Below are 56093 nucleotides of genomic sequence, written 5' to 3' on the forward strand. Positions count from 1 at the left end.
GCACGGATGTGGTTCAGATGCTGGTATTCCTCGTGGTCTTTGGCGCGGCGCTTGTGGCGCTGGTTGCCAGACCCGGCTTTGACATCGGCGCAGTGCTGACAGCTCCGGGGGTATCGGGGCCTTACAATGGCTGGGTCCTGTTGGTGGTGGCGCTGTTGCAGGTGTTCTCGTATCCCGCCCATGATCCGGTGATGATGGACCGAGGTTTTTTGGCAGACGCGGCGACAACGCGCGGCTCGTTCCTGCACGCGTTCTGGATTTCGACGCTGTGCATCATCGGGTTTGGGTTCTTTGGCATTCAGGCCAGCCTGACCGGGGCCGCGTATGAGGGGGAGTTGATCGGCACATGGGGCGTGATGTTTCCGGGATGGATATTCACGGCATTGATGATCTCGTTGCTGGTCTCTGCGCTCAGCACCCTTGATTCCGCCCTCGCCTCTGCTGCGCGGCTGGTGGTTGAGGAACTGCAGCTGGCCCCACGTACATTGAACGGTGGCCGGGTGGTGATGGTGGTCTTTATGGGGGTTGGCGCACTGCTGACGCTTTGGGGGAATGCCACGCTTTTTGATGCGGTCGCGGTGTCCGGGACAGCATCGATGTTCCTGAGCCCGGTGCTGATCGTGGGTCTGGTGATGGGGCGTGACATTGCCCCCTGGGCTTATTTTGTGGCCTTTGGCGCGGCGATCATCGGGGCGTTTGCCTATTTTGGCCGCGGCTGGACCTTGTTTGGCGCGATCCTGCCCGAGGGGCATAAGTATGAGCAGCTGCTGGTGATCTGTGTGGTCGTCTTGGTCGCAGGTTTTGCAGCAGTGCTTGTGGGTACGCGCCGTGGCTGATAGCTGGGTATCCGAGTGATTTTATCGGATACGTAGTTTGCCGCAAGTTCCACGCCTAGAAATAAAGAACCTGCGCCGCAGTTATCAGGGCCGCGCGGTTGTCGATGATGTGTCATTGCAGATCATGCCGGGGCAGGTGACATGCCTGCTGGGGCCGTCCGGATGCGGCAAGTCCACGACCTTGCGGATGATCGCGGGCGTCGAGATGCAGGACAGCGGCACCATACACGTTGATGGGAAGCTGATCTGCGACACAGTCTTTCGCATACCACCTGAACGCCGCGAAATTGGCCTGATGTTTCAGGACTTTGCGCTGTTTCCGCATTTGAGCGTCGCTGGCAATGTGGGTTTTGGGTTGAAGTCCGGGACTAGGGATGAGCGCCGCGCGCGCATTGAGGAATTGTTGGCCCGTGTCGACATGAAACGGTTCATTGACGGGTTTCCACACCAGTTGTCGGGCGGCGAACAACAACGGGTGGCATTGGCCCGTGCCTTGGCCCCGCGGCCCCGCATCATGCTGATGGACGAGCCGTTTTCCGGCCTTGATAATCGGCTGCGCGACGGTATCCGTGACGAGACACTGAGCATCCTCAAAGAAGAAGACACCGCTGTGTTGCTGGTCACCCACGAACCAGACGAAGCGATGCGGATGGCCGATGAAATCGCACTGATGCGCGATGGCAAGATCGTTCAGCAAGGCGCGCCTTATAATGTCTATACGCGCCCGCTTGATCGGTCCGCACTGACGTTTTTCAGTGATGCGAACGTGTTGCGGGCCGAGGTCACAGGTGCGTTGGCGGATACGCCTTTTGGTCGGTTTCTCGCGCCGGGCGTGCCGGACGGGACGCAGGTCGATATCGTGTTTCGCCCCCAGCACGTGCGCATCGACTTTGACCGCGCAGGCAAGGGGCCGGCCCCCACGCCCAGCGACGGGACAGCCGCACGCGGGTCAGTGGCGCGGGCACGGTTCATGGGCAACGAAAGCCTGGTTGAATTCAAGATGGATTACGATGGCTCCATGTTAAAGGCCACTGTGCCGAACGTGTTCTTGCCACAACAGGGTGCTGTGATGTGGCTGACGATCCGGCGGGACCGTTGTTTTGTATTTCCAGTGACATGAGGGAAAAGATGCAGACATTGATGGTAGAGTTTGGCATGGGGTCGTCGCTGCGGCGTGGGGATTATACCCAAGCGGCAAAGCGGGCGGTCCAGGATGCGCTGTGGCACAATTCGATCAATTTGGCCGAGCTGTTCGGCTTTGATAAATCCGACATGCACATCACGCTCGATGTCGGGGTGCAACGCCCTGACGCTGTGGATGCCGACGTCCTGCGCGCTGTGTTTCCCTACGGCCATGTAACGGTGAATGTGCAGCCCGGCGGACTGGACGTGGCCCGCCCGGATGGTGACGGGCATCCGACAATCATGGCCAATGTGGCCTTGTCGGTGGCCTTTGATATGGAGCGGGCCGATGGGTGATCTCAAGTCAGAGCAGCGCGTCATCATCGAAATGGGCATGGGCAACGACCTGCACGGGATGGATTACACCAAGGCCGCGTCCCGCGCGATCGAGGACGCGTTCCGGCATTCATCGCTGCCCCTGTTTGGCGTCACAGGGCTGGAACATGACCAGATGCGGGTGCAGGTGACCGTAGCGGTGCAGGAGCCTGATAAGGTGAATGTGGCCGCATTGGTCGCAAAACTGCCACGCGGGCGGGCCGAGGTGACGGCGGTCTTTGGCGGATTAAACGTGGCCACTGGCGGCGATACCATCGTGATTGCGCAGGCCAGCGTCGAGGCGTTTTTGCCGCCTCAGACCGGGTGGCGGTTGAAACCGTCGCGCAGCGGTATTTGACAAAGGGTGAAATGGGCAGTCGGTCCCCTCTAAGGCACATAATCGCTTAACATCTTGCCGGGTTCATTGGTGAAAAGTTCTGGCAGGGCTTCGGCCGTTTCAATCAGGTCGATTCGAAAGACCCGAAATGCCTCACGCAGTTCGCACCACGCGGTCAGGGTCCAGACACGGCCCCAGTATTCCATATGCAATGGGCGGATTGTGCGGGTCGTGACCATGCCCCCGATCGACGTATAGACGATCCGCAGTTTTTGCCGGGCTTTGATCGCGGCGCGCAAGGTTGGCATGTGGGTGGCACCGCGCAGGGTGTCGGCAAAGGGGTAGACCGCGAATTTCCACGCATCTGCTTCCTCTACCACTGCTGTGGGCAGCACGGCGTCAATCTTTTCTGCCAATGACAGACCCGCGGCGCGCAGATCCGGGTCGGCAACTTCGGCCACGATTGCAAGGCCCAGGTTTAACGCCTCCAATTCTGGTGCGGTCAGGGTCAGCGGGGGCAGGGTGATTGCATCGGTGATCATATACCCCACGCCACGTTCACCGGCCACGGGCACCCCTGAGGCGACAAGCGTGTCCATGTCGCGGTAGATGGTGCGCACCGACACTTCCAATTGATCAGCCATGTCCTGCGCGCGGTGCAGTTTGCCGTCGCGCAGGATCTGGATGATGTCAAACAGGCGGTCGGAGCGGCGCATGTTACTCCAGTTGTGTTTGCATCAGGATCGGTGCGTGGCGCATGGACATCGCCTCAGGGTCGATCATTTGCATAAAGGGGCCGGCCTCGGGGCGTTCAAACATCTGGCTGGCTGCGGATTTGGCGGCCTCAAGCGATGTCCACGTGATGTGATCCGTCCATGTGCCGTCGGGGTCGCACGACAGGACGCGCCCGGTCATGGACCCGGTGCCGTGCAAAAATGGCATCATATCTTGGGCGGCCTTGGCAAAGGTATCAGGGTTGGTTCCAGCAACCAGGCGAAAGGTCACGATTTCGGCGACGGGTGAATTTGACATGGGTAAGCTCCTTTTTGATGTCTGAGGGGGTCTTACCGGCATGCAACTGACATAAACCTGTCAGTTGAGTGCAGCAAGTCCGAAAAAATCACTGATCTGGTGCGTCCGCCCTGTGCAATCGGCGCATTGCCGCTTTTGTAGCGCAGCTCTTTTCCATAAAAGAAAGAAAATCGTGCCGCCCTTTGAGGGGTGGCTGTCACTTTGGGAGTAATATCATGTTGAATAATATTGGCCTGCCGGGCCTGCTTTTGATCGCGGTCGTGGTTCTGGTGCTGTTTGGACGCGGCAAAATCTCGTCGCTGATGGGTGAGGTTGGCAAAGGCATCACCAGCTTCAAAAAGGGCATCAGCGAGGGTGAGAAAGAGATCACCGACGCATCTGACGTCGATGGCACTGATTTGCCGGGCCACACGGATGCGGGTTCCCATCCCAAGACCAAGGTGAAAGCCGACAAGGATCAGGTGTAATCAACCATGTTTGATCTGGGCTGGACCGAATTACTGGTCATTGGCGTCGTTGCATTGATTGTGGTGGGGCCCAAAGACTTGCCAATCCTGTTTCGCAGGGTGGGGCAGTTTGTTGGTAAAGCCAAAGGTATGGCACGCGAATTCAGTTCGGCCATGAATGACGCCGCGGACGAAAGCGGCATGCGCGAGATGTCATCAAGCCTCAATAAATCACTCAAAGCCGCCACAAACCCGCTTGGATCGGCGATGGACGGGGTTAAATCGGCGGCAAGTTCGCTTACCGATCTGGACCCAGACAGTGAAACTGGAAAGTTGGCCGCGCAAAGGGCTGAAGATGTGAAGAAAATTCAGGCATCAACGGCGCGCGCCGCCGCAGAGCGCAAGCAGCGCGAAGCCACAGAAGCTGTTGCAAAAGCGGATGCAGCCGAGGCCGAATTGAAACCAGCGCTTGTGAAAAAACCTGCTTCGAACAAGCCGGCAGCGAAAAAGGCCGCGCCGAAAGCACCGCCTGCGAAGAAACCAGCCGCAAAGAAAGCCCCCGTTAAAAAGCCAGCGGCCAAAAAGAGTAGCACATGAGCGCCAGCAACGATATTGACGACAGTGCGGCACCACTGATCGAGCATTTGGCCGAGCTGCGCACGCGGCTGATCCATTCGGTGATCGCGTTTATCATCGGGATGATCATCTGTTTCACCGTCTGGAACCCGATCTTCAACTTCCTGACCCATCCCTTGTGTTCGGCAATGGCGGAACGCGGGCAAGAGGATTGCGGGCTGATCCTGATCAAGCTGCAAGAGGGCTTTTTTGTTGCGATATCCATCTCGCTTCTGGGCGGTTTGGTGCTTGGGTTTCCCTATATCAGCTATCAGATGTGGCGGTTCGTGGCGCCAGGGCTGTACAAGAACGAGAAGGGCGCATTCCTGCCTTTCCTGATCTCAAGCCCGCTCATGTTTTTCATTGGTGCGGCGTTTGCATTCTATGTTGTCACCCCCTTGGCATTTGATTTCTTTCTTGGATTTCAACAGGCTGGAACACTTATTGGCGAGGGTGACGCGGAGGGCGGCGGCATTGCCGCGATCGCGTTTCAGGGGTCTGCGCAAGAGTACCTGAGCCTGACAATCAAATTTATCGTAGCTTTCGGTTTGTGTTTCCAACTGCCTGTTCTGTTGACGTTGATGGGCAAGGCCGGATTGGTCAGCGCCGAAGGTCTGAGCAATGTGCGCAAATACGCAGTGGTGGGTATCTTGCTCCTTGCTGCGCTGGTCACGCCGCCCGATGTCATCACGCAAGTTATCCTTTTTGTTGTGGTTTATGGTCTATATGAGGTTTCGATTTTCCTGGTCCGTCGGGTCGAGGCCAAGCGCGAAGCCAAGCTGCGTGCCGAAGGCTATTATGACGACGAGGACGATCTGATTTCGGAATTTGATGACGAGGACGCCAAGTGATTGACGATCCGATGGACCGTATCGCGCGGGCGTTGGAGCGGATGGCACCAGCGCCATTGAATGCTCCGGACTTTGACGCCGCATCCGCCTTTGTCTGGCACACGGATCCGGACCGGTTGGAGCCTGTGCCGGATGTGTCACGTGTCCATCTGAGCCTGCTGATCGGCATCGACCGGGCGCGGGATACATTGCTGGCAAATACCCGTCAGTTTGCCGCCGGGCTGCCAGCGAACAACGCCCTGCTCTGGGGCGCGCGTGGCATGGGTAAATCCAGCCTTGTCAAAGCAGTACATGCGGATGTTCATGCAGCACATGAAGCGTTGCGGATTGTCGAGTTACAGCGTGAGGACCTACCGTCAGTTGGCCGGTTGCTCAATCTTTTGCGCGGCGCTGAGCAGCGCTTTATCCTGTTCTGCGACGACCTGAGCTTTGGTCATGATGATGCCCATTACAAGTCTCTCAAGGCCGTGTTGGATGGTGGGATTGAAGGGCGGCCAGAGAACGTCGTGCTTTACGCCACCTCAAACCGACGCCACCTGATGCCACGGGACATGATTGAAAACGAACGCGGCTCGGCGATCAATCCCGCTGAAGCTGTGGAAGAAAAGGTGTCGCTTTCTGACCGTTTTGGTCTGTGGCTGGGCTTTCATGCCTGTGATCAGGATCAGTATCTGGCGATGATCCGGGGTTATTGTGATGCGCACGGCGTTGAGATTGCCGATGATGTGCTTCGGGCTGAAGCCATCGAATGGCAGGCCACACGCGGGGCGCGATCGGGACGGGTGGCGTGGCAGTATTTTGTCGATCTTGCCGGGCGCAAGGGCGTGCATCTCTGAGCGGAGCAACTCCCCCGCACACGCTAGACAGTTCTCCAAATCCCACGCTGTCGTGTGGAAACCAGATCGCTTTTTGACAAAAACGGTTACGTTTCTAATCCACAAGGTTATGGTCGGCCCTGACGCCTGCTGGATCAGTTGATAAAGGGTGCCGGATCGACGCTGTCGAAGCCTTTGCGGACCTCGAAATGCACGTAGGCGTCATCTCCGTTGCGCAGCTTGGCGATCTGTTGACCACGCGAAACAGTATCGCCTTTCTTGACGCTGACGCTGGTGACATTGGCATAGACCGTCAACAGGTTGCCAGTGTGGCGCACGACGACAATTGGCACGCCCTCCGCGCTTTTGGTGATCGCAGCCACAGTCCCGCTGTCAGCGGCTTTGACTGGGGCACCAGCGGCGGCCTTGATGTTGATGCCTTCGTTCTTGCCCTTGGAATAGCCGCGAATGATGCTGCCCAGAACCGGGGTCTGCATCTTTGTTGCTTTCGCAGGCTTGGTGGTCTGGCCCACGTCAGCAACGGGTTTGGTTGGTGCTGTTGCGGCCGGCAGCGGCTTGGCAGTTGAATCTTGCGGCAAGGGCTTGGCCGCCGAAGGCGGGGTGGGCGTGGGGCTACCCACACCGGGAAGCGTGGTCGTGACCGGGGCCGCAGCAGGACGGCTTGGCGGATTTTGCTGCGGTACCGGGATCAGCAGAAACTGTCCCGCGCGGATCGCGAAATCAGGGCCAAGGCCGTTCCACTCGGCCAATGCCTTGACCGGAACGCCATAAAGCCGCGCAACGGTATAGGCGGTTTCGCCCCGTTCAACACGATGCCGGACGGGTTCTTTGCCGATCTGCGTCGCCGGTTGGCTTGCCGGTGGTAATGTGGCGGTCTGGACACCGGCTGTTGCGGGAGCGCGGGCAATGGCCCCGCCTGCAATCGCCGAAATATCAACAGGCTGGATTGGTCCGGTTCCCAAGGCCCCGGTTGCGGGTGATGGTTCTGCGACACGGTTGGGCAGGGCAATGATCTCGTCCTGGCGCAGCGGCACGTTAGGTTCGATTCCGTTGTAACGGGCCAAAGCAGTTGTATCGGCCCCGATGCGGGCGGCAACATCGGCAAGGGTGTCGCCGCGCCGCGCAACGGCAACCTGATAATTCGGATACGAAATGACACCGCGATTGTCCGGCCTGGGACGTGCTGCCAGCGGTCCGGTGGCAGCTTCGGCGGTGCTGAACCCGCCCCCAACGCCGCGCAGATCAAAATCAAGTGGCTGACCTTCGCAACCTGCCAATATAATTACGCTGGCCCCAGCCAGCAGGGTCAGCCGCGTCTGGCGGCGCGAAATGGAGTGGCGCATCTGCTTGTCCTCATTAACATCGACCCCCCGTGTGATCCGGAAGTTTTGCATACCTTAACCTATTTATGTGTCTTTGCCCAACCCTTCTAGCAAGGGAACAAAGCGCACAGCACGCAATTCGTCATATTCCAGACCATCGGCGGTTTTTCGCACTCGGATCAGGTGTTGTACGGCATCTGACTGCCCCACGGGGACAACCATGATGCCGCCTTCCTTGAGTTGCGCCAGCAAAGGTCCGGGTGGGTCTTCTGCCGCTGCGGTCACGATGATGCGGTCAAAAGGGGCCTGTTCGGCCAGTCCAAATGATCCATCGGCGGTGATCGCGGTGATGTTGTTCAAATCAAGTTTCTCAAAGATCTCCCGCGCCTCACGGACCAACCGGCGGTGACGGTCGATGGTATAGACCCGCCGCGCCAGTTTGCTCAGGATCGCGGCCTGGTACCCGGAACCGGTCCCGATTTCCAACACCTTGTCGCGGGGGCTGATCTGTAGGGCCTGGGTCATCAACCCAACAACCGAAGGCTGGCTGATTGTCTGGCCACATGCAATCGGCAGCGGCATGTCTTCGTATGCCCGTTCTGCAAAGAGGCCACGGATGAACGGGCCTCGGTCCACGGATTCCATTGCGGACAAGACCCGCGCGTCCGTCACACCCTTTGAGCGCAGCGCATAAAGGAACTGCATCTTGCGTTCCGCCTCGCTGTCGGCGGTTTCATTCATGTGTTGATGCCTGCATGTGCGTCCAGCACCGTGTGATCAGTCAGATCCGCGCGCATTGGCGTGACCGAGACATAGCCGTCCAAGTTCACCGCCGCGTCAGAGGCATCAGCGGTGCGCACGGTTTGATCGCCGCCCCTGATCCAGAGGAACCGGCGACCCGAGGGTGAGAGATGCGGTTCTGTAGAGAACCCTGTGCCGGGGCGCATGCCCTGAGGGGCCACGCGGATGCCTTCGACATCTGCGGCGGCCACGGGCGGGAAGTTCACGTTGTAAAACAGGCGGTAGCCGGTTTCATCACTGGGTGAGTGCGCCAATATGCGACGCACCACATCCACGCCGTAGCTGGCTGCGGCCTCAAAGGGGTTGTCGAGGTCGCGGTTGCCCGGCCCAAAATATTGCGACAGCGCAATGGCGGGCAGCCCTTGAAGGGCCGCTTCCATCGCTGCACCAATGGTACCGGAATAAAGCGTGTTCTCAGCCGAATTATTGCCCCGGTTGACGCCCGAGAGGACCAGATCGGGCGGTGCGGCGGTCATTGCGTCATGGATCGCGGCCAGCACGCAATCGGCGGGGGACCCTTCGGCGGCAAAGACGCGTGCGCCCAGTTGGCTGATCATCATCGGATGGGTGTAGCTGATGCAGTGGCCCACGCCTGATTGTTCAAAGGCCGGCGCACAAGTCCAGACCTCGCCGTCGGATCCGGCAATTTCCGTCGCGATGTCGTGCAAGACGGACAGACCCGGTGCGTTGATGCCGTCGTCATTGGTGATAAGAATGCGCATGAATTGTCCCTTTTTCCCTTGATAAGCGAGGGGTGCACGCGCGGCAAGCGTGGTGCCGCGGTATTTGAAAAAGGGTGAAGCCTAAAGTTGCGTCAAAACCGCAGATGCTTGTGCATGTGGGTCGAAAAGTACTGCGCGGTCCTCGCCGGGGAAAAACCGGGCACGGGTGGCTGTGGGCATTGGGTCGGGCGTGAGGATGTGTACTTTGGGTCCGATTTTGTCGGTCTCACTTTGCCAGGATCGGGCCAGCGCGATCTGGGCGGCCTTGGTCGCGCCATAGCTACCAAAGAATTTCTGACCAGCGCGTGGATCGTCGAAAAAGACGGCCTGACCGCCATGACCCAAAAGCGGTGCAACAAAGGTGATCAGTGTCGCCGTGGCGGTGATGTTGCTGGCAATCGATTTGGCCATATCCTTGGCATCAACATGGTCGGTTGGGGTCAGGGGGGCGGCATGAATGGCCGTGTGCAGCCACAGATCAAGACTGCCCCAACGGTCGAAAATCCCACGGCACAAGGTCGCCATTGCGTCGGTGTTGGTGATGTCCATCGGGGCAAGCGTTGCTGAGCCGCCTTTGGCTTTGATGCGGTCGTCCAGGTCTTCGAGCGCGCCGGTTGTGCGTGCCACGGCTATGATGTGGTGCGTGGGGGCCAGCGCCTCGGCCAGAGCGGCACCAAGGCCGCGCGATGCGCCTGTGATCAATGCGGTTTTTGTCATGCCCTGCGCTTTGCACCGCAGGTGCCTGCGCGTCAAGGGGGGCCTTAGGCTTTGGGCATTTTCATTACTTTTGATTTGCCGCCGCGCGACAGAATCAAACTGTCTTTGCTGATCGCTTTGACCAGACCACCGTTAAAGCTGTCGCCGACAGTAACCCGCGCAATATCGCCATTGCCTTCGCGCACCAAGGCACTGAGGCCAGCTTCGCTGCCAAATATGCCAATGACTGTCACGCGGTTCAGCGAAACACTTTCAGTTGCAATTTTTGCGACGCTTGCTGGGGTTGGCAGGTTTTTTTCTTTTGACGCCATTTTCATACTTTCCGGCGCAATCGCAGATGGGATGCGCGACTCAGGTGTTTATTATGCTGCGGTGCAGCTAACAACGCGTTGCGTCGTGCGAAAGAGGGGGGACATTTCATCGGCCAAAGCCCGCCGGTAGGGCCGGGATCATGGATTCAAGGGGCCATGCGGCCTTTGGCGCGGTGATACGTAAATGTCATCTCAGCCAGATGCGCGATCGCATGCTCAGGCAGGGGTACATCAAGGGCAACTGCCAGGTGACGCTGACCATCATTTTCGGGCAGATCGGGGTAAAGCGTTTGCATCCGGGCTGCCAGATCGGTTTTGCAATCCACATAGAGCGACAGCCGGTTGGGAAACTTCGGGGTCCAGTCGATCCGCAACGTTGACCCGGTGCGAGGCTTCATCGGGCGCCACGATGGCTGCCCCCATTTCAGGGTCTCGTCCAACGGACCTGCTCCGGCCTTTTCCGCCACGCCATGAAACATCGCGCGACACTGCCAAAGGGTGCGCTGTGCAGGTTCAGACCATCGTGCAATCCGCATCAGCAGGGGCGAGGGTGCGTTTTCCATTGCGGGACTATGCCAGTTCCTGCTGACAGAAAACGGCAGTGATGTTACTCAGCCGCCGGTTTCATCTCAAATCCCTGATCAATTTGATCCGCAGGGGTCACCGGATATTCGCCAGAAAAACACGCATCGCAATACTGCGGACATTTCGCATTGCGGCCACCCGCCTCGCCGACAGCGCGGTAAAGCCCGTCGAGTGAGATGAACTTGAGGCTGTCGACCTGCAAATGATCGCGCATCTCATCCTCTGACATTGTCGCCGCCAGCAGCTTTTCGCGCTGCGGTGTATCGACACCATAAAAGCAGGGCCATGCGGTCGGGGGGCTGGCAATGCGGAAATGCACCTCGGCAGCCCCGGCATCAAGGATCATTTCCTTGATCTTGCGGCTGGTTGTGCCGCGCACCACACTGTCGTCCACCAGAATGACCCGCTTTCCCTTGATCAGTGCGCGGTTGACGTTGAGTTTCAGGCGCACGCCCATGTTGCGGATCTGCTCTGTCGGCTCGATGAAGGTGCGGCCCATGTATTGGTTGCGGATGATGCCCATCGCATAGGGAATACCGGATTCGAGGCTGTAGCCGATCGCTGCGGGGGTGCCTGAATCAGGGACAGGACAGACCAGATCAGCATCAACCGGGCTTTCCTTGGCCAATTCGCGGCCGATCGCCTCGCGGGTTTCATAAACGCTGCGCCCGCCAAGGATGCTGTCGGGGCGGCTGAAATAAACATGTTCAAAGATGCAGAAACGGGGGGCGACGCGGCGGAACGGGAAATGCGATTCGACGCCCTTGCTGGTGATCACAACCATTTCGCCCGGCTCAATCTCGCGGACGAATTCGGCACCGATGATGTCCAGCGCGCAGGTTTCGGAGCTAAGCGCCCAGCCATCGCCGACCTTGCCCAGAACCAGTGGGCGCACGCCCAGTGGATCGCGCACGCCGATCAGTTTGGTGCGGGTCATGGCGACCACGGAAAACGCCCCTTCGACCCGGCGCAGCGCGTCTTCCATCCGTTCAGGAATGTTGCGTTGCAGGGACCGGGCCATTAGGTGGATGATACATTCGCTGTCCGAGGATGATTGAAAAATGCTGCCCCGTTCAATGAGTTCGCGGCGCAGGGCATTGGCGTTCGTGATGTTTCCGTTGTGGGCAATGGCGGCACCGCCCATGGCAAACTCACCAAAGAAGGGCTGCACGTCACGGATCGCTGTGGGCCCCTTGGACCCGGATGTGGAATAGCGGACATGCCCGATGGCCAATTCGCCCGGCAATGTCTCCATCACCTTTTGCGAGGTAAAATTATCGCGGACGTAGCCAAAGCGGCGCGCGGATTGGAAGCCCATCGCGGGATCGTGGCTGACGATGCCGCCTGCTTCCTGACCGCGGTGTTGCAGGGCGTGCAGGCCAAGTGCCACAAAATTAGAGGCATCGGCCAGATTAACCACGCCGAAAATGCCGCATTCTTCTTTCAGCTTATCCTCGTTGTCCCCATCGCGCAGATAGGACGTATCGAATGGATGGGCGGGTGGCATGATCTTGGCAGAGGCTTTGGGCGTGTTTTGGGTCACGGGGTGGCAGCTCCGAATCCGACAAACTGGATAGTGCCTGTTTAGGGGCAATGAAAGCGGGTGTCACCCCGCAACACAGCCCTCAGGCACAAGAGTTGCACCGTGTGGCACCACCGCAAGCGCAATGATCGGGCTGTTACTGTTATCGAGTTTACTCAACTCAGCCTGCGCAGGGATACGATCGTCGTTGTATGCGGTTTTTATGCAGGTCGCGCAAAAGCAACGGACCGCCCGTTGGTCTTATGTGCCCGCATGGTTACTGACCGCAATTGCCCACCAAAGCTTCATAGCGGGTGGTGATCCAGCCCAAAGCTTCTTCTGGGTTCTTTTCCTCGATCTGCCCGGTAAAGCGACCAAAAACCGCAGCGGAGCGGCTTTCGTCGACGATGGTGAACTTTTGACCCGTGATCACGGTGTCATAGACAAAGAATGCTATCGCAACCAGCAAGACACCGCGCACCACCCCGAAGATAAAGCCAAGCCCCTGATCGGCCCCGCCAAAGATCGACCTTTGAACAAGCGATGAAAAGAGCGGCGTGAACAAGGACACCACGATTAGCGCAATGGCAAAGACGATGGCAAAGGCACCGATGATCGACAGTTCACAGCTGTCCGCCAAAAATTCTCCCACCACCGGGATTTCACGCACCAGCGGTTCAACCTGTGGGGCAAAAAGAAACGCCAGAACGGCAGCAGCGATCCAGCCGACAATCGCCATCAGTTCGCGCACCAGACCACGGCCATAGGCCAACAGCGCGGACAGCACGATGACCAATGCCACCACACCATCAATAATGGTAAAACCTTCCATGCGCTTCCTGCCCTTTTAATGGAGGCGGTCAGCCCGCCCCGAATATTTCGCCTACAAACCCGGTCAGATCGCTCATTTGATTGAGCGTTATGCCGTTTACACCTACAGATTTTCCACCGAGGGGTGCAATGGCGCTGGTAAAACCAAGTTTTTGCGCCTCTTTCAACCTATTTTCGGTCTGCGACGCCGGACGCAAAGCACCTGACAGGCTTATTTCCCCAAAAACAACAGTTTCTGCGGGTAAAGCCACATCTTCTCGTGCCGATAGTAACGCTGCGGCAACAGCCAGATCAGCAGCCGGTTCAGAGATTTTCATACCGCCCGCAACATTGAGATAGACATCAAGCCCGGCAAACGGGATGCCACAGCGTGCCTCAAGCACGGCCAAAATCATCGCAAGGCGGCCTGAATCCCACCCGACAACTGTGCGGCGGGCTTGCGAATGCGGCGAGGGCGCAACAAGCGCCTGTAATTCGCAAAGCACGGGACGGGTGCCTTCAATACCCGCAAAGACCACGGATCCGGCGGTGGGTTTGCCCCGCTCGCTTAGGAACAAAGCCGAAGGGTTGGTGACTTCGGCCAGTCCGGCTCCGGTCATCTCGAACACACCGATCTCATCTGCGGGGCCAAATCGGTTTTTGACGCTGCGCAGGATCCGAAACTGATGGCCGCGCTCGCCTTCGAAATAAAGGACAGTGTCCACCATATGTTCGACCACGCGGGGGCCCGCGATCTGGCCGTCCTTGGTGACATGGCCCACCAGAATCACTGAAGTCCCTTTGCGTTTGGCAAATGTGGTCAACTCATGGGCCGCCGCGCGCACCTGGCTGACAGAACCGGGGGCGGATTCGACGTTATCGGCCCACATCGTCTGAATGGAATCGATGATGGCAAGATGTGGTTTCTCGGCCTCAAGCGTGGTCAGAATGTCGCGCAGGTTGGTTTCAGCGGCCAATTTGACCGGCGCATCAGTCAACCCCAGTCGCTGGGCGCGCATGCGGACCTGAGCGCTGGCTTCCTCGCCGCTGACATAGATGGTTTTCAAACCGTTCTTGGCAAAATGCGCTGCCGCTTGCAGCAACAGTGTCGATTTGCCAATACCCGGATCACCCCCAACCAGAATTGCCGATGCCGGCACCAGACCTCCGCCCAACACGCGGTCGAGCTCAGTGATGCCCGATTGGCTGCGCGGCGGCGGGGCCTCTTCTGTGGACAAATCGCTAAGTTGCATGGCGGCACCACGTTTGGCCCCTAGTGACTTGCTGGGCGGGCCTGACGAGATGCCTTTGTCTTGCTGAATGGTGTTCCAATCGCCGCAGCCATCGCAACGGCCTGACCATTTATTGAAGCTTGCGCCGCAGGACGTGCATGAAAATGTGGTGGTGGATTTTGCCATTATGCCTTTTGGCGCAGGCACCGGGTGGCGTCAAAGGAAAACCAAAGAAGCGCGCCCTGATTTCAGATCATTCCGTTTTTGTGTTGTTTCGATAGTCGGGCTGATTGGCAATCGAAACCTTTGATCGTTCAGTCCACCAACTGATGAAAAGCGACGCAACGATACAGGCGGTGAACATATAGAGGCCCCAGGCCACCTCAATCCGGCCAATGCCGATGCCTTTGGTCAACGTGATGTAAAGCGCGATCAGAAAAATGTCGGCCATCGCCAGCTTGCCCAAAAGGTTTAGCGCAGGCAGCAAACGTTGACTGAGCAGCCTAAAATGCACCAATGCCAGACCGATGGTTTTGAGGTAAGGCGCGAAAAGCGCAAACGCCGTGACCACCAACGCCAGAAAGATGTCCGAGGCCCAGAGCGATTGCAGCCCCGTCAGCACCGAAATTTCATCAAGTGAAAAAAGCGGCAACAGCCCCGCCCGCATCAGGGGGGCGGCCCAGGCGATGGGGTACAAGATCAGGAGCGAAAGGTTCAGATATTTAATCAGTCTGCTGTTCATGATGTCAGATAAACCCGGTCATACCGCGCACCGAGCGACGTCAGGATTTCATAGCCGATTGTGCCCGCAAACGCGGCCACACTGTCGACGGATTGGTGCAATCCGATCAGCTGCAAATTGTCGGGTGTGGTGGCCAAAGCGCTGATGTCGACCGTGATCAAATCCATCGACACCCGGCCGATCACCGGCACCTTAGCACCCTCATGCGTCAGCGTCGCGTTTGCGCCCATTGCCCGGATCAAACCGTCAGCATAGCCCGCAGCGATTGTCGCAACCCGCTTGTCCTTGGCCGCCGTATAGGCGTTTGCATATCCGACGGTTTCACCGGCAAGCAGATCGCGTACTTGAATGACAGGGATGTCGAGAGCAATCACCGGCGTTGCATCCACAAAAGGCAACCCACCATAGAGGCCGACACCGGGGCGTGTCAGATCAAAGTGATAGTCCTGTCCCAGAAATATCCCGCCCGTCGCCGCTAGGGAACGGGGTGCGTCGATACCGGCGGTCATCTCTTCAAATACCTGTAATTGCTGCGCATTCATCGGATGCTCTGGCGTATCGGCGCAGGCCAGATGGGACATCACAAGTGTCGGACGCTGCGCCAGAGCGATGTCGCGCAGGGCGGACCATTCTGCAGGTTCCATGCCCAAGCGGTTCATGCCGCTGTCCAATTGCAAGCCAAACGGATGCCCCGGCAGGGCCTCGACGTGCATCAGCAACTGATCGACCGAATTGATCATCGGCGTCAGGTCAGCCGCGCGGATCAGATCGGCGTCACCGGCCATGTGCCCCGAAAAGACGCTGATCGCAGGGCCGGGGCCAAGGACGCGGCGCAGGGCCACGCCTTCGCTTGCCATGGCAACAAAGAACTGGCGCGCGCCTGCGGCCGCCAGTGCGGGCCCGGCTTTGGCGATGCCAAGACCGTAGGCATCTGCTTTGACCACGGCGGCGGTCTCAACTTCCGTTGCGCAATCCAGCGCGCGCCAGTTGGCGGCGAGGGCGGACAGGTCAATCGTAAGCGTTGCAGAAGTCATAGGTGCGTTTTGACAGGATGTGCGGCAAGGTCAAGATGCCCGCATCGCCCGGCGCAGCGCCATGCTTGCCTCAATTCCGGCCAGCAGCGCAATAAGCACCAGCACCGACGCCGCGCCCCATTCGGTCAGCATCCACCCGGCTATCAGCGGAAAGCCAAAGATGCCGACAAAGTAGGTCAGCGCAAAAAGCTGCAATGTCTGGGGGCCGATGTCGTTGTCAGCGTCGTTGGCGGTCATTGCCACAAGGATCGGGTAAGACACGCCGTATCCCAGCCCAAAAAGCACCGCCACGGTCAGATACAAGATCACCGAACTGCCACTGAACATGAACAAAATGATACTGGCGCACATGATGTATTGCAGCATTGCAATGGTGCGATAGGGCGTGGCCCCACCTTTGAATTTCGCAAGGATCAGACGGAAGACAACGACCGTCACCGTATAGGCCAGAAAAAAGTTGGCGTAGTTCAACCCGCGTGCATCGGCATAGACTGTTTGAAAATTGTTCAACCCGGCAAAGACACTGGCCCCCAGAAATACCATGATGACGGGGGTGCGCGCCCTGGAGGCAAAGATGCGCCCCAGCACCGCCAAAGTGATGCGCGAGGACGCCTCTGGGCCGGGCACAAGCGCATGTCTCTGCACCGGTGCTCCGAGCAAGAAAAACAATGCCGCACTCAGCGTGCACAGGGTGGCAGTGGCATAAAAGGCATCCGATATCGTCAAACCCCGCGCCTCAAGCGCGGACGCCAGCACGGGCGACAACCCGAAACCGGCCATGACAAAGACCGACAGCAACGTGAAATAACGCACCCGTTCATCGGCGCGCACCAGACGTGTCAACACGATGGGTCCCAGTGAATAGGTCAGCCCCCAGCCAAAACCCAGCAGGGCACTGGCCAGAACAAGGGCAGGCCCGACTGAGGAGGTCCAGCCAAACATGAACAAAGACGCGGCAATCGAGAGACACGCCATGCCAAGTGCACACAGCCGCCCCAAAGCATCCGACAGATGGCCAGAAAAATAGACCGTGATCAACGTGGTGATGGCGGTGACAAACAACATCGCCCCAACCGTTATTTCGCTGGCCCCGAATGCGTCAAAGAGGCGCGGTAACATGAAGGTCAGCCCATAAGCTCCTGATTGGAAAAAGACCGCCAGAAAGAACAGCATAAACGTGGTGGCGCGCGACATTTTGGGTGATCCTTTGGCGGGGCTGAGCAGGGCGCGCAGTGCAGGGGGTGTTAAAGCGAGGGCGCAACCTAACGTCAATGGCGACAAATGACGTGGGGCGGCATAGAATTCTGGTCATGAGCCGGTTCAGGATCATGTTTTCGCATGCAGGTGTCGCACTTATGGGTGCGACCTGTATGATTGCGTTTGGCGCGATGGCACTGGCGGCCCCGGCTTGGGTCTGGCTGCTGGTGCCGCTGGGTGTCGTCGCGCAGATGATGAATGAATACAACCTGCACCGTTTCGTCTTTCATCTGGCACCGCCCCGCAGGCAATGGGCGTTTGATCTGCTCTACCGGGCGCATTACGGGCATCACGATTTCCCCACCAACCCTGGGCTATTCTTTGTGCCGATCTGGGTGGCATTGCCGATGCTCTTGTTTAACTTTGGCCTTGTCTGGGGTCTGATGGCGATGATTGGGGTTGATGCGGCTTTCTGGGTCGCGCTGGCAATTGTGCCCTGCGGTGGTGTGCTGACTTTCATGGGGTACGAATGGTTCCATATGACCGCGCATCTGAGCCTGCCGAAAACGCGGGTGGAACGGCATGTTACGACCCTGCACAACCAGCATCATTTTCGTGATTTCAGCAAATGGTTTCACGTCAGCCCCGGTGGTCAGATCATTGACCGCGCGATGGGGACGGACATCGACCGCGAGGCGCTAAAGTCGCAACAGCGGATCGAGTTCATCCGCACCTTGGGCATGGTACCAGATGATCAGCGACTGGTGGCCGCGCGGGTGAAATTTGCCTCGAAATACAGCCTGTCAGTGGCGGAGATTGAGCGCGCTGCTGTCAGCTAGCGAACTCAACCCGGTTTTGTCGAACGGATTGACATGTTTGTCCTTGGATCAGAACTCCTGATCACCAGCACCTTGTTGCCATGGTTTGACAAGGTTTCCAAAGCGGGTAAAGCGCCCTTCAAAACTCAGATCAACGCTGCCGATGGGGCCGTGACGCTGCTTGCCGATCACCACCTCGGCGCGGCCATGCAGGCGCTCCATCTCTTCTTGCCAGCGCGCCATCGCCTCAAGATCATGATCGCCGGGTTTTTCGCGTTCTTTGTAATATTCCTCGCGGAACACGAACATCACCACATCCGCATCCTGTTCAATTGAGCCGGATTCGCGCAGGTCGCTCAGTTGCGGGCGTTTATCCTCGCGGTTTTCGACCTGACGGCTGAGCTGTGACAGGGCAATGACCGGAATGTCCAATTCCTTGGCGATGGCCTTGAGGCCCATGGTGATCTCGGAAATTTCGTTCACCCGGTTTTCGTTTTTGCCGGTGCCGCGGACCAGTTGCAGGTAGTCCACAATCAATACGTCCAGCCCATGGGTGCGTTTCAGACGTCGGGCGCGGGCGGCCAGTTGGCTGATCGGCAGGGCGGGCGTGTCATCGATGAAAAGCGGGCAGGCTTCCAAGGCTTTGGCGGCATCGACGAAGCGGCGGAATTCGGATTCCGTCATGTCACCAGAGCGGATTTGCTGGCTGGGTATTTCGGCGGCTTCTGACAGGATACGCGCGGCCAATTGTTCGGCGCTCATTTCGAGGCTGTAAAACCCGACAACGCCGCCATCAATCGCGCCTTCGGTCCCGTCTGGCTTCATCCCACGTTTGTAGGCCTTGGCCACGTTGAAGGCGATGTTGGTGGCCAGCGACGTCTTGCCCATTGAAGGACGTCCGGCGAGGATCAAAAGGTCAGACCGGTGCAACCCGCCCAACATCTTGTCCATGTCGATTAGCCCGGTAGACACACCTGAAAGCCCACCATCACGCTGATAGGCCGCATTGGCGACATTAACAGCGTCGGTTACAGCCTTGAGAAAGCTTTGAAAACCGCTTTCTGACTGGCCTTGCTCTGCCAGCTTGTAAAGCTCCTGTTCGGCCTCGACGATCTGTTCGCGCGGCTCTGACGCCACGTCGACCTGAGCTGCCTTGGCCGAGATGTCGCGCCCCAGTTGGATCAGGTCTCGGCGCACCGCCAGATCATAGATCATCTGGGCATAATCGCGCACGGCAAAGGCACTGATCGCGGCCCCTGCGAGGCGGGCCAGATAGGCCGGGCCGCCAAGCTCTTTGAGCCCCTCATCGTCCTCCATGAATGCCTTGAGCGTCACCGGCGAGGCAAGGTTATTCTTTGCGATACGCGTCGCCGCAATGTCATAGATGCGTGCGTGAACGGGATCGTAAAAATGCTTGGCACCAATGATCGACGCCACCCGATCATAGATGTCATTGTTGGTCAGGATCGCGCCCAGAAGCTGCTGTTCGGCTTCAATGGAATGCGGCATTGTCTCAGGTGCCTGCACGGCGATCTGGTTCGCGTTCAGCGATGTAATTTCATTCATGGTGCTGCCCCTTTTTGCCCTGCTGTGTCATAGCCAGCGGGTGGATGCGGCGCAAATTGTATGTTTTCTGTGGAGAACCTGTGGGAAACCCCGCGCGCACCATATCTTGCATCATGGCGGGGCATCAGGTCAACATGGAGTAGAGGGGTGCCCTAGCCTTTACGGGCATCCTGCCATTTTTTTGGGGCGTTCAGGAAGGTTTCCACTTCTGCGAGCGTGGCCGCGTCAAAGGCCCCCTGGGTCTTGGCTTCGGCCAGAACGTCCCACCATGTGCACAGGTGATGCAACGCAACCCCATGATCACCCAACGTCTTTTCCGTCTGGGGAAAGATATCGTAATAGAAAATCACTGCCGTGTGCCCGCAGGTGGCCCCGGTTTCGCGAATCGCATCCACAAAGCTCAGCTTTGATCCGCCATCGGTGGTCAAATCCTCGACCAGCAGCACGCGCTGACCGGGGGACATGTCGCCCTCAATGCGGGCGTTGCGGCCATAGCCTTTGGGTTTCTTGCGCACATAGGTCATCGGCAGGCCCATGCGTTCGGCGACCATGGCGGCAAAAGGAATGCCGGCGGTCTCACCCCCTGCAATGTTATCAAAGGCCTCAAACCCCGCGTTCCGCATCACTGTGACGGTCATGAAATCCATCAGCGTGGCGCGAATGCGTGGATGGCTGATCAGCTTGCGACAGTCGATATAGGTGGGGCTGGGCAGACCGGAGGCCAGTGTGAACGGCTCATCAGCGTTGAAATGCACCGCCTTGATCTCAAGCAGCATCCGGGCGGTGAGGCGGGCCATTTCTTGTGGCGAGGGGTAGCTGGTGGGAATCATCTGGAGCGTCCTTTGCGGGCGGGGTATTTGTGTATTTGAAGAACAATGAAACTTAAGGTGTCCAGTGCAGCGGCATTGCAGGATCAAACACAGTGACGGGGCCATCGGGGGTGTCGATATGGTCAGGGTAATCGGGGGTCTTTCGGATCAGCGTGACGGTCGTGTGATTCACCGGCAGTCCATAAAACGCAGGTCCGTTGAGGGACGTGAACGCCTCAAGCCGATCCAATGCGCCTTCCTGTTCAAAGACTTCTGCGAGAATTGAAAGGGTGTTGGGGGCGGTGAAACACCCCGCACAGCCGCAGGGCAGCAATTTGTTGGCATCCGTATGCGGTGCTGAATCCGTGCCCAGAAAAAACCGCGCATCGCCTGACGTGGCGGCGGTGCGCAGGGCCAGGCGGTGGACCTCGCGTTTTGCGACCGGAAGGCAATAGTAATGCGGTTTGATGCCGCCCGCGAGGATGTGGTTGCGGTTGATCACTAGGTGGTGGGTTGTGATGGTGGCCGCGAGATTTTTGTCGGCGCTGCGCACATAATCAGCAGCGTCCGATGTGGTAATGTGCTCCATGATCACTTTGAGCTTAGGATGCGCGCGGCGAATGGGGTCGAGCACCCGGTCGATGAACACCGCCTCGCGGTCAAAGATATCGACGGCCGCATCCGTGACTTCGCCATGCGTACAAAGCGGCAGGCCAATTTCAGCCATTTTTTCAAGCACAGGTGCCACTTTGTCAAAATTGGACACACCGCTTGCTGAATTGGTTGTGGCACCGGCGGGATAAAGTTTGACCGCATGGATCACGCCCTCCGCATGGGCCGCCGCCACATCGGCTGGATCGGTATTTTCGGTCAGGTACAGCGTCATCAATGGTGTGAAATCCGCACCTTTCGGCAGCGCGGCCATGATCCGGTCCCGGTAGGCGCGTGCATCAGCACCCGTCACCACAGGCGGCACCAGGTTGGGCATGATGATTGCACGGGCGAAATGAGCGGCGGTGTGCGGCAACACGGCGCGCAACATGTCGCCATCGCGCAGGTGCAGGTGCCAGTCATCAGGACGGCGCAATGTCAGGGTCTGTGTCATGCGCGTCGGGCTATCACAGGCCCGCTCGCGCTTCTAGTCTTGTTGTTCAGCCTGACGCGCTTGTAACTGTGTGAGTTTCGCCGAAAACATCCGCGCGCGCATTCGGCTTGTCACATTTTTACACAGGGCGATGATCAGTGTGTCCCGGTCGCCCTCATCAAGGGCAGTCAGCAGATTGCGCAGGTAGTGCCGGTAGTCCCGGCGAGCACGGTAAAGGGCGGCAAAAGTTGTCTCGTTAAGCGACCCGTCAGCGGCGGCCAAAAGCAACGGCACAAGTTGTGACATTTCCATCAGATCGGTTTGGAGGGCATCGCCCATAAACCGCATCCGCAGTTTTGTGACATTGGGCCGGGTAAACAGCGCGGCGTGCATGGCGTCCAGATTTTCACGCGGATCGTAAAGGACAAAGGCCTGTTCGGCGGCGTCGAGCATGTCCGGGGCAAAACCATAGCGCGAGGTGAAATCATGGATGCGCATATCCGCAAACCGGTGATCCCATTCGGTGATGCGCGGATCAAGCGTGGCCTGAGGTTGGATCACCACCACCTTTGCAGTGGGGGCCGCGATCGAATAGGCCGCAGCAGCATAGCCGCAGGGGCCTGCGCCATAAAAAATAACGGTGTCGAATTCGTCAAAGAACCCGTCATCAATTAACCGGTCAAAATAGCCGTAAACCGCTTTGTCGCGAAACCATGTGTCGCCGTCGCTGGCCACGCACAAATGCGACCAGCCATGATCACGCAACATCTCCCAGCCGAAAGGTTGCGCCAGCTCAGAAAGCGCGTGCATGCCTTGCAGTGTTTCAAAGGTAACCAGCAACGTGGTGCCCTCTTCGATGAAGGTCGCGAAATGGTTTTTGCCAAGCTGCTGGAAATACCCGTCTTCTTCGGTAATTTGCGCCACAGCCTGCAGCCATTCCCGCTTTGGCAGGTCCACAAGCGATGTGCTTAATGTGGGCGTCTGATCCGTCATTGCCGCGTCCTCAATTTTCGAAATGGCGTTATTTTTTGTGCCAATTGCCCGATCCATAGCGCCGCAATACGGCGAAATTGGGGAAAATGCGTGTGGAATTGATGCGGTCAGGCGTCCATTTTTCGGGCGAGGTTGGCGTGGTGCATCAGAAAACGCGCGGTCTTTTGATCCAGTGGTTGCGTGGGTGGTGCCATCAACAGGCGGCCAAAGAGAGCGCGAAATGGCTCCTGCTGCAAAAGTGCGTCAAAGCGGGCCTTGCGCCATGCCACCGCTTCGGTGTGCAGGGGGCCAAGCACCCTATCCGATTTCAGTTCGGCGAGAATGGCATCTCGCGCAGGCGCGGTCGATTGGATGGACGTGTCTTCTTCTGTGTTGAAATTTCGCTCGACCCAGTAGTCCAGACCCAAAAGGTGGTCTGAATGCACCGCACGGCCCCGGTCGGCCTTGAGCACATAAGATTCCATCGCACCCAGCGGATAGTGGTTCAGCTGCACCAGCCCATAATTGTCACGGCCAAAGTTGGAAAAGATGCGCTTGGTCTTGAACAGAGCGGGCAGGGGTCGGCCATGGCCATCATACCAACGTGCCTGGTCAAGGCGGGATGTGTCGGGGCTTCGGGGCCGGTGCACGCCGGGTTTTTTGTAAGTACCGTCGTTGCGATAAAGGGTTTTGAACATCGCAGATCGCCACGGCCAGTGCATCACATCGGGCGCGCATCGGGTGAATGTTTCGGTGACAGGTAAGTCTTGATAGCGGACCTGACCTGATGCCCCAAAAAGCCGCCATGTGAGTGTGATCGCGGTGGCCTCGGGCAGCGCCGCGTGCAGGGCGTCCAAGGTATGATCGCCGGTGTGAATGTTGATAAATTCGTCTACGTCCAGTGGCAGGATCCAATCGGCCTTTTTGACCTGATCCATGTTGGCCGCAAATTTCAGGGCGGTGAATTGAATGCCACCCTTGTCGAAAGGGCCTTTGTTGCGGACGTGGGTCAGCCCACCCATTGCGTCAAGCCGATCAAGCATTGTGTCTGTGCCATCGTCGCAATCGTTTGAAAACACAACAAATTCGTCGAAACCCAGCGCGCGGTGATGGGCGAGCCATTCGAGCAGAAATGCGCCTTCGTTTCGGACACATAAAAGGGCAAGATGGGTCAACGGCTCACCATTCCGTGCGGAAACACACGACCTTGTTGGTCGATGCGCGGTGATAATAGGCCAACCCGGCATCCATGAACGCCTTGAACACCTTGTTCACACCGTCCGGGCCGATCCATTGGGGGTGCAATTCGATGACGGCGGCGCGCAGTCCGGTCAGATCAAGCGTTGGAATCAGATCGACTTCGGCCCCTTGGATGTCGCAGATCAGCACACTGGCACCTATTTCCTTAAAAACGGTCTTGCCGTTGAGCACCTCAACTTTGGTGCTGGGCGGGTCCACTTCGCCTTCAAGCAGGGCCAGTGATGAGCCCAGCAGGTTATCGCGGACATAGAAATCGACCGTGCCCTTGCGGCGGCCCAAAATGGCGTTGGTGACATGGGCATTGGTCAAGCCATTTGCGGCATGGACCTGTTGAATATAGGGAATGAGATGGGGATTTGCCTCAAACGAATGGACCGATTTGATCTTGCGTTTTGACGCGATCAGCGTCGACATATATCCGATGCCGGCCCCCAGTTCTATGACAACATCCCCTTCCCTGACGACCCGCAGGGCGGCCACGGATTCTTTGTATTCATAGACGTTTTTGCGCAGTAATGCCCGCAGTCGGCCCTTGATGATATCTGCGTGGTTGGGAAATTTCATGCCCCTTGACGTGATAAAGGCAGAGGTTGGTTTTGCGGTGCGGTCCAGCATTGCGTTGCCATCCATCTTCAGCTCTCCATATCCAGTGACAGCGCATAGGCCACCCGTTCAACTTCGTCCAATTTAACATCCAGCGCCTGTTTATAGAGATCGCTGAATTCGGGCATGCCGTGTAATTCGCGGGCCTTGGCACGGTGCCAGTCCAAACCTTGCTGGTGAAATTTTTTCAGTTTTTTGTCTTTCATCAGCGCATCATATTCCGCGCGCACACGGGGTACGTTGCGTTTGATGGTCACATCGCGGAAATCGCACCAATCCATGCGGATCCAATAGTTGATCCCAATGGAGCGGTCCACATGCAAGGCCCGACCCCTTTGGCGTTTGATCAGAAAGGATTCTGCGGACCGCAGCGCATAATGGTTGAGCTGCAATAGGTCGTACCCGATGTTGCTCTTTGATGACCGCCAGCCATTGTGGCTGGCGTCGCGGGTCATGTCCTTGCCCGAGCCATTGACCCATTTCACTTTGTTTTCAAAGGCTTCTTCAAGTTTGTTGGGGCGGTGACATGAGATTTTTGCATAAGCCCCGATGTTTCGAAACATGGTCTTGAAGCCCCAGACGGTGTGCGGCTTGGGGCAGTATTTCGGCGCACAAGTATCGAATTGTTCGATCACGAATTCATCGCTTAACCGCGTTACGCCGTTATGACCAAACAGCCGCCAGGTCATCGCGATGTTGGTAGCATCCGGGACGGCGGCAAAAAGATCATCCAGCGTCCCATTGCCGGTGCGCACGTTGATAAATTCATCCACATCAATGTGAATGATCCAATCGGCGTTCTGGATCACCGGTTCTTTCAGCGCCTGATTCAGCGCATATTGCTGGGGTGAATTGCCCTTCCAATTGTCGTTTTTGCGGTGTTGCAAGATGCCCATGTCTTGCAACCGTCCCAGAATCTCATCGGTGCCATCGGTGCAATCATTTGTGTAGATCAAGAATGTATCGACCCCTATGGCGCGGTGATAGGCAACCCATTCAAGGATATAGGGTGCCTCATTCTTCATGCAGCCGACGATCACATTGCCGGTCGATCCGGGTTTGAGGGTCCGCGCGGGGACGGGGGCATAGGCCGCACCCAGTTCTTCCTCATTCACCGCGCCGAGGTTGTTGTGGGGTTTGAATTGGGTCGACAGGACCATCTGGTGATTGACCTTGACCCGGTTGAGCAGACGCGCGTTGGCATCCTTTTCGTCGTCGGTCTCGGCGGTTTCCATCAACAGGCGGTCGAACTTGGCCGACGCCTCTTTCACCGATGCCGCTTCGGCGCGCTTTTCGGCGATGGGCGTCGCATCGGCGCGGATGCGGTGGCTGAATGCGGTGAGGTATTGTGTGGCGCGAAAGCCGAATGCGGGGTCTGCCTCTGCCCAGGGGGCAAGCGGCGCGTCTGGTTTCAGCGCCGCTTTCAAATCCGGAAACATCTTGATCAGGCCGGCGTTTGCCGATTTGAAGTGTTTCGACAAAGCCCCAAGACTGCCCGGTTCGATGGGCGGTCCCTCAACCCTGATCCCGTTGAGCATCTGTTGCCACAGATTGCGGGGGCACAGATTATCACGCGCCTGCATGTATTTGATCAGCACATCACTAAATAGGCGCATCCGGGTCAGCCATGCGGCGGGACGGGGCGGGGGTAGTGGGCTCGCATCAACTTTGCCCAAGGGACCGGGCAGCCCCAGAATATGCGCCATTTCAGCCGCACCGTTTTCAGAGAAGAGATGCGCCATGTCCAGCGGCCGCAGGGTGACTTTGCCCGTGCCAAAGGTGTTTTCCCAGAGCGCCAGCATCGCCTTGAAATCGAGCCAGAACGGCGGGTGCTGAATGTCGTTGAACAGTCCAAAAAACGGTTCATTCACACCCCGTTTTTTCAGCGCCCCATCCCACCAGTTCTTTTCGCCAGCCAGATCAATTTCCTGCGCCAGTGAATGCCGCCTGCCTTCCAGCACCGCATAGGCATAGTGCTGCACCATCATCCGCGCCTGTTCGTCGACATGTGCAACGATTCGAATATCGTCGAAATGCGGTTCAAAGAGCGCCTTGAGCCGCGCCAGTTCGGCAGGGGCGGACAGCAGGTTGCCCAATTGCGCGGCTGCGACCATCACGTGATCGGCGGTCACTTCGGCCAGTTCTTTGGGGATCAGCGTCTCAAATTCACTGGTCAGGGTGCGCTGGACCAATGGGCTTTCCATGCCGCGCTGGAAGCGCAAAACGCCCACTTCTTCCGGCTCTGCGCAGGCGGCATAGAGGCGGACATGGTTCCAGTCTGGAACATGAATGCCCTGTTTCTGAAGGGGCCCCTCTTTTTGCTTTAACAGGGATCGAAACCGCGCTGCGGTGGCTTCTGTCGGGCCGATCAAAAGGGTCAACCGCATTCAGCTTACCCCTTCCGGATCGGCGGGCGTGCCCACATTGCTTTGGCCCCACCACGGCAGATCAACACCCAGATAGGCCGCGATCTTGTCTTGCGCGCCCGTGTCTTCAATGTCGTATTCCAGAAAGTTGTCGCAGCCCTGAAACACGCGGCGGCAAAACCTGAAATGCCCGTCAATCCAGCGTGCCAATGCGTCCTCAGTGGCCCCGAACCCGCGCGGCAGTCCGGGGATATCGGCCATGGGCAGACGCCGATTGCCCAGATTGTTCCAGCGCATCATGCTGTTGGCGGTCTTCATCGGATCGCGGTAGGTCATCAGGAACCTGACGTTCGGATGGTGTTCCTGGATCGCTGAAAGAAGCCCCCAATCGGTTTGTGGCCACAGGCTGCGGTCATGGCGCACGGCGCTCATTTCATTGATCATATCGAACTCAGTCAGGCGGGCCAGAGGATCGCCGCTGTCGAAATAATCGTCATAAATAATCTTGCCCACATGTTCGCCGATGATGTCGTTGCGCGTTGATTGCCCGCGTCTGATTTTCCAGTCAGCTACCGCAAGCCCGGCGTGACGCAGCGCATCGGTCAACGTGGTTGTGCCGGTTTTGGGCAGCCCCAGATTGATGATGCGCGGGCCAGTCATACCCCTGCAATCTCATTGATGATGGCTTCTTCGGCGGCACAATAGGGGGATGCCTCGCGAAATTGTTTTTGCATCGCACAGTAACTGTCCTGCGCCAGTAGCGCATCGCGCCGGGCCTTGTGCAGTGCCACGGCTTTTTCGTGCAGGTCGCCCACACCGGGCAATGCCTTGAGCCGGTCCATCTCAGTCTTGAGCGCATCCGCATAACGCAGGATGCTGTCATCGAAATAAGCCGCATCATTGCGTTCGCGCCAATAGGTCTCATCAAACACGCGGTGTTCGCGGTTCACATCGCCGCGGTCGTTCTTGACTAGGTGACTGTCCATTGAGCGCAGGGCATAATGGTTCAATGTTGCGAACTGCCGCGCGCCTTTTGCCGGAAAAGCACGGATGCGGCGCTTGTTGGCGCGCCGGCGAAACGGCGCAGGAACGGGGCGGCCCGATCCATCGCTCCATGCGGGCTTTTCCTTGGCATCATCATGGAAAGGACGATGCGCGCCAAAATACGCTAGAGGAAAATCTTTGCGGACCAGGCTTTTGACCTCAATCGCGGTTTCAGCGCACCACAGATCGGGATTGTGGCTGTGCAGGAACTGGGTGATCACCGGCACGTCCTGATATGTTTCAACCCCGCCATTCGCGAAATACTGAAAGGTGATCGAAATCGCTTTCGGGTTTTGGCAGGCTTCGATGAGCGCCGAGATGGTATGATCGCCCACATGGATGTTCAAAAACTCATCCACATCCGTGACCCAGACCCAATCGGCCTCTCGGATCAACGGGTGTCGCCGCGCGGCTTTCAGCGCCTGCATCTGATAATTGCGGTTGGTTGCCGGGTTCGGCAGATGAACGACAATCCCATGGTCTTGCAGTTGATCAAGAAGGGTATCGGTCGCGTCCGTACAATCGTTGGAATAAAACAGAAAATCAGTCACCCCAATGAGGCGGTGAAAGGCGATCCATTCCAACAGAAACGGTCCCTCGTTTTTCACACAGGTGACAGCCGTGATCCGCATGTCAATGCGCACCATTGGGTTTGGGGCCACTAGATCGATGGATGTGGGATATCTGTCTCATGTCCGCCTCTGGGTCGGGGGAAACATGGCCCCGTGACCTCTATTAATTCATTAAGATTATGACAGGGCGGTGGAATCGCGTCAATCGCGCAGGCGGTGACCGCCCCAAGCGTGACATATAGGCCAATCGCTCTCTTGACCTGACGCGCCGCAGATGCACCTTTGGGGGCCAGAGGAGTCTTTATGACAGATATATCCAGTATTGATGGCGTGCAAAAGATGTTGAGTGATCAAGGTTATATCTGTGGCCGGGCCCTTGGCACAGTGGTGTTTTTGAGCCTCAAACTGGGCCGGCCCCTGTTTCTGGAGGGGGAGGCCGGCGTTGGCAAGACCGAGATTGCCAAGGCGCTGGCGGCGGGCCTTAACCGGCGGTTGATCCGCCTGCAGTGCTATGAGGGCCTTGATGCGTCCTCGGCGGTTTATGAATGGAACTTTCCGGCGCAAATGGTCGCGATCCGCACAGCAGAAGCAGCAGGAGGGGCGGATAGTGCCGATCTGAACACCCAGCTTTTCAGTGATGACTTTTTGATTGAACGGCCCTTGTTGCAGGCGATGCGTCCGGATGAAAACGGCGCACCGATCCTGCTGATTGATGAACTGGACCGCACAGATGCCCCGTTTGAGGCATTCCTGCTCGAAGCGCTGAGCGATTTTCAGGTGACAATTCCTGAGCTTGGCACCATCACCGCGCCGGAACCGCCTATCGTGATCCTGACGTCCAATCGCACACGCGAAGTGCATGATGCGCTAAAACGCCGATGCCTCTATCATTGGGTGGATTATCCCGATTTCGACCGCGAAATGGAAATTCTGACCGCCCGCGTCCCTGAGGCGGCCGAAAACCTGAGCCGCGAGGTGGTTGCCTTTGTCCAGCACCTGCGCACTGAAGATTTATTCAAGAAACCGGGTGTGGCTGAAACCATAGACTGGGCCAAATGTCTGTTGGCGTTGGATGTGATCACGCTCAGCCCCGCCGTCATCGCCGATACCCTTGGGGCGATCCTGAAATATCAGGACGACATTGCAAAACTGCACGGATCAGAGGCGAAGCGCATTCTGGATCAGGCCAAAGCATCGCTTGAGCCTGCATGACGCTGTTTTTGGCCATGGATGCGTCCAAAAGGGTGGATGCCGCACCGGCAGTCGGCTGGCATGGCTGAACATCTACCCCTGAATCTTCCTGATGATCCCAGGCTGATGGGCAACATCACCCATTTTGCCCGCGCCTTGCGCCGGGCGGGGCTGCCGATTGGGCCGGGCCGGGTGATCGACGCCATTCGCGCGGTTGAGGCCGCCGGGTTCAGCAACAAGCGCGACTTTTACTGGACCCTGCACGCCTGTTTCGTGAATCGCCCTGAACATCGCACCGTTTTTGCCCAGCTCTTTCGGCTTTATTGGCGTGATCCGCGGTACCTGGAACATATGATGGCCGCCATGCTGCCCGCGATCCGCGGCGTGCAAGAGGATCGCCCGGCACAGGCCGCAGAGAAGCGCGCGGCAGAGGCGCTTTTGGATGGCGCAGAGGCTCCGCCGCAGGATGACGCAGATGAGGCTCCGGAAGAAGACGCGCTGATCGAAGTTGACGCCAGCCTCACCATGTCCGCCGCCGAACGCCTGCGCACGCTTGATTTCGAACAGATGAGCCTTGCGGAGATGGCACAGGCTAAACGGATGCTTGCGCAGTTGGCCTTGCCGATCAAACCCTTGCCGTCGCGGCGGTCCATGGTGTCGAACCGGGGCCGCATTGACGCGGCCCGCACCCTGCGCAGTGCGCTTCGCGCGGGTGGCGAAATGAACAAGCTGGCCTTCAAAACGCCGCGCCCGCGCTACCCCAATCTGGTGGTTATCTGCGATATTTCCGGCTCCATGAGCCAGTACAGCCGAGTAATTTTGCATTTTCTGCACGCGGTCGCCAATGCGCGGGGGGCCGGTTGGGCGCAGGTGCATGCGTTCACCTTTGGCACCCGGCTGACCAACATCACCCGCCATCTGGCCACCCGCGATGTCGATGCCGCCCTTGCCGCTGCAGGGGCAGAGGCGCAGGATTGGGAAGGGGGCACGCGCATCGGTGCCTCGCTCGCGGCATTCAACCGGGACTGGTCACGCCGGGTGATGGGGCAGGGTGCTGTGGTTCTATTGATCACCGACGGGCTGGACCGCGATGCCCCGGAAGATCTGGCGCGCCAGATGCAGCGCCTGCATCTGAGCGCGCGGCGATTGATCTGGCTGAACCCGCTGTTGCGCTGGGACGGATTTGCGCCCAAGGCGGTCGGCATTCGCGCGATGTTGCCGCATGTCGACAGCTTTCGCGCTGGCCATTCGATTGCCTCTCTGGAGGAATTGGCGGCGGTTATTTCCAAACCCGACGATGTGGGCGAAAAGGCCCGCCTGATGGCCGCTGGGCAGGACGTGCCCAGCTAGATCCACAGGTTATTCAAATGCGGCAGCAAATGCGCTGCGGTAGACTTCAGACAGCTCGGCCAGGGGGGCCGAGGTGCTGCCAAACGTCACCTGATCACCGCCAAAGCTGCCCACGGTGATCAGCGGCACGCCTGCTGCCCCTGCCGCTGACATCAGGGCCTCGGCCTCGTCGAAATTGCACGCAATCAGATAGCGCGCCTGATCTTCACCAAAAAGGGTAGGTGTGTCATCGGCATCTATCGTGACGCCCACACCTGCGCTTTCGGCCAGCTCAAACGCGGCCAGCGCGAGGCCGCCATCGCTTAAATCTGTGCAGGCTTTGATCAGCGCCCGGTTGGCACGAATGAAATCGCCATGCGCGCGCTCAGCGTCGAGGTCCACATGCGGCGCGTCCCCATCGGTGCGCCGGAAGACCTGTGCCAAGAGGGCCGATTGACCCAAGTGCCCGGTGGTGTCGCCCAAGACCAAGGCAACATGGCCATCGCGCACTTGGGTGCCAATAATGTCATCGGTGTGATCCAGCAGACCCACGGCCCCGATGGTGGGGGTGGGCAGGATGCCAGTGCCGTCGGTTTCGTTATAAAGCGAGACGTTGCCGGACACGATCGGCATATCGAGCGCCTTTACCGCCGCCCCGATGCCTTTGATCGCCCCCACAAACTGGCCCATGATTTCGGGCTTTTCGGGATTGCCGAAATTCATGTTGTCGGTGGTGGCAAGGGGCCGCGCGCCCACGGCACATAAGTTGCGATACGCTTCGGCAACAGCCTGTTTGCCACCCTCAAAGGGGTTGGCTTTGACATAGCGCGGTGTCACGTCTGAGGTGAACGCCAGCGCCTTGTCGGTGCCATGGACCCTCACGATACCTGACCCGAAGCCCGGTGTGCGCGCACTGTCGGCCATCACCATCGTGTCATATTGTTCATAAACCCACGCTTTGGAGGCATAGTTCGGGTCCGAGATCAGCGCGCGCAGCCCGTCAATGGGGTCAATGCCCGGCACATCGGCCAAAGGGGCAGCGGCGGGTGTTTCCACCCATGGACGGTCGTATTCGGGCGCGGTACTGGCCAGCTTGGACAGCGGCAGATCGGCTTTCACCTCACCGTTGTGGACAATCAAAAACCGATCTTCGGCCATGGTTTCACCCACAATGGCGAAATCGAGGTCCCATTTGTCAAAGACGGCGCGGGCTTCCGCCTCAAGCTCGGGCTTGAGCACCATCAGCATGCGTTCCTGAGATTCCGACAACATCATTTCATAGGCGGTCATATTGGGTTCGCGCTGTGGCACGTTTTCCAGATCAAGCCGGACGCCCAACCCCCCCTTGTCGCCCATTTCCACTGCCGAACAGGTCAGGCCAGCGGCCCCCATGTCCTGAATGGAAATTACGGCACCGGTCGCCATCAGCTCCAGCGTGGCTTCCATCAGCCGTTTTTCAGTGAAGGGGTCGCCCACCTGCACCGTCGGGCGCTTTTCTTCAATCGTGTCGTCAAACTCGGCAGAGGCCATGGTGGCCCCACCAACGCCATCGCGGCCCGTCTTGGCCCCCAGATAGACCACCGGCATGCCTACGCCGGATGCGGCAGAATAAAAGATCTTGTCTGCATCCGCCAGACCCGCAGCAAAGGCGTTGACCAGACAATTGCCATCATAGGCAGCATCAAAGCGGACTTCGCCGCCAATGGTCGGCACGCCAAAGCAGTTGCCATAGCCGCCAACACCCGCAACCACGCCGTGCACCAACTGTCGCGTCTTGGGGTGATCTGGCCGGCCAAAACTCAGCGCATTCATTGCGGCAATAGGTCTGGCACCCATCGTGAACACGTCACGCAGGATGCCCCCCACGCCCGTCGCCGCCCCCTGATAGGGTTCGATGTAGGAGGGGTGATTGTGGCTTTCCATCTTGAACACCAGCGCTTGTCCGTCGCCAATATCGACCACCCCCGCATTTTCACCGGGGCCGCAAATGACCTGCGGGCCTTCGGTGGGCAGGGTCCGCAACCATTTCTTGGAAGATTTGTAAGAACAATGCTCGTTCCACATCGCTGAAAAGATGCCCATTTCGGTATAATTGGGGTCTCGGTTCAGGATACGCTTCACTTCAGCATATTCATCGAGCGTGAACCCGTGGGCCTTGATAAGCTCTGGCGTAATTTCAGGTTCGGTCATGTTGTGGTGTCCCCGATGTAGCAGTTGGGGCTGTCATAGTTGAATGGCCGCTGGGGGAAAAGAGCAAAGCGGGCAAGGGGGCGTCGCTGTTTGTCCAAAGGCGGTTGAGCGGACCTGGTCGCCGTTCATTTGCGGCGATGCTGCAGCTCTTTTTGGCTATGATCGGTGGGGAAATGTCTCACGCCTGATCAAACAATTTCGCTTTGGTCAGCCAAGTTGTTGCCACGTCAATGCGGTCAACACCGCGCATGTCGCGATGGCGCAGCAACCAGACATTGCGATGCATTTGATGTTGCTCTTCCTGATCACCGAGCCTGATAAGTCGCTTATCCTTCGATCCGATCACATCCGGCAGCACCGCTCGGGACGGGGTATGCACCACTGTATGATAGGCCGCTTCAAGATCGTGCATCAACACACCGGCGATCTTTCCACCCGAATCCTTTGCGAATTTTTCCGTCCACCCCGCTTGCGGAAGATGCGCCGCCACAGGATCGTAGGTCAGCCACGGGCGATCAACGTCAGCGACCTCGTGAAACGCCTTTGCAGTGAATGCCGCAAATACGACGCTGCCCAGTTTCTGAGCCAGCACCGCATCACCGCCTTCCTGCGGTTCGCCAAAACGGATTGCCAGATCAACTTCTCGCCGTGTGAGGCTGAGATTTCTGTTATCGGGAATGAGGCTGAGCTGAAGCGCCGGATGGGCCGCTAAGAAGCTGTGAATGTTCGGAATGATAAAGCGGTTCAACAGAAATGGCACAGCCGTGAGCCGAACTGTTCCGTGCACAATCTTATCCCGGCCCAGAACCGCCTCGGCCAGATTCGCGTGGCGTTCCATGCCTTCGGCTTGGTCTGCAAGTGCCAGCCCATGTTGGGTAAGACGAAGCTTTCCGCCCTGACCGCGTATGAGCAACGGCGATCCGGCCAGACCCTCAAGCACTTTGAGCCTGCGTGAGACTGTCGTCGCGTTGACGCCCAACAGGGCCGCCGCTCCCGACAGCGACTGCGTGCGCGAAACGCCAAGCAATACACGAAGATCATTCCAGGGCAGCTGCTGCATATTTGCAGATGGTAAATGCAAATATTCGAATTGAGAATGTATAAATGCAGGTGGATGGTTTCCCTCAGAGGAGGATGCTCAGATGCTTTACACCATTCATTTTAACGATAACCCGGATGCGGACCCCGATCTGCGGCCACGTTTCATGGCGCAGCACTTGGCGTTCCTGACCGACAAAAAGAAAGTGATACGCGCCGCTGGCCCGCTGAAAGAAGACGATGGGCAGGTAAAAGGCGGGCTTTGGCTTGTGGACGTGGAATCAGTCGAACAGGCTTGGGATCTGGTTAAGACAGATCCGTTCTGGACAACCGGACTGCGGGACAGGGTTGAGATCAAGCAATGGGTGCAAGTCTTTGCCGAGGGTCAGGCGCTAATCTGATGGGTTCCTACATGTATTGGTTTCGTTCAACCTGTCCGTGAATTTGCACCCTCAGCTTTGCGCAAAAAAAAGGCCGAGCATAAAGCTCGGCCAAGTCCAACAGGGAGGTATGAAGCAGCGCGCCGAAGCGGCTCATCTTCATAATGGTGAATTAGGCAGCACATCCGTTCCAATCAAGGCAGAATCGACTTTCGCCAAAGCAAACCTGATATGCGTCGGGTGCATGGCTACCTGTTTTCCTTGTCCCGCAACAACTTACGGTAGGTAATGATTTCGTCCTGAACAAAGTCTTTAAAGGCCGAAACCCGCTTTGATTGCCGCAATTCTTCTGGATAGGCCAAAAACACAGGTACGTCCGCCGACTCGGTGTCGGGCAGGACCTGTACCAGATCGGGAAAATCCTGCGTCAGGTAGTCGGGCAGAACCCCAATACCCAAATTGTTCAGAACCCCTTGCAGCACCCCAAAATAATTGTTCACCGTGAGCAGGGAGCGCACATCATGCATCATCAGTTCCTGCACAAGGGTCACACCGGCCCCGACCTGATCGCTGTTGGTGTTTTGGCAAATCAGACGGTGGTTTGACATATCTTCAATGCGCTGGGGCGTGCCATGTTCAGCCAGGTAAGCCGGAGTGGCATATAGACACATCTTGATCATCATCAGTTTTTTGCGGACCAGATCGGCCTGAGACGGCTCTTTCATGCGGATGGCCACATCGGCCTCTCGCATTGGCAGATCCAGCACCCGTTCTTCAAGCATGAGATCGACTTTTAAATCGGGGTACTTTTCATAGAGTTTTGGCAGGCGCGGGGCCAGCCATAAGGTGCCAAATCCGGTTGTCGTGGTCACCCGCAATTCGCCAAACACTTCTTCCTCGCTGTCGCGAATGCGCGCGGCTGCGGTATCTAGGCGTCTGGTCATGGCGGTGGTCGCGTCAAACAGCAATTCGCCCTGTTCGGTCAGGATTAAACCGCGCGCGTGCCGGTGAAACAGGTTTGTGTTCAACTGCTCTTCAAGCCCGCGGATCTGGCGTGACACCGCCGATTGTGACAGGTTCAGTTTGTCGCCAGCGTGGGTCAGGCTGCCAACATCTGCAACCGCATGAAAAATTCTCAGTTTATCCCAATCCATTCTCTTCAACTTTCATTAAATGCCTAACTCCTATCGCACCTGATCGGGAATTACAGGGGGGTATGCTGACAGTCAGCGACAAGAAGCCAAAATTTTTACCTATACAGGTCAGTAATTGTGACCTATATCGGCAATAATCATGCCATTATATTGCGACACCGGGGAGGCGCGCCATGACTGTGCAAAATATTTCACTGAACGATCGTTTTGATTTGGAAAAATCACCTGTATTGCTGAACGGGACACAGGCGCTGGTGCGCATGATGATGATGCAGGGTGCGCGCGATCGGGCTGCGGGGCTGAACACGGCCGGTTACGTAACCGGCTATCGTGGATCACCCCTGGGGGCGGTTGATCTGCAGATGAGCAAGGCTGAGAAGGTGCTCTCGGCCTACAACGTCAAATTTCAGCCCGGTTTGAACGAAGATCTGGCCGCGACGGCCCTTTGGGGGGCACAACAGGCCGAATTGCGCGGCGAGGGCAAATACGATGGTGTCTTTGGCCTGTGGTACGGCAAGGGGCCGGGGGTGGACCGGTCGGGCGATGTGATGCGCCACGCCAATATGGCGGGCACGTCCAAGCACGGCGGCGTGCTGATGGCGATGGGCGATGACCATACCGGCGAATCGTCCACCGTTTTGCACCAGTCGGAATGGGCGATGGTGGATGCCTATATGCCGGTGGTCAGCCCGGCAGGCGTGCAGGAAATTCTGGACTACGGCATTTATGGCTGGGCGTTGTCACGGTTTTCGGGTCTTTGGGTGGGCCTGAAGACGATGAAAGACACGGTTGAGGCAACTTCGGTTGTGGATGGTGACCCACACCGGATGAAGCTGGTGTTGCCCGAATTTGACATGCCAGAAGGCGGTTTGAACATCCGGTTGCAAGATACACCGCATCTGCAAGAGGCGCGGATGATCGACTACAAACGCTATGCCGCCGAAGCGTTCAGCCATGCCAACAAGATGGATAAACGCATGTGGGGCAAGCGGGGGGCCAAGATCGGCTTTGCGGCGGCGGGCAAGAACTGGCTCGATCTGGTGCATGCGATGAACATGCTCAACATTGACGAAAACGAGGCCGAACGGCTGGGGCTGACGCTCTATAAAATCGGCCAGACCTTTCCGCTGGACATGGAAGGATTTCACGACTGGGCCGATGGCCTTGATCTGGTTGTTGTGGTTGAGGAAAAGCGCAAACTGATCGAGGTGCAGATCAAAGAGGCACTCTTTAGCGATACGCACCGCCGCGTCTATGGCTGGCACAAAGGCGGCGCGGGCATGGAACATGGCGAAGAGCTGTTCCCGACGCGCGGCGCGCTTGACCCGCTGCACATTGCCGAGAAACTGGGCAGTATCCTGCTCGAAGAGGGGCGCGAAACCGATGGCATCCGCGCCGGGCTAGAAGCATTGAGCGAGGCGCGCCGCGCTGACAACGCCGAAGATATTGCCGCGCGGTTGCCGTATTTCTGTTCAGGCTGCCCGCATAATTCATCGACCAAGGTACCTGACGGCTCCCGAGCTTATGCGGGTATTGGCTGTCACTATATGGTCCAATGGATGGACCGCGAGACCACCGGTTTCACCCACATGGGCGGCGAAGGGGCCAATTGGATCGGCGAGGCGCCGTTTTCGAACACCAAACATGTGTTCCAGAACCTCGGCGACGGCACCTACAACCATTCCGGCGTGCTGGCAATCCGCGCGGCCCTCGCCGCTGGCACCAACATTACCTATAAAATCCTCTATAACGATGCGGTTGCAATGACCGGCGGCCAACACAACGAGGGCGATCTGGATGCTTATCGCATCGTCAATGAACTCAAGGCGATGGGCGTCAAAAACATCGCTGTGGTTTACGACGAAAAAGAAGACGTGGACCTTGGCCGGTTCAAAGGCGTCGAAACCCACGAACGCGCGGCGCTGCCACGGGTTCAGGAAGCGTTCCGCGCACATGAGGGCGTAAGCGCCATTGTCTATATCCAGACCTGCGCCGCTGAAAAACGCCGCCGTCGCAAGCGGGGCCTGTTTCCTGATCCTGACAAACGGGTGTTCATCAAAGAAGACGTCTGCGAGGGCTGCGGCGATTGCGGCGTGCAGTCCAACTGCGTGTCCATCGTGCCGATTGAAACTGAACTGGGCCGCAAACGTGCGATTGACCAATCCTCCTGCAACAAGGATTTCTCTTGTGTCAAAGGGTTCTGTCCTTCGTTCGTGACGCTTGAAGGGGCCAAGATCCGCAAAGACCCAACGACTGAAATCACCATTCCTGACCTGCCAATGCCGACATTGCCGACAATCAAGGGCACCCATAACGTGGTGATCACCGGGGTGGGCGGCACCGGCGTCGTGACCATCGGGGCCTTGCTGGCACAGGCCGCGCAACTGGATGGCAAAGGCGCGGGCATGATGGAGATGGCCGGTTTGGCGCAAAAAGGCGGCGCGGTGCATATCCACTGCCGCCTGGCGAATAAACCCGAAGATATCAGTGCCATTCGCGTGGCCACAGGCGAGGCGGACGCGTTGATTGGCGGTGATTTGGTCGTGTCAGCGGGCCACAAGACACTCGGCCTGACCAAACCGGGACGCACCGGTGCGGTGGTCAATGCCCATCAGATCATCACCGGCGATTTCACCCGCAATACTGAATTCCAACTGCCCTATGACCGCCTCACACTGGCGCTTGAGGCGCGGCTCAAGGACCGGGTAGCGATGTTTGACGCTTCTGATCTGGCCAAGGCGGCGCTGGGCGATTCAATTTTTTCCAACATGATGATCTTTGGCGCAGCATGGCAGCAGGGTCTGTTGCCGTTGAGCCTTGAAAGCCTTGAGGAAGCAATTCGTCTCAATGGGGCGGCCGTTGAACGCAACCTGCGTGCCTTTGAGATCGGGCGCTGGGCGGTGTTGTACCCTGAGGATGCCCTTGCCGTCAGCACGCCCAAAGTGATTGCGCTGCCAAAAACACTGGATGAAAAAATCGCGTTTCGCGTGGATCACCTGACCGCCTATCAGGGCAAGGGTCTGGCAAAACGCTATGTCAAAATGCTGGGCAAAATTCCTGACGAAAAGGTCAAAGAAGCTGTGGCGCAAGGCTATCATAAGCTGTTGAGTTACAAGGATGAATACGAGGTTGCGCGGCTTTTGCTGACCAGCCGTGAAAAGGCGCGCGCCGAGTTTGATGGCGATCTGAAAATGACCTTTCACATGGCCCCGCCGCTGTTGTCGAAAATGGGGCCGGATGGCCGCCCGGTAAAACGTCAGTTTGGCCAATGGCTGGAAACACCTCTGCGCATTCTGGCGAAATTCAAGGGTCTGCGTGGCACGCCCCTTGATCCGTTTGGCTATACCGCCGAGCGTAGGATGGAGCGTGGCCTGATCAAGCAATATGTGGCTGACATGAATGAGGTGCTGCCGCTGCTGACCGATCAAACCCGCGCGGCAATAGTGGCTTTGGCGGAACTGCCGCTGCAAATTCGCGGATTCGGCCCGGTAAAACAGGCCAACGAGGCGAAAGCGGCCAAGCGGCGCGAGGAATTACTGGGCGTGATCCGGGCAGGTGGCACCGCCACGGCCAAGGCAGCGGAATAAGCCGTCATCAAAGTGTAACACGGCGATTGCAAAAAGGGGTCTGATGGCTATGAGTTGGCCCGCACCTGATCCTGAAAGGGGGCGTTTTTGGCCCGCAGACCCCGCGCCTCTGTCCGCGATCTAAGCTATGCAGGATCTGCCCCAACTTGGGGTGGTCGCTTGTTGATCCGCTGTTTGGAAAACGCAACCGGTCGCTTGGGTCTGATCCGGCGCGCTGCGGCATATGAACGCGATGTCGCTGATGGAGCGCCGTTTTTCGATGTGATGATCAGACGGTTCGGTTTGTCCCTTGATGTGCAGCGCGGGACCCTCGATCTGATCCCGCGCGAGGGGCCGGTGATTGTGGTGTCGAACCATCCGTTTGGCATTCTTGATGGGATGATGATGGGTCATCTGCTGACCAAAACGCGTGGTGATTTCAGGATTTTGGCAAATTCAGTGTTCAACCGGTCTGAGGATCTGAACGCCATGCTGCTTCCGATCAGTTTTGACACCACCAAACGCGCATTGGCACTGAACCTTGAGACACGACGCGAGGCATTGGACTATCTCGCTTTGGGGGGTGTCATCGGTGTCTTTCCCGGGGGCACGGTGAGCACCGGCATCACGGCAATGAAACCGCCCATGGATCCGCGCTGGCGCAGCTTTACCGCGCGGATGATCGCGAAATCGGACGCTGTGGTGGTGCCGGTGTATTTCCACGGACAAAACTCGCGGGTATTTCAAAGGGCCAGCCATCTGCACGCCAATCTGCGGCTGGGCCTGTTGATCCGCGAATTTAACGCCCGTGTGGACAGCGGTGTCGCACTTTCGGTGGGCGCACCGATCGGGCGCGACGTTCTGGACCCATTGGCAAAAGATGGCGCAGCGTTGATGGATTTCCTGCGCAAAACCACTTATGCGCTTTCCCCGGATGCGCACCCATGCTTTGATCTGGGATACGACTATGAGACGCTGCAAAGCGTCTGACAGACTTTGAATTGCCGCCGCGCGGCTGAGGTGGAACGATGGCAGTTGGCATTTTTGACAGTGGTTTGGGCGGGCTGACCATTCTGGACGCCGTACAGGCGCGCCTGCCTGATGTCGCATTCACCTATCTCGCCGACAGCGCGAATGCGCCTTACGGGGTGCGCACTGCGGATGACATTTATGAGCTGACCGTTGCTGCCACCCAACGGCTCTTTGATGCGGGCTGTGACCTTGTTGTGCTGGCATGCAACACCGCCTCTGCTGCGGCACTGCGCCGGATGCAAGAGGGCTGGGTGCCTGAAGATAAACGGGTTCTGGGTGTTTTTGTGCCGCTGATCGAGGCGCTGACCGAACGCCAATGGGGTGATAATTCGCCACCACGCGAAGTTGCGCTAAAGCATGTTGCATTGTTCGCCACACCCGCCACCGTCGCCACCCGCGCGTTTCAGCGCGAACTGGCATTTCGCGCCATCGGTGTGGATGTCGAAACGCAGGCTTGCGGCGGGGTCGTCGATGCCATCGAAGACGGCGATTTCATTCTGGCCGAAGCGCTGGTGCAAAGCCATGTGGACGCGTTGAAGCGCAAGATGCCGGAACCGCAGGCCGCGATCCTTGGCTGTACCCATTATCCGCTGATGCAAGAGGCATTTCAGCGGGCCTTGGGCGAGGACGTCAAGGTTTTTTCCCAGGCCAATCTGGTGGCAGATGCGCTGGCTGACTATCTGCACCGGCATCCGAACATGGGCGGCACCGGCCAGGCGGGTTTTCTGACCACAGGCGATCCGACGCGCGTCAGTACCCGCGCCACGCAATTTCTGCGACGACCGTTGACCTTTACCGCCGCCTGATCGCACATACAGACACTTTACCGACGGAATACAGACATGACACATAACATCGCCATTCTTGGCGCATCTGGCTATACCGGAGCCGAACTGATCCGGCTTATCGCTGGACATTCATCTATGAAAATCAAAGCTTTGGGCGGCAACTCTAAAGCTGGTCAGAGCATGGCAGAGGTATTTCCACACCTGCGCCATCTCGATTTGCCATCTTTGGTGACAATTGAGGACATAGACTTTTCAGACATCGACCTGTGCTTTTGCGCCTTGCCGCACAAAACCTCTCAGGAAGTGATTGCCGCCTTGCCGCGAGACCTTAAGATTGTTGATCTTTCTGCTGATTTTCGGCTGCGCGACCCAGACGAATATACCAAGTGGTATGGTAACAAACACGCCGCTTTGGCCCAGCAAGACGAAGCCGTGTATGGGCTGACTGAATTTTACCGTGAAGACATCAAAAAAGCCCGGCTTGTAGCCGGCACCGGGTGCAACGCCGCCACCGGGCAATTTGCACTTAGGCCTTTGATATCAAAAGGCGTTATTGATCTGGATGAAATCATCTTGGACCTGAAATGCGCGGTTTCTGGTGCAGGCCGGTCTTTGAAAGAGAACCTGCTACACGCAGAATTGTCCGAAGGATATCATGCCTATGCCATCGGTGGTACGCATCGGCATCTGGGCGAATTTGATCAGGAGTTTTCAGCGCTCGCAGGACGTCCTGTCAGAGTGCAATTCACACCGCATCTGATACCGGCCAACCGGGGTATCCTTGCCACAGTTTACGTTAAGGGTGATGCGCAAGTCATTCATGATACGCTCAAAAGTGCGTACGCCGGTGAGCCGTTCATCGAAGTATTGCCCTTCGGCGAAGCGCCCAGCACACGGCACATTCGCGGATCAAACTTTTGCCACATCGGTGTGGTGTCTGACCGGCTGGACGGCCGTTCCGTTGTGGTCGCAGCGCTTGACAATTTGACCAAGGGGTCCAGCGGGCAGGCGTTGCAGAATGCCAATCTGATGTTAGGTATAGATGAAACCGAAGGGCTGATGATGGCCCCTTTGTTTCCATGATGGATTACTCAGTTAGATGAAAAGCCTGAAAAAACAAAGACGTATCCAGATCATCGCGGTGGCGGCTGTGGCATTGGTGCTGTCCACCGGGTTGATCGGCTATGCCTTGCGGGATGGCATCAACTACTTTCGCGCGCCCAGTCAGGTCATCGCAGAGCCACCCGGCCCCAACGAGGTGTTTCGCATCGGTGGTCTGGTTGAAGAAGGCACATTGGTGCGTGGCGAAAGCGAGACAATACGGTTTAATGTGACCGATGGTGGGGCGACCGTTGTTGCCACATACACAGGGGTTCTGCCTGATCTGTTCGAAGAAGGTCAAGGCATGGTTGGCACCGGCCGCTACATCAATGGCGTCTTTGAAGCCACTGAAATTCTTGCAAAACACGACGAAAACTATATGCCGAAAGAGGTGGTCGACGCTCTTAAGGCTCAGGGTGTTTACCAGGAACCTGACAGCTAGGCAGCGTACGCTGTCACAGCCATCCATTAACCCAATTGCGCCCAATCTTGCCGAAATTCAGCGGTAAGGAGCGGTGCATATGCAATCGGTCAAGGACATAGCCAGAGCAATAGTGGCCCGGGAAGGCGGGTTTGTGAATGATCCCGACGATCCCGGTGGGGCAACCAATTTTGGTGTCACGATCCACACCATGCGGCGGTTGGGTTTGGATTTGACGGGCGATGATCAGGTCACCATCGAGGACGTGCGCAGACTTACCCAACGCCAAGCGGTTGAAATCTTTATCAAACACTACTTTGACGGCCCTTTGATCGGGCAGTTGCCGCAGGCCCTGCAAGCGACGGTATTCGATATGTATGTCAACGCAGGTGGCAACGCTGTTAAGATCCTGCAGCAGCTTTTGCGCGAGATGGGGTATGAGGTTACCGTTGATGGTGCGCTAGGGCCTCAAAGCATCGGTGCGGTGCGCGAAGCGATGCGCAAGGCACCCGACCATTTTGTCGATGCTTACGGCATTTCTCGGCGCAATTATTACTTCCGTCTGGCCGACCGCCGCCCCGCCAGTCGCAAATATGCCCGCAATCGGGCAGGCGGCAAGGGGGGATGGATCGTGCGGGCCGAAGAATTCATTGGGCCGCAGTATCACCTGACCAAAGCAGAGTTCGATGAAAGGATTGCGGCATGGGGTTGATTGAGAAACTCATCGGACTGGTCTTTGGAGGTGAGCGCAACGTGGTGCGCGACACGGTCGAAGTGTTTCGGGAAAATGCCGAAGCCGGAGCCACGCGCGGCGCGCAGGTGCAGGGACAGGCAATGGCCCAATACGGTGCCGAATTTGCGGTTGCGCGGCAGGGCGGATTTGATCGATTCATGGATGGAGTCAATCGGCTGCCACGGCCCATGTTGGCGTTGGGGACATTGGTTTTGTTTGTGTCTGCAATGATAAACCCTTTGTGGTTTTCCGAGCGAATGCAAGGGATTGCGCTGGTGCCAGAGCCGCTGTGGTGGCTCTTGGGGGTGATTGTTTCATTTTACTTTGGCGCGCGTCATCAGGTCAAAGCCCAGCAGTTTCAACGCGAGATTGTCGGAACAATGGCCCAGGTGCCGCAGGTTCTGGAGAACATCAAAACCATCCGTGCCTTGCGTGCCGACAGCGCGAAGGCTGCCGATACCGGGAGCGATACGCGGCTGTCAATTGCGTCGATCATGCCGGGGGCCAATCCGGCGCTGGACGCGTGGCGGCGCGCCGCCGTCTGACTGCGACGCTTTGCACCGCTCAAAAGGTTAAATCGTGATGGTATAGGGGGCGGCGGCCCCCTATAGTTTTCTCATGATTACAGAATTGGGACATTTTTCGCTGATCCTCGCTTTTGGTGTCGCGATCATCCAGATGGTGGTGCCCATGATCGGCGCGCACCATCGGTGGCCGGGGTGGATGGCCGTGGCGGAACCCGCCGCCGGTGCCCAATTTGCGCTGACCGCACTGGCGTTTGGCGCGCTGATGTGGGCTTTCATCACCTCGGATTTCAGCTTGCGGTTGGTGGTGGCGAACAGCCACTCGGCCAAACCCATGCTTTATAAAATTAGCGGCACATGGGGCAATCATGAGGGGTCGATGCTGCTTTGGGTGTTGATTGTGACGCTGTTCGGCGCAATGGCAGCATGGTTTGGCGGTGGATTACCGCCCACTTTGCGGGCACGTGTTCTGTCGGTGCAGGCGGCGATCGCGGTGGCGTTTTTTGCCTTTATCCTGTTCACGTCCAATCCTTTCTTGCGCCTTGCCACACCGCCCTTTGATGGCCGTGACCTGAACCCGTTGTTGCAGGACCCCGGTTTGGCGTTTCACCCGCCGTTCCTTTACCTTGGGTATGTCGGGCTGAGCATGTCATTCAGTTTTGCCGTGGCCGCGCTGATCGAAGGGCGCGTTGACGCCGCATGGGGGCGCTGGGTGCGGCCATGGACGCTGGCGGCGTGGATATTCCTGACCATTGGCATCGCCTTGGGGTCTTGGTGGGCCTATTATGAATTGGGCTGGGGTGGGTTCTGGTTCTGGGACCCTGTTGAGAACGCCAGCTTTATGCCATGGCTTTTGGCCGCAGCTTTGCTGCATTCCGCCATCGTCGTCGAAAAACGTGAAAGCCTGAAAAGCTGGACGATCCTGTTGGCGATCCTTGCGTTTGGGTTTTCGTTGATTGGCACATTTATCGTGCGCTCGGGGTTGCTGACCTCGGTTCATGCCTTTGCAAATGATCCAGAACGTGGCGTTTTCATTCTGGCAATCATGGCGCTTTTCATGGGCGGTGCGCTTGTGCTTTTCGCGCTGCGCGCCGGCGCTATGGAGGCCAAGGGTGTCTTTGGTCTGGTCAGCCGCGAATCCGCTTTGGTGGTGAACAACCTGCTGCTGGCTGTCGCCTGTTTCGTGGTCTTTGTCGGAACCATGTGGCCTCTGTTGGCAGAGATGTTTTTTGACCGCAAACTCAGTGTCGGGCCACCGTTTTTCAATGCGGCCTTTACGCCGTTTATGGTGGCACTGGGGCTGATCATGCCCATCGGCAGCGTGATGCCCTGGAAACGCGCATCGATCGGGCGTGCGCTTTGGCCCCTGCGCTATGTGTTTGTGCTGGCCGTAGCCGTGGCTGGCCTTGCCTTTGCGCTGCAAACCGGGCGCAGCATGCTGGGACCGATGGGGTTGTTTCTGGCGGCCTGGCTGATCATGGGGACAGGGGTTGAGCTCGCTTTGCGGACGGGGCGTGGGGCGCACAGGCTGAAACGGCTGCGCCGTCTGCCGCGCGCTGACTGGGGCAAGGCCACGGCGCACGCCGGGTTGGGTGTGACCATCGCCGGGGTAGCGGGGCTGACAGCATGGAGCATGGATGACCTTCGTGTGGCGCAGATTGGCGAGCCCTTTGATGTAGGCAGCTACACCTTGACCCTGACTGCGGTGGACGAACTGCGCGGGCCGAATTACCTGTCGACGATGGGACAGGTGACACTGGCCCGAAACGGGCGCGAGATTGCGCAGTTGCGGCCTGAAAAACGCTTTTATCCGGTGGCCCAGATGCCGACAACCGAGGCGGCGATTGATTACAATCTCGCACGCGATGTATATGTTGTGATTGGTGACAAACAGGATGGCGGGGGATGGGCTGTGCGTACGTACATCAAACCGCTGACCAACTGGATATGGATTGGCTGTGCAATGATGGCACTGGGTGGTCTGCTGAGCCTCACCGACAGGCGTTTCCGTGTCGCGGCAGGTGCGCGCAAATCCCAAACGGTGCCTGCGGAATGAAACGGTTGATGCTGATCTTGATGCTGTTGGCAACGCCGTTGATGGCAGTGGAACCAGATGAGGTGTTGAACGATCCGGTGTTAGAGGCGCGGGCGCGTGAGGTGTCCAAAGGGCTGCGGTGTCTGGTGTGCCGCAACGAGAGCATTGATGAGAGCAATGCGAGCCTTGCCCGCGACCTGCGTCTTTTGTTGCGCGAGCGGCTGGTTGCCGGCGACAGTGACCAACAAGCGGTTGATTTCATCGTGGCACGTTATGGTGAATATGTCCTGCTCAAGCCCGACGCGCGCGGCGCGAACTGGCTGTTGTGGGCGGCGGGCCCGTTGATGCTGCTGGTGGCGGGCGGCGTCGGTCTTGGATATCTGCGCAGCCGCTCAAAGGCGCAACCAACGGAAGAAACGCCGCTGAATGATGATGAAGCAGCACGGCTGCGCGATATTTTGCGGCAATGACGTGCGGTTTTGCTGGTCAGCACCTCTGGCTTTGTTAAACCTGCATTAAATCCGCATGAACAAGGGGCAAAACCGATGGAATATCAGACAATCACTTATGATCTGGCCGAAGGCGTTGCCCTGATCACCTTGAACCGCGCGGACAAGATGAATGCGTTGACCACCCAGATGCGGGCGGAAATCGCCCATGCTGTCAAGCAAGGCGGCGAGGAGGCGCGGGTTGTGGTCTTGACCGGCGCGGGGCGCGCGTTTTGTTCTGGTCAGGATCTGGGCGACCGCGCCAATTCGTCTTCCATTGATCTTGAGCGGACCTTGCGCGACGAATACGCGCCGATGTTGCGGGCCATTGTGAATTGTCCGGTGCCCACAATTGCTGCGGTTAATGGTCCGGCTGCTGGGGCCGGGGCCAATCTGGCGCTGGCCGCAGACGTGGTTTTTGCCGCCCAATCCGCCTATTTCATGCAGGCTTTCACCAAGATCGGGCTGATCCCGGATGCGGGCGGCACCTATGTGTTGCCGCGTCAGATGGGCACGGCAAAGGCAATGGGGGCAGCGCTTTTTGCCGATAAGATATCAGCGCGCCAAGCGGATGATTGGGGCATGATATGGGAAGCGGTGCCGGATGCGGATTTCGATGCGCATTGGCGGGCCAAGGCGGCGCATCTTGCGGCGGGTCCAACGGCGGCTTACAGCGCGGTCAAGGCTGTCGTGCGCGGATCATGGGACAATACATTTGAGGATCAGCTGGCCTTTGAGGCGCAAGAGCAAGGAAAATGCGGCAAATCACGGGATTTCAAAGAAGGCGTTCTGGCATTCGTCGAAAAACGCAGCCCATCGTTTGAAGGGCGCTGATCGCTCGCGGGCTCTTTGAGGATTTAGCTAGAGCGTTCCACCAACAGCACATTTTCAGCGCTGGGTGCAGGACCGGATGTGCATGCGACAACGGCGACAGCAATGCCATCTGCAAGAACCGTGTGCACATACCCTGAAACCTGCATGATGGTGATCTCTGGCGGTGTCTGGCCCTTGTCATAGACGACCGCGATCTGATCGCAATCATGCAACAGGTCGGGCACCAATGCGCCTTGCGGGCATTGTTCGGCTGCGCTACCCACAGGCATGAGGCTGGCAGCATGATCCCAGCGAAATTGGCCAGACTGTTGATTGGATCTCATGAGACCGCCCTCCTGTCAGAGACGGGCAGCCACGTCGTATCAATCGCGGGCAGCAACGCAATCTTGCAGGCAGGTGCGTCAGATTGCGCCCGAAAACGCCTCATGCCAGAATACATTTTCGCCCCCATCTTCGCCCACCTTTGCCATCGCGGTTTGAACCAGAATAAAGTTAACTAGCTATGGCAAATACGGTCAAGCAGGCGGCGTTATTGTTGGAATTGGCGAAACAATGACATATTTTTGCCCTGTTTGCGGGGTCTGTGTTTCGATTAAGGCATTGGTAACAGAAACAATTTGCCGAGCCAGGCAAGATTATATCCAAACTGTCCGAGCGCCAGAAACAGTGATTCTCTACTTTTTGCGAGCGTCTTGGCGTTTCTGCGATGCAACGGGTGACACTGCTGTTCAGCATTGGCCGGGTCAGACATCCAAGACCTGTAAGACATCAGACAAACGAAAAGGCCCCGACCAAAGCCGGGGCATCTGTATCATGTGTCCAACCGATCAGCGGTTTTCAATATCCACGTAATCGCGTTTCGATTCGCCCAGATAGAGCTGGCGCGGACGGCCAATCTTGTTCTGTGGATCGGCGATCATTTCCTTCCACTGGGAAATCCAGCCAACAGTGCGCGACAGTGCAAAGATGGGCGTGAACATCGACGTCGGGAAACCCATCGCTTCCAGAATGATCCCGGAATAAAAGTCCACATTCGGGAACAGTTTCTTCTCTGCGAAGTATGGATCTTCCAGCGCCTGTTTCTCAAGCTCTTTTGCGACCTGCAGGATCGGGTTGTTCTCAATACCCAGCAGTTCCAGAACCTCGTCAGCGCTTTCTTTCATCACCGTGGCGCGGGGATCAAAGTTCTTATAGACCCGGTGGCCAAAGCCCATGAGACGGAAGGGATCATTCTTGTCCTTGGCGCGGGCGATGAATTCCGGAATGCGGTCAGGTGTGCCAATTTCCTTGAGCATCTCAAGACAGGCCTGATTTGCGCCCCCATGTGCAGGGCCCCAAAGGCAGGCAATACCGGCCGCGATACAGGCAAACGGGTTCGCACCTGACGAAGATGCCAGCCGGACGGTGGAGGTAGAAGCGTTTTGTTCGTGATCCGCATGTAGCGTGAATATCCGGTCCATCGCGCGGCTGAGGATTGGGTTAACCACGTATTCCTCTGCCGGCACGGCAAAGCACATGCGCAGGAAGTTTGACGCGTAATCCAGATCATTGCGCGGGTACACAAACGGCTGACCGATGGTGTATTTATAGGCCATCGCGGCAATGGTCGGCATTTTTGCGATCAAACGGATCGACGCAACCTCGCGCTGGTGTTCGTCGGCGATATCGGTGCTGTCATGATAAAAGGCGGACATTGCACCAACGACACCAACCATAACGGCCATCGGATGCGCGTCACGGCGGAAGCCACGGAAGAAATACATCATCTGTTCGTGGATCATGGTGTGGTTTGTCACCAGCGTCTCGAAATCCTCGAGCGCCTTGGGCGAGGGGAGCTCACCATAAAGCAGCAGATAGCACACCTCGAGATAGTGAGATTTGCCTGCAAGCTGATCAATCGGATAGCCACGGTGCAGCAACACACCTTCTTCACCGTCGATAAACGTAATTGTGCTGTCGCAGGCTGCCGTTGAGGTAAAGCCTGGGTCGTAGGTAAAAACATCCAGCTGACCGTAAAGCTTGCGAATATCCAAAACATCCGGCCCTACGGTGGGCGAAAGAATTGGCAACTCATAATTGTTGCCGTCAATGGTCAATGTCGCGGATTTCTTTTTCTCAGCCATGAAGTCCCTTCCCGAATGTTGGCTGCGGGTATTTTCCCGCCGTCTGGGCATGGCCCCTCGGGGGGCTGCCTTGTCTGTTATCTTATTCAACCTTGCTGCGGGGTTAACCGATGTCAGGCCGCTGCGTCTGTTAGCCGGGCAAGAGTCTCATCACGTCCCAACACAAGCATCATGTCAAAAACCGATGGGGTCACCGCGCGCCCTGCAAGGGCCGCACGCAAAGGCCCTGCCAGCTTGCCGAATTTGGTTTCTTTCGCGGCAGCAAAGCCGTTCATCACCTCTTCCAGCGTTTCTTTGTTCCAGCTAGCATTTTGCAGATGCGGCGTCAATTCAGACAGCATACCGCGGGATATATCATCAAGGTTTTTTGATGCCTTGTCATCCGGGGTAATCGGCCGGGATGTCAGAACAAAATGTGCTTTTTCAAGAAGTTCCGGCAATGTCTTCGCCCGTTCTTTGAGGCAGTAAAGCGCCGCCTGCAAACCGGCTGACTGTGCGGAAGTTAGCGCAGGCAATCCAGCCGCTTCCAGGTATTCCTCGCATTCGCGCCGCAATGCGGCATCATCTGCAACCGCAATATGTTGGCCGCAGATGTTCTCAAGCTTCTTGAGATCAAATTGCGCCGGGCTGCGGCGGATGCCATCCAGGTCGAACCATTCCTTGGCTTGCGCGTCGGTAAAAAATTCGTCATCGCCATGGCTCCACCCCAGACGGGCAAGATAATTGCGCATGCCAGCGGCGGGATAGCCCATTATCTGATATTCCTGCGCGCCCAAAGCACCGTGCCGTTTGGACAGTTTTTTGCCATCAGGCCCGTGGATCAGCGGGATATGGGCCCAAACCGGTACATCCCACCCCATACCGTGATAGATCATCATTTGCCGCGCCGCATTGTTGAGGTGGTCATCACCGCGGATCACATGGGTCACGCCCATATCATGGTCATCGACAACCACGGCCAACATATAGACTGGAGTGCCATCAGACCGGAGCAACACCATATCATCAAGTTGATCGTTCTGAATGGTCACGTCGCCCTGCACCGCGTCACGGATCACGGTTTCGCCTTTTGATGGCGCTTTGATACGGATCACATAGGGCACATCGGGATGGTCGGCAGGGTCGGCATCGCGCCAAGGCGACCGGTAAAGCGTGCTGCGTCCTTCGGCCTTCGCGGCCTCGCGAAAGGCTTCAATTTCGTCTTGCGTTGCAAAACACTTGAAGGCCGCCCCTTTGGCCAGCAATTCATGGGCCACGGCGGCATGGCGCGGGGCGTTTTCAAACTGGCTTACGACATCGCCGTCATGATCAAGGCCAAGCCACGCCATGCCTTGCAGAATTGCAGAGGTCGCTTCGGGCGTGGAGCGTGCCCGGTCGGTGTCTTCGATCCTGAGCAGGAACTTCCCCCCACGGCCCCGCGCATAAAGCCAATTAAAGAGCGCCGTGCGCGCGCCACCAATGTGCAAAAAACCGGTAGGTGACGGGGCGAAACGGGTGACAACGGGCAAAGACATGGATGGGTGGCTTTCTGTTCTGGATTTAGATTGCGGGGAGGCTTGACTGGTGCGCGCTTATTCCTGCGTTTACCTTTTGCTAACCGTGACCCCGCTAGAGTTTCACGTCTGTCTAAACAGTGCATCAACCGGGGGCAAGCATGGGGCGAAGTGCGCAGATGACCGCAACGTTCCTGAGGCCATTTGCATTCCTCTTTCCCAACCAACGCGGCATGTTGATCGGATGGGTCCCCGTCTGCCTTGCGGCGGGCATCGGAACCTATTTCAGCGTTCTGACAGAGCCATCGATTTTGATGTTTGCAGGCCTTTGTGCCTTGATGCTGGTCTTTGCTGTTTTGGGGTGGTGCTTGCCCGAAGCCATGTCACCAATGGCCGCTGGTATTGCTCTCTGTCTGGCCGGGTTCATCATTGCAGGTGCGCGCACCCATCATGTCGCAGGGCCGGTCCTTGGCTGGCGTTATTACGGCGCTGTCGAGGGGCGGGTGGTGGCGATGGATCGCAGCCAGTCTGACGCGCTGCGCCTGACGCTTGATCAGGTCCGCCTTGACCGGGTACCGCCGCACCGCACGCCGGATCGGGTGCGCATCTCTTTGCATGGTCAGGCGGTGGGCGGGATCACCCCCGAGCCGGGGCTGCGGGTGATGACGACCGCCCATCTGTCGCCGCCCTCGGGACCAGTTGAACCGGGTGGGTTCGATTTTCAGCGTCATGCATGGTTCGCAAGATTGGGGGCGGTGGGCTATTCCCGCGTGCCGCTGGTGGGCGCTGCGCGTGCCGAGGAAGGGCATGCGGGACTTGCGGTGTTTCGCATACGCATGGCGGCATCAGCCCGCATTCAGGCCGCTCTGCCGGGGGACATCGGCGGGTTCGCGACCGCAATCACCACCGGGGATCGCAGTGCAATCAGCCAAGGGGCGCTTGATGATCTGCGGGCCAGCAACCTCGCCCATCTTCTGGCGATTTCGGGGTTGCATATGGGGTTGGTCACGGCAGTGGTGTTTGGCGCGCTGCGGCTTTTTCTGGTGGCCGTTCCGCGCGTCGCCCTGAATTGGCCAACCAAGGGCATCGCCGCTTGCGGGGCACTGATCGCGGCGTCCGGCTATCTGGCTTTGTCGGGCGGCAATGTGGCCACAGAACGCGCCTTTGTCATGGTCGCCGTCGCCTTGGGGGCGCTGATGATCGGCAGGCGGGCCATTTCGTTGCGTGCTGTGGCGGTGGCAGCGATTATTGTGCTGGTCTTGCGGCCCGAGGCACTGATGGGTCCAGGGTTTCAGATGTCATTTGCGGCGACAACGGCGCTTGTGGCGGTATTTGGCTGGCTGCGCGGCATTGAGTTGGCGTTCATGCCGCGTTGGCTGCGCCCAGTGATGGCTGTCTTTGTGTCCTCTGCCGTGGCGGGCATCGCCACGGCCCCGATCGCTGCGGCGCATTTCAACGCGATTGCGCATTACGGGTTAATCGCCAATCTGATGTCCGTTCCGCTGATGGGAATCCTGGTGATCCCGGCGGCGGTCGCCGCGTTGGTGTTGTCGATTTTCGGTCTGGAGTGGATCGGATTATGGGCGATGGGGCTGGGTCTTCGTTGGATATTGGCCGTTGCACATGAAGTTGCAGGCCTTGATGGCGCGCGAGGGTTTGTGCCAGGGCCGGGCGCATGGGTTTTGCCGTTGCTGGCGCTTGGATTTCTGTTCTTGATTTTGTGGCAAGGTCGTCTGCGGTGGGGTGGGATCGCGGCGATGGTCTTGGCCTTTGTGCTGTGGCACGGGGCAGAAAGGCCCGGTGTCTTGATCGCGGACAACGGAACGCTGGTGGGGTTGATGACGCCTGCAGGACGTGCGTTGAGCAAGGAAAAGGGGGCCGGGTTTGTTGCGCGCAACTGGTTGGAAAATGACGGCGACGGCGCGTCTCAGGATCAGGCCGCGGCACGCTGGTCAAGGGGTCAGGTCATCCATTTGTCGGGCAAACGGGCCGTTGCAGGGTTTGGTGGGTGCAGCGCGGGTCAGATCGTTGTCACCTCTGTTCCCGCGGCGGATCTGGCAAAATCAGACTGCGATATGTTTGACCCGGAACGCCTGAAACAAACAGGATCGGTTGCACTCAATCGCACCAAGCAGGGCTGGCAGATGATCACAGCCCGCGATCTGGCTGGCGACCGACCCTGGACCAACTGGCCCAAGCCCGATCAGGGGCAACGTGCCAGTCAATATGTGCGGATCAATCCGACCAAACGGCCCTGAACCTTGATCCTGTTGGAAGGCAGCACCGTCGGCTTATAAGCGGGGTTCGCCGCTTCAAGAGCAATGGATGAGCCGCTGCGTCGGAACCGCTTGAGCGTTGCTTCGCTGTCATCGACCAGGGCCACAACGATATCACCATCGTCTGCCACGGATGTTTCGCGGATCACCACGACATCGCCATCGTTGATCCCGGCGTCGATCATCGAATCACCCTTAACCTCAAGGGCATAATGTTCACCAGAGCCCGCGATCATGCCGTTGGGCACTGAAACGGAATGGGACACATGGCTGATGGCATCAATCGGGACACCGGCCGCAATCTGACCCATCACAGGCAATTCAATCGCGTGCACCGTTGATGTCGGCATAGACGCAGAAGGCGGCGGCACATCAGGGCGATCCCCGTCAATCACCCGCGGCGCAAAACCGGGATTGGGCAAACCGCCAAGGCTTTCAGGAAGTCTAACCACTTCGATCGCGCGGGCGCGGTGCGCCAGACGACGGATAAAGCCGCGTTCCTCAAGTGCTGTGATCAGACGATGAATGCCGGACTTAGACCGCAAATCCAATGCCAGCTTCATTTCATCAAAACTGGGCGGGACGCCATCGCGTTGCACCCGTTTGTGAATAAACGCCAGCAGATCGAGTTGTTTCTTGGTCAGCATTGGGCATTTTCCCTGAACAGTGGTTTTGATTTGTTCTAGGGATGTTCTTGTTTTGTGTCAACGAATTGTGTGAAATTCGTCAGATAACGATATAATTTACCATGTCACCGGGCCTGCGGGCCGGATCATCCACAGGGCGCACCAGCAGCGCATCGGCGCTCGCAAGCACAGACAAAAGTGAGCTGTCTTGTCGGTCATCGGGGTGCAGCGCGCCGTCTGTGATGCGGGCGCGCATGTAATGCGCACGGGGGCCATTTGCGGGCAGCGCGCGCGCCAGCGGTGCCTGACGCATCGGTGTTGCCTGCTCGCCCAGCCCAAGCATTTTGCAGACCACGGGTGCGACAAAGATCGTGCCACAGACCATCGCAGAAACGGGATTGCCGGGCAGGCCAATCATTGCGGCATCGCCCAGCCTTCCTGCCATCAGCGGTTTGCCGGGGCGCATGGCGACCTTGTAGAACGCTTGTTCCATACCGATTTCAGCGGCGACCGGGGCCACCAGATCATGATCACCGACGGACGCGCCGCCGATGGTGATGATCAGGTCAGACCCTTTTGCAAGGCTGAACGCCTGTTTCAGAGAGGCTGCGGTGTCGCGTGCAATCGGCAACATGTGAACCTGCGCCCCCAAACCGTCAAGCATCGCGGCAAGGCCGTAGCTGTTTGAGGCGATGATCTGATCGGGGCCGGGAACCTCGCCGGGTTGAACCAGCTCGTCCCCGGTTGCCAAAATTGCCACGCGGGGGCGGCGGGTGACGGGCACATCCGCGATGTTCATTGCGGCAAGCAAGGCAATATCAGCCGGGCGCAGGCGCAGGGGGGCATGAAGGGTCTGGCCCACCTCAAAATCACCACCGGCTGGACGAATATTGTCTTTGCTTCCAACGCGGTGGCCCAGTGTGATCAGATCTCCGCGCCGGGTCACATCCTCTTGGATCACGACAAAATCGGCACCTTCGGGAACCGGCGCGCCAGTGAATATCCGCACCGCCTGACCGGCGCGAAGCGCGCCTTCGAACCGGTGCCCGGCAGCAGCTTCGCCCACCACTTTGAACATCGCATCCGGTTCAACCTCGGCCCGGCGCAGGGCATAACCGTCCATAGAGGAGGCTGCAAAAGGCGGTTGTGTGCGTGTCGCGGCAACATCACGGGCGAGAACGCGGCCGGCGGCATGTCGCAAAGGCACATGTTCAGCATCCAAGGGCCGCACAAGCGACAAAAGCTGCGCAAGGGCGGTCTCGACCGAGATCATGACGCCTCAAACCGACCCGATTTGCCGCCGTCCTTGAGCACAACGCGCAGTCCGCCGATTTCCATGGCCTTATCCACCGCCTTGGTCATGTCATAGACGGTCAACGCGGCGACCGATGCGGCTGTGAGCGCTTCCATCTCGACCCCTGTCTGGCCTGTGGTCTTAACGGTTGCGGTGATGCGGATGCCGGGCAGGTCTGCATCTGGGATCAAATCAACCGCAACCGATGTGATTGGCAGCGGATGGCAAAGCGGGATGAGGTCCGCCGTGCGTTTCGCGGCCATGATCCCGGCCAATCGGGCAACGCCCAGCACGTCACCCTTCTTGGCGCGCCCTTCGGTAATGATATCAAAGGTTTCCTGCCGCATCTTGATGTGATTTTCTGCAACTGCAATGCGCGCCGTGACTGCCTTGTCGGACACATCAACCATATGCGCATCGCCTTTGGCATCAAAATGGGTAAGGGCCATTCACATCCCTCCGGCAGTCAGCGGATTGGCCAATAGATCGCGGGTCGCCAATTCGACATCGGATTGCCGCATCAGGCTTTCGCCGATCAGGAATATCCGGGCACCGTACATCGCCAGATTTGCCAGATCTTCGGGTGTGCTCAGCCCTGATTCCGACACGATCATGCGGTCGGCAGGCACCTTTTTTGACAGGGTGCGGGTGGTATCCAGCGTGGTTTCGAAGGTCTTGAGGTTTCGGTTATTGATGCCGATAAGGCGGCTCTCAAGTTTGCTTGCGCGCTCCAGTTCGGCCGCGTCATGCACTTCGATCAGCGCGTCCATGCCCCATTCCGTTGCGGCCTCTTCCAGTTCAGCCGCCTGGGCATCAGACACCGACGCCATGATGATCAAAATGCAGTCGGCCCCCAGCGCGCGTGCTTCTGCCACCTGATAGGTGTCATACATGAAATCCTTGCGCAGCACGGGAAGGGTGCAGGCGGCGCGGGCCTC

At 57.9% G+C, this 56093-nt stretch carries 56 protein-coding genes (2 of these 56 cut by a window edge); 23 read left to right on the forward strand and 33 right to left on the reverse strand.

The window, feature by feature from the left end; all coding sequences use genetic code 11:
- The 4 genes in view from ACEWL3_RS05215 to ACEWL3_RS05230 are tightly spaced (at most 37 nt apart) and all read left to right on the forward strand, a layout consistent with a single transcriptional unit that may run on beyond the window.
- A protein-coding gene (locus tag ACEWL3_RS05215; RefSeq protein WP_386179916.1) for a sodium:proline symporter crosses the window boundary here: on the forward strand, positions 1-836 show its 3' portion. It extends 523 nt beyond the left edge of the window; the window shows 836 of its 1359 coding nt (coding positions 524-1359); its start codon lies beyond the left edge, outside the window; its stop codon occupies positions 834-836.
- 37 nt (positions 837-873) lie between these two features.
- Positions 874-1956 (forward strand): ABC transporter ATP-binding protein, encoded by a 1083-nt coding sequence (locus ACEWL3_RS05220; RefSeq protein ID WP_386179919.1) that lies wholly within the window; start codon positions 874-876, stop codon positions 1954-1956.
- Between the two features lie 8 nt (positions 1957-1964).
- Positions 1965-2315, forward strand: a complete 351-nt coding sequence (locus tag ACEWL3_RS05225; RefSeq protein WP_114880564.1) for a Lin0512 family protein — start codon at positions 1965-1967, stop codon at positions 2313-2315.
- The gene (locus ACEWL3_RS05230; RefSeq protein WP_386179923.1) at positions 2308-2691 is read left to right on the forward strand and encodes a Lin0512 family protein; all 384 of its coding nucleotides are present in this window, start codon (positions 2308-2310) and stop codon (positions 2689-2691) included. The genes ACEWL3_RS05225 and ACEWL3_RS05230 overlap by 8 nt, the downstream gene beginning before the upstream one ends.
- A 29-nt stretch (positions 2692-2720) precedes the next feature.
- On the opposite strand, the gene ACEWL3_RS05235 is transcribed toward ACEWL3_RS05230, so the two are convergent.
- Positions 2721-3386, reverse strand: a complete 666-nt coding sequence (locus ACEWL3_RS05235; RefSeq protein ID WP_386179926.1) for a helix-turn-helix transcriptional regulator — start codon at positions 3384-3386, stop codon at positions 2721-2723.
- Position 3387: 1 nt separating this feature from the next.
- Positions 3388-3702, reverse strand: a complete 315-nt coding sequence (locus ACEWL3_RS05240; RefSeq protein WP_386179929.1) for a hypothetical protein — start codon at positions 3700-3702, stop codon at positions 3388-3390.
- A 215-nt stretch (positions 3703-3917) separates the two neighbouring features.
- Here ACEWL3_RS05240 and ACEWL3_RS05245 point away from each other — a divergent pair, with 215 nt between their 5' ends.
- Genes ACEWL3_RS05245 through ACEWL3_RS05260 form a run of 4 tightly spaced genes read left to right on the forward strand, consistent with a single transcriptional unit; the run spans position 3918 to position 6450 of the window.
- On the forward strand, positions 3918-4169 hold the full coding sequence (locus tag ACEWL3_RS05245) for a twin-arginine translocase TatA/TatE family subunit (RefSeq protein ID WP_386179932.1): 252 nt from the start codon (positions 3918-3920) through the stop codon (positions 4167-4169).
- Positions 4170-4175: 6 nt separating this feature from the next.
- A complete protein-coding gene (tatB, locus tag ACEWL3_RS05250; RefSeq protein ID WP_386179935.1) occupies positions 4176-4745 on the forward strand; it encodes a Sec-independent protein translocase protein TatB in 570 nt (189 codons plus the stop codon).
- Positions 4742-5614, forward strand: a complete 873-nt coding sequence (gene tatC / locus ACEWL3_RS05255; RefSeq protein ID WP_386179938.1) for a twin-arginine translocase subunit TatC — start codon at positions 4742-4744, stop codon at positions 5612-5614. The genes tatB and tatC overlap by 4 nt, the downstream gene beginning before the upstream one ends.
- Positions 5611-6450 (forward strand): ATP-binding protein, encoded by an 840-nt coding sequence (locus ACEWL3_RS05260; RefSeq protein ID WP_386179941.1) that lies wholly within the window; start codon positions 5611-5613, stop codon positions 6448-6450. Before tatC ends, ACEWL3_RS05260 begins: the two co-directional genes overlap by 4 nt.
- A 134-nt stretch (positions 6451-6584) precedes the next feature.
- Here the strand turns inward: ACEWL3_RS05260 and ACEWL3_RS05265 are convergent, their stop codons facing one another.
- The 12 genes from ACEWL3_RS05265 to ACEWL3_RS05320 all read right to left on the reverse strand — a co-directional run bounded on the left by ACEWL3_RS05265 (position 6585) and on the right by ACEWL3_RS05320 (position 17442).
- Positions 6585-7793, reverse strand: coding sequence for a peptidoglycan DD-metalloendopeptidase family protein (locus tag ACEWL3_RS05265; RefSeq protein ID WP_386179944.1), 1209 nt, complete (start codon positions 7791-7793; stop codon positions 6585-6587).
- Between the two features lie 63 nt (positions 7794-7856).
- Positions 7857-8513: a protein-L-isoaspartate(D-aspartate) O-methyltransferase gene (locus tag ACEWL3_RS05270; protein WP_386179945.1), complete on the reverse strand. Its 657-nt coding sequence runs from the start codon at positions 8511-8513 to the stop codon at positions 7857-7859.
- The gene (gene surE, locus ACEWL3_RS05275; RefSeq protein ID WP_386179948.1) at positions 8510-9295 is read right to left on the reverse strand and encodes a 5'/3'-nucleotidase SurE; all 786 of its coding nucleotides are present in this window, start codon (positions 9293-9295) and stop codon (positions 8510-8512) included. Before surE ends, ACEWL3_RS05270 begins: the two co-directional genes overlap by 4 nt.
- Before the next feature lie 81 nt (positions 9296-9376).
- Entirely contained in the window at positions 9377-10012 is a 636-nt protein-coding gene (locus ACEWL3_RS05280; protein WP_386179951.1) for an SDR family NAD(P)-dependent oxidoreductase, read from the reverse strand.
- Between the two features lie 44 nt (positions 10013-10056).
- Positions 10057-10323: a pilus assembly protein PilZ gene (locus ACEWL3_RS05285; protein WP_386179953.1), complete on the reverse strand. Its 267-nt coding sequence runs from the start codon at positions 10321-10323 to the stop codon at positions 10057-10059.
- A 146-nt stretch (positions 10324-10469) separates the two neighbouring features.
- Positions 10470-10886: a hypothetical protein gene (locus ACEWL3_RS05290; RefSeq protein WP_386179956.1), complete on the reverse strand. Its 417-nt coding sequence runs from the start codon at positions 10884-10886 to the stop codon at positions 10470-10472.
- A 44-nt stretch (positions 10887-10930) separates the two neighbouring features.
- The gene (gene purF / locus ACEWL3_RS05295) at positions 10931-12415 is read right to left on the reverse strand and encodes an amidophosphoribosyltransferase (RefSeq protein WP_386180484.1); all 1485 of its coding nucleotides are present in this window, start codon (positions 12413-12415) and stop codon (positions 10931-10933) included.
- Between the two features lie 292 nt (positions 12416-12707).
- Positions 12708-13262, reverse strand: coding sequence for a CvpA family protein (locus tag ACEWL3_RS05300; protein WP_386179959.1), 555 nt, complete (start codon positions 13260-13262; stop codon positions 12708-12710).
- A 28-nt stretch (positions 13263-13290) separates the two neighbouring features.
- Positions 13291-14658 carry a DNA repair protein RadA gene (gene radA, locus ACEWL3_RS05305; protein ID WP_386179962.1) on the reverse strand — a complete coding sequence of 456 codons (1368 nt, stop codon included), beginning with the start codon at positions 14656-14658 and terminating at the stop codon, positions 13291-13293.
- A gap of 67 nt (positions 14659-14725) precedes the next feature.
- On the reverse strand, positions 14726-15214 hold the full coding sequence (locus ACEWL3_RS05310; protein ID WP_386179964.1) for a paraquat-inducible protein A: 489 nt from the start codon (positions 15212-15214) through the stop codon (positions 14726-14728).
- Complete coding sequence (alr, locus tag ACEWL3_RS05315) at positions 15211-16248, reverse strand: alanine racemase (RefSeq protein ID WP_386179967.1); 1038 nt, start codon at positions 16246-16248, stop codon at positions 15211-15213. The genes ACEWL3_RS05310 and alr overlap by 4 nt, the downstream gene beginning before the upstream one ends.
- 30 nt (positions 16249-16278) lie before the next feature.
- The gene (locus ACEWL3_RS05320; RefSeq protein WP_386179970.1) at positions 16279-17442 is read right to left on the reverse strand and encodes an MFS transporter; all 1164 of its coding nucleotides are present in this window, start codon (positions 17440-17442) and stop codon (positions 16279-16281) included.
- 77 nt (positions 17443-17519) lie between these two features.
- Between ACEWL3_RS05320 and ACEWL3_RS05325 the strand changes: the two genes are divergently transcribed.
- Complete coding sequence (locus tag ACEWL3_RS05325) at positions 17520-18284, forward strand: sterol desaturase family protein (RefSeq protein ID WP_435000548.1); 765 nt, start codon at positions 17520-17522, stop codon at positions 18282-18284.
- Positions 18285-18332: 48 nt separating this feature from the next.
- Here ACEWL3_RS05325 and ACEWL3_RS05330 read toward each other — a convergent pair whose 3' ends face one another.
- The 9 genes from ACEWL3_RS05330 to ACEWL3_RS05370 form a co-directional block, all read right to left on the reverse strand.
- A complete protein-coding gene (locus ACEWL3_RS05330; RefSeq protein ID WP_114878993.1) occupies positions 18333-19829 on the reverse strand; it encodes a replicative DNA helicase in 1497 nt (498 codons plus the stop codon).
- Between the two features lie 152 nt (positions 19830-19981).
- Positions 19982-20659 carry an orotate phosphoribosyltransferase gene (locus tag ACEWL3_RS05335; protein ID WP_386179976.1) on the reverse strand — a complete coding sequence of 226 codons (678 nt, stop codon included), beginning with the start codon at positions 20657-20659 and terminating at the stop codon, positions 19982-19984.
- A 52-nt stretch (positions 20660-20711) separates the two neighbouring features.
- Positions 20712-21743 (reverse strand): dihydroorotase, encoded by a 1032-nt coding sequence (pyrC, locus tag ACEWL3_RS05340; protein ID WP_386179979.1) that lies wholly within the window; start codon positions 21741-21743, stop codon positions 20712-20714.
- A gap of 33 nt (positions 21744-21776) precedes the next feature.
- Positions 21777-22715, reverse strand: coding sequence for a phosphoadenosine phosphosulfate reductase (locus ACEWL3_RS05345; RefSeq protein WP_386179982.1), 939 nt, complete (start codon positions 22713-22715; stop codon positions 21777-21779).
- Positions 22716-22822: 107 nt separating this feature from the next.
- Complete coding sequence (locus ACEWL3_RS05350) at positions 22823-23869, reverse strand: glycosyltransferase family 2 protein (RefSeq protein WP_386179985.1); 1047 nt, start codon at positions 23867-23869, stop codon at positions 22823-22825.
- Between the two features lie 4 nt (positions 23870-23873).
- The gene (locus ACEWL3_RS05355) at positions 23874-24584 is read right to left on the reverse strand and encodes an FkbM family methyltransferase (protein WP_386179987.1); all 711 of its coding nucleotides are present in this window, start codon (positions 24582-24584) and stop codon (positions 23874-23876) included.
- Between the two features lie 2 nt (positions 24585-24586).
- Positions 24587-26944, reverse strand: coding sequence for a glycosyltransferase family 2 protein (locus ACEWL3_RS05360; RefSeq protein ID WP_386179989.1), 2358 nt, complete (start codon positions 26942-26944; stop codon positions 24587-24589).
- Positions 26945-27583, reverse strand: coding sequence for a sulfotransferase family protein (locus tag ACEWL3_RS05365; protein ID WP_386179992.1), 639 nt, complete (start codon positions 27581-27583; stop codon positions 26945-26947). It abuts the gene before it with no gap.
- Complete coding sequence (locus tag ACEWL3_RS05370) at positions 27580-28599, reverse strand: glycosyltransferase family 2 protein (RefSeq protein WP_386180487.1); 1020 nt, start codon at positions 28597-28599, stop codon at positions 27580-27582. The genes ACEWL3_RS05365 and ACEWL3_RS05370 overlap by 4 nt, the downstream gene beginning before the upstream one ends.
- A 243-nt stretch (positions 28600-28842) precedes the next feature.
- Between ACEWL3_RS05370 and ACEWL3_RS05375 the strand changes: the two genes are divergently transcribed.
- Both ACEWL3_RS05375 and ACEWL3_RS05380 read left to right on the forward strand, forming a co-directional pair.
- Complete coding sequence (locus ACEWL3_RS05375) at positions 28843-29751, forward strand: AAA family ATPase (protein ID WP_386179995.1); 909 nt, start codon at positions 28843-28845, stop codon at positions 29749-29751.
- A 60-nt stretch (positions 29752-29811) separates the two neighbouring features.
- Positions 29812-31080, forward strand: coding sequence for a vWA domain-containing protein (locus ACEWL3_RS05380; RefSeq protein ID WP_386179998.1), 1269 nt, complete (start codon positions 29812-29814; stop codon positions 31078-31080).
- A gap of 9 nt (positions 31081-31089) precedes the next feature.
- Here the strand turns inward: ACEWL3_RS05380 and purL are convergent, their stop codons facing one another.
- Both purL and ACEWL3_RS05390 read right to left on the reverse strand, forming a co-directional pair.
- A complete protein-coding gene (gene purL / locus ACEWL3_RS05385) occupies positions 31090-33249 on the reverse strand; it encodes a phosphoribosylformylglycinamidine synthase subunit PurL (RefSeq protein WP_386180001.1) in 2160 nt (719 codons plus the stop codon).
- A 178-nt stretch (positions 33250-33427) separates the two neighbouring features.
- Positions 33428-34309: a LysR family transcriptional regulator gene (locus tag ACEWL3_RS05390; RefSeq protein ID WP_386180004.1), complete on the reverse strand. Its 882-nt coding sequence runs from the start codon at positions 34307-34309 to the stop codon at positions 33428-33430.
- Between the two features lie 82 nt (positions 34310-34391).
- Between ACEWL3_RS05390 and ACEWL3_RS05395 the strand changes: the two genes are divergently transcribed.
- Positions 34392-34688: a YciI family protein gene (locus ACEWL3_RS05395; RefSeq protein WP_386180007.1), complete on the forward strand. Its 297-nt coding sequence runs from the start codon at positions 34392-34394 to the stop codon at positions 34686-34688.
- A 227-nt stretch (positions 34689-34915) separates the two neighbouring features.
- On the opposite strand, the gene ACEWL3_RS05400 is transcribed toward ACEWL3_RS05395, so the two are convergent.
- The gene (locus ACEWL3_RS05400) at positions 34916-35821 is read right to left on the reverse strand and encodes a LysR family transcriptional regulator (RefSeq protein WP_386180009.1); all 906 of its coding nucleotides are present in this window, start codon (positions 35819-35821) and stop codon (positions 34916-34918) included.
- A gap of 173 nt (positions 35822-35994) precedes the next feature.
- On the opposite strand from ACEWL3_RS05400, the gene ACEWL3_RS05405 reads away from it, so the two are divergent.
- From ACEWL3_RS05405 to ACEWL3_RS05450, 10 genes are all read left to right on the forward strand, one after another.
- Complete coding sequence (locus tag ACEWL3_RS05405; protein WP_386180012.1) at positions 35995-39408, forward strand: indolepyruvate ferredoxin oxidoreductase family protein; 3414 nt, start codon at positions 35995-35997, stop codon at positions 39406-39408.
- Positions 39409-39495: 87 nt separating this feature from the next.
- Complete coding sequence (locus ACEWL3_RS05410) at positions 39496-40377, forward strand: lysophospholipid acyltransferase family protein (RefSeq protein ID WP_386180015.1); 882 nt, start codon at positions 39496-39498, stop codon at positions 40375-40377.
- Positions 40378-40415: 38 nt separating this feature from the next.
- A complete protein-coding gene (locus tag ACEWL3_RS05415) occupies positions 40416-41225 on the forward strand; it encodes a glutamate racemase (RefSeq protein WP_386180018.1) in 810 nt (269 codons plus the stop codon).
- Positions 41226-41261: 36 nt separating this feature from the next.
- Entirely contained in the window at positions 41262-42290 is a 1029-nt protein-coding gene (gene argC / locus ACEWL3_RS05420; protein WP_386180021.1) for an N-acetyl-gamma-glutamyl-phosphate reductase, read from the forward strand.
- Positions 42291-42306: 16 nt separating this feature from the next.
- Positions 42307-42750 carry a cytochrome c maturation protein CcmE gene (gene ccmE / locus ACEWL3_RS05425; RefSeq protein WP_386180024.1) on the forward strand — a complete coding sequence of 148 codons (444 nt, stop codon included), beginning with the start codon at positions 42307-42309 and terminating at the stop codon, positions 42748-42750.
- 79 nt (positions 42751-42829) lie between these two features.
- Positions 42830-43441 (forward strand): holin-associated N-acetylmuramidase, encoded by a 612-nt coding sequence (locus ACEWL3_RS05430; protein ID WP_386180027.1) that lies wholly within the window; start codon positions 42830-42832, stop codon positions 43439-43441.
- Positions 43432-44007: a holin family protein gene (locus tag ACEWL3_RS05435; RefSeq protein WP_386180030.1), complete on the forward strand. Its 576-nt coding sequence runs from the start codon at positions 43432-43434 to the stop codon at positions 44005-44007. Before ACEWL3_RS05430 ends, ACEWL3_RS05435 begins: the two co-directional genes overlap by 10 nt.
- Before the next feature lie 73 nt (positions 44008-44080).
- Complete coding sequence (locus ACEWL3_RS05440) at positions 44081-46042, forward strand: heme lyase CcmF/NrfE family subunit (RefSeq protein ID WP_386180033.1); 1962 nt, start codon at positions 44081-44083, stop codon at positions 46040-46042.
- Positions 46039-46491: a cytochrome c-type biogenesis protein gene (locus ACEWL3_RS05445; RefSeq protein ID WP_386180036.1), complete on the forward strand. Its 453-nt coding sequence runs from the start codon at positions 46039-46041 to the stop codon at positions 46489-46491. Before ACEWL3_RS05440 ends, ACEWL3_RS05445 begins: the two co-directional genes overlap by 4 nt.
- Before the next feature lie 75 nt (positions 46492-46566).
- Positions 46567-47343, forward strand: coding sequence for an enoyl-CoA hydratase-related protein (locus tag ACEWL3_RS05450; protein WP_386180039.1), 777 nt, complete (start codon positions 46567-46569; stop codon positions 47341-47343).
- A gap of 23 nt (positions 47344-47366) precedes the next feature.
- Here ACEWL3_RS05450 and ACEWL3_RS05455 read toward each other — a convergent pair whose 3' ends face one another.
- The 3 genes from ACEWL3_RS05455 to gltX all read right to left on the reverse strand — a co-directional run bounded on the left by ACEWL3_RS05455 (position 47367) and on the right by gltX (position 50980).
- Positions 47367-47666 carry a hypothetical protein gene (locus ACEWL3_RS05455; RefSeq protein WP_386180042.1) on the reverse strand — a complete coding sequence of 100 codons (300 nt, stop codon included), beginning with the start codon at positions 47664-47666 and terminating at the stop codon, positions 47367-47369.
- Positions 47667-48170: 504 nt separating this feature from the next.
- Positions 48171-49466 (reverse strand): citrate synthase, encoded by a 1296-nt coding sequence (gltA, locus tag ACEWL3_RS05460; RefSeq protein ID WP_386180045.1) that lies wholly within the window; start codon positions 49464-49466, stop codon positions 48171-48173.
- Positions 49467-49579: 113 nt separating this feature from the next.
- Positions 49580-50980: a glutamate--tRNA ligase gene (gene gltX, locus ACEWL3_RS05465; RefSeq protein ID WP_386180048.1), complete on the reverse strand. Its 1401-nt coding sequence runs from the start codon at positions 50978-50980 to the stop codon at positions 49580-49582.
- A gap of 158 nt (positions 50981-51138) precedes the next feature.
- On the opposite strand from gltX, the gene ACEWL3_RS05470 reads away from it, so the two are divergent.
- Positions 51139-53217 carry a ComEC/Rec2 family competence protein gene (locus ACEWL3_RS05470; protein WP_386180051.1) on the forward strand — a complete coding sequence of 693 codons (2079 nt, stop codon included), beginning with the start codon at positions 51139-51141 and terminating at the stop codon, positions 53215-53217.
- On the opposite strand, the gene lexA is transcribed toward ACEWL3_RS05470, so the two are convergent.
- The 4 genes from lexA to trpC all read right to left on the reverse strand — a co-directional run.
- Complete coding sequence (gene lexA, locus ACEWL3_RS05475) at positions 53181-53882, reverse strand: transcriptional repressor LexA (RefSeq protein ID WP_386180054.1); 702 nt, start codon at positions 53880-53882, stop codon at positions 53181-53183. The genes ACEWL3_RS05470 and lexA overlap by 37 nt on opposite strands.
- Before the next feature lie 79 nt (positions 53883-53961).
- A complete protein-coding gene (locus ACEWL3_RS05480) occupies positions 53962-55134 on the reverse strand; it encodes a molybdopterin molybdotransferase MoeA (RefSeq protein ID WP_386180057.1) in 1173 nt (390 codons plus the stop codon).
- A complete protein-coding gene (moaC, locus tag ACEWL3_RS05485) occupies positions 55131-55604 on the reverse strand; it encodes a cyclic pyranopterin monophosphate synthase MoaC (RefSeq protein ID WP_386180059.1) in 474 nt (157 codons plus the stop codon). Before moaC ends, ACEWL3_RS05480 begins: the two co-directional genes overlap by 4 nt.
- On the reverse strand, positions 55605-56093 hold the 3' portion of the coding sequence (gene trpC, locus ACEWL3_RS05490; RefSeq protein ID WP_386180062.1) for an indole-3-glycerol phosphate synthase TrpC. 324 nt of this gene lie beyond the right edge of the window; only the last 489 of its 813 coding nucleotides appear in the window; its start codon lies beyond the right edge, outside the window; its stop codon occupies positions 55605-55607.

It is taken from the genome of Sulfitobacter sediminivivens (assembly GCF_042611115.2).
Taxonomy (GTDB): Bacteria; Pseudomonadota; Alphaproteobacteria; order Rhodobacterales; family Rhodobacteraceae; genus Sulfitobacter; species Sulfitobacter sediminivivens.

Bases quoted from the DNA above. Each gene is read 5' to 3' on its own strand.
- gltX (WP_386180048.1), bottom strand. From the start codon at position 50,980: ATGTCTTTGCCCGTTGTCACCCGTTTCGCCCCGTCACCTACCGGTTTT.
- ACEWL3_RS05290 (WP_386179956.1), bottom strand. From the start codon at position 10,886: ATGGAAAACGCACCCTCGCCCCTGCTGATGCGGATTGCACGATGGTCT.
- ACEWL3_RS05225 (WP_114880564.1), top strand. From the start codon at position 1,965: ATGCAGACATTGATGGTAGAGTTTGGCATGGGGTCGTCGCTGCGGCGT.
- ACEWL3_RS05430 (WP_386180027.1), top strand. From the start codon at position 42,830: ATGCAATCGGTCAAGGACATAGCCAGAGCAATAGTGGCCCGGGAAGGC.
- ACEWL3_RS05310 (WP_386179964.1), bottom strand. From the start codon at position 15,214: ATGAACAGCAGACTGATTAAATATCTGAACCTTTCGCTCCTGATCTTG.
- ACEWL3_RS05445 (WP_386180036.1), top strand. From the start codon at position 46,039: ATGAAACGGTTGATGCTGATCTTGATGCTGTTGGCAACGCCGTTGATG.
- ACEWL3_RS05415 (WP_386180018.1), top strand. From the start codon at position 40,416: ATGGCAGTTGGCATTTTTGACAGTGGTTTGGGCGGGCTGACCATTCTG.
- ACEWL3_RS05320 (WP_386179970.1), bottom strand. From the start codon at position 17,442: ATGTCGCGCGCCACCACGTTTATGCTGTTCTTTCTGGCGGTCTTTTTC.
- ACEWL3_RS05435 (WP_386180030.1), top strand. From the start codon at position 43,432: ATGGGGTTGATTGAGAAACTCATCGGACTGGTCTTTGGAGGTGAGCGC.
- purF (WP_386180484.1), bottom strand. From the start codon at position 12,415: ATGCCACCCGCCCATCCATTCGATACGTCCTATCTGCGCGATGGGGAC.
- ACEWL3_RS05240 (WP_386179929.1), bottom strand. From the start codon at position 3,702: ATGTCAAATTCACCCGTCGCCGAAATCGTGACCTTTCGCCTGGTTGCT.
- radA (WP_386179962.1), bottom strand. From the start codon at position 14,658: ATGGCAAAATCCACCACCACATTTTCATGCACGTCCTGCGGCGCAAGC.
- ACEWL3_RS05365 (WP_386179992.1), bottom strand. From the start codon at position 27,583: ATGACTGGCCCGCGCATCATCAATCTGGGGCTGCCCAAAACCGGCACA.
- ACEWL3_RS05400 (WP_386180009.1), bottom strand. From the start codon at position 35,821: ATGGATTGGGATAAACTGAGAATTTTTCATGCGGTTGCAGATGTTGGC.
- moaC (WP_386180059.1), bottom strand. From the start codon at position 55,604: ATGGCCCTTACCCATTTTGATGCCAAAGGCGATGCGCATATGGTTGAT.
- ACEWL3_RS05280 (WP_386179951.1), bottom strand. From the start codon at position 10,012: ATGACAAAAACCGCATTGATCACAGGCGCATCGCGCGGCCTTGGTGCC.
- ACEWL3_RS05390 (WP_386180004.1), bottom strand. From the start codon at position 34,309: ATGCAGCAGCTGCCCTGGAATGATCTTCGTGTATTGCTTGGCGTTTCG.
- pyrC (WP_386179979.1), bottom strand. From the start codon at position 21,743: ATGACACAGACCCTGACATTGCGCCGTCCTGATGACTGGCACCTGCAC.
- ACEWL3_RS05330 (WP_114878993.1), bottom strand. From the start codon at position 19,829: ATGAATGAAATTACATCGCTGAACGCGAACCAGATCGCCGTGCAGGCA.
- gltA (WP_386180045.1), bottom strand. From the start codon at position 49,466: ATGGCTGAGAAAAAGAAATCCGCGACATTGACCATTGACGGCAACAAT.
- tatC (WP_386179938.1), top strand. From the start codon at position 4,742: ATGAGCGCCAGCAACGATATTGACGACAGTGCGGCACCACTGATCGAG.
- ACEWL3_RS05455 (WP_386180042.1), bottom strand. From the start codon at position 47,666: ATGAGATCCAATCAACAGTCTGGCCAATTTCGCTGGGATCATGCTGCC.
- ACEWL3_RS05375 (WP_386179995.1), top strand. From the start codon at position 28,843: ATGACAGATATATCCAGTATTGATGGCGTGCAAAAGATGTTGAGTGAT.
- alr (WP_386179967.1), bottom strand. From the start codon at position 16,248: ATGACTTCTGCAACGCTTACGATTGACCTGTCCGCCCTCGCCGCCAAC.
- purL (WP_386180001.1), bottom strand. From the start codon at position 33,249: ATGACCGAACCTGAAATTACGCCAGAGCTTATCAAGGCCCACGGGTTC.
- ACEWL3_RS05380 (WP_386179998.1), top strand. From the start codon at position 29,812: ATGGCTGAACATCTACCCCTGAATCTTCCTGATGATCCCAGGCTGATG.
- ACEWL3_RS05355 (WP_386179987.1), bottom strand. From the start codon at position 24,584: ATGGATGGCAACGCAATGCTGGACCGCACCGCAAAACCAACCTCTGCC.
- ACEWL3_RS05265 (WP_386179944.1), bottom strand. From the start codon at position 7,793: ATGCGCCACTCCATTTCGCGCCGCCAGACGCGGCTGACCCTGCTGGCT.
- tatB (WP_386179935.1), top strand. From the start codon at position 4,176: ATGTTTGATCTGGGCTGGACCGAATTACTGGTCATTGGCGTCGTTGCA.
- ACEWL3_RS05370 (WP_386180487.1), bottom strand. From the start codon at position 28,599: ATGCGGATCACGGCTGTCACCTGTGTGAAAAACGAGGGACCGTTTCTG.
- ACEWL3_RS05440 (WP_386180033.1), top strand. From the start codon at position 44,081: ATGATTACAGAATTGGGACATTTTTCGCTGATCCTCGCTTTTGGTGTC.
- ccmE (WP_386180024.1), top strand. From the start codon at position 42,307: ATGAAAAGCCTGAAAAAACAAAGACGTATCCAGATCATCGCGGTGGCG.
- ACEWL3_RS05335 (WP_386179976.1), bottom strand. From the start codon at position 20,659: ATGATTCCCACCAGCTACCCCTCGCCACAAGAAATGGCCCGCCTCACC.
- ACEWL3_RS05230 (WP_386179923.1), top strand. From the start codon at position 2,308: ATGGGTGATCTCAAGTCAGAGCAGCGCGTCATCATCGAAATGGGCATG.
- ACEWL3_RS05395 (WP_386180007.1), top strand. From the start codon at position 34,392: ATGCTTTACACCATTCATTTTAACGATAACCCGGATGCGGACCCCGAT.
- ACEWL3_RS05285 (WP_386179953.1), bottom strand. From the start codon at position 10,323: ATGGCGTCAAAAGAAAAAAACCTGCCAACCCCAGCAAGCGTCGCAAAA.
- lexA (WP_386180054.1), bottom strand. From the start codon at position 53,882: ATGCTGACCAAGAAACAACTCGATCTGCTGGCGTTTATTCACAAACGG.
- ACEWL3_RS05235 (WP_386179926.1), bottom strand. From the start codon at position 3,386: ATGCGCCGCTCCGACCGCCTGTTTGACATCATCCAGATCCTGCGCGAC.
- ACEWL3_RS05480 (WP_386180057.1), bottom strand. From the start codon at position 55,134: ATGATCTCGGTCGAGACCGCCCTTGCGCAGCTTTTGTCGCTTGTGCGG.
- ACEWL3_RS05325 (WP_435000548.1), top strand. From the start codon at position 17,520: ATGGCGACAAATGACGTGGGGCGGCATAGAATTCTGGTCATGAGCCGG.
- ACEWL3_RS05360 (WP_386179989.1), bottom strand. From the start codon at position 26,944: ATGCGGTTGACCCTTTTGATCGGCCCGACAGAAGCCACCGCAGCGCGG.
- ACEWL3_RS05405 (WP_386180012.1), top strand. From the start codon at position 35,995: ATGACTGTGCAAAATATTTCACTGAACGATCGTTTTGATTTGGAAAAA.
- surE (WP_386179948.1), bottom strand. From the start codon at position 9,295: ATGCGCATTCTTATCACCAATGACGACGGCATCAACGCACCGGGTCTG.
- ACEWL3_RS05270 (WP_386179945.1), bottom strand. From the start codon at position 8,513: ATGAATGAAACCGCCGACAGCGAGGCGGAACGCAAGATGCAGTTCCTT.
- ACEWL3_RS05345 (WP_386179982.1), bottom strand. From the start codon at position 22,715: ATGACGGATCAGACGCCCACATTAAGCACATCGCTTGTGGACCTGCCA.
- ACEWL3_RS05300 (WP_386179959.1), bottom strand. From the start codon at position 13,262: ATGGAAGGTTTTACCATTATTGATGGTGTGGTGGCATTGGTCATCGTG.
- argC (WP_386180021.1), top strand. From the start codon at position 41,262: ATGACACATAACATCGCCATTCTTGGCGCATCTGGCTATACCGGAGCC.
- ACEWL3_RS05450 (WP_386180039.1), top strand. From the start codon at position 46,567: ATGGAATATCAGACAATCACTTATGATCTGGCCGAAGGCGTTGCCCTG.
- ACEWL3_RS05245 (WP_386179932.1), top strand. From the start codon at position 3,918: ATGTTGAATAATATTGGCCTGCCGGGCCTGCTTTTGATCGCGGTCGTG.
- ACEWL3_RS05470 (WP_386180051.1), top strand. From the start codon at position 51,139: ATGACCGCAACGTTCCTGAGGCCATTTGCATTCCTCTTTCCCAACCAA.